Genomic DNA, 56,348 nt, shown 5'->3' on the forward strand with positions numbered 1-56,348 from the left:
ATGCAGCCGAGTCTTGCTCTTCAGGACGATCAAGAGCACCTCCCGTCGCTTCTGGCAACGGATGCGAAGGAGTTATCCTATCAACTTCAGCAGCATCAGGCAAAAATCTTCCCCCCGCTCTCGCAAAAGACCATCAGAACATTCTCGCCGGCGGAAGCGGCAGCCTTTATCGGAATCGGCGAAGGGTATCTCCGCCAGGTAGCCGCCGACGGCCATGGGCCCGATCCGCTCGCAAACGGACGGCGGCTCTATAGCGCAACGGATATGGATCGAATTCGCCGGGTCCTCGACGAGCGAAACGGAACGCCGAAATATGTGCCGGCCCGCAGGCCGGGCGAAAAGCTCCAGATCATCTCCGTCATGAATTTCAAGGGCGGCTCGGGCAAGACCACCACTGCGGCCCATCTGGCGCAGTTCATGGCGCTGCGAGGCTACCGCGTGCTCGCCGTCGACCTCGATCCGCAGGCGTCCCTGTCCGCCTTGTTCGGTCATCAGCCGGAGTTCGACGTCGGAGAGGGCGAAACGATCTATGGTGCGATCCGATATGAGGACCCGCGCCCCATCGCCGACATCGTGCGCGCCACCTACACGCCCAATCTGCATCTCATTCCGGGCAATCTCGAGCTGATGGAATTCGAGCACGAGACCCCGAAGGCGATGGCGTCGGGTACGGCGGAGACGATGTTCTTTGCCCGCATCGGCGAGGCCTTGACGGAAATCGAAAGCCTTTACGACGTTGTGGTCATCGACTGCCCGCCGCAATTGGGCTTCCTGACGATGTCGGCGCTCTGCGCGGCAACCTCGGTCTTGATCACGGTCCACCCGCAGATGCTGGATGTCATGTCGATGTCGCAGTTTCTGACGATGACGAGTGAATTGATGTCGGTCGTGGAAAAGGCCGGCGGGCGTACCAGCTATGACTGGATGCGCTATCTCGTGACGCGGTTCGAACCGAATGACGGACCGCAAAGCCAGATGACCGGCTTCATGCGGGCAATCTTCGGCAACCGAATGCTCCACAATGCCATGGTGAAATCGACGGCAGTCGCCGATGCCGGCGTCACCAAGCAGACACTTTACGAGGTCGAGCGGTCGCAGTTCACACGCGGAACCTACGATCGGGCACTGGAATCCCTCAACCTCGTGAATGGCGAGATCGAGGCGCATATTCGCTCCACCTGGGGGAGGAAATAGATAGATGGCGCGCAAGAACCTCATCGAAATTTCCGCTCCGAACCCGGCAAGGGCGGACGCGGTCGCACTGCGCGACAATCGTCCGATCGCTGGATTCGTGCCGCAGGAGCGCAGTGCCGCGCCGGTCGGCGGCATTACCAAGACGCTCGGCAACATTACCGAGAAAATGGAGCGGGCGAGTGAGCTGGAACGGCAGCTTGCCAGTGGCCAGACGATCATCGAACTCGATCCCGGCCTGATCGACGCTTCCTTCGTCAGCGATCGATTGGCGATCGATGCGGCCGAACTCGCGCAGCTTGTCGAGCAGATCCGCGAGCATGGGCAGCAGGTTCCGATTCTTGTCCGCCCGCATCCCGAAAGCAGGGGACGCTATCAGGTCGCCTACGGCCATCGTCGCCTGGCTGCCACCCGAGAAATTGGCATCAGGGTGCGTGCGGTCGTCCGCGATCTCACCGACGGTCAGTTGGTCGTCAGCCAGGGACAGGAAAACAGCGCTCGAACCAATCTCTCCTACATCGAGCGCGCACTCTTCGCATCGCGGCTCGAGGAACGCAGCTTTGGCCGTGACGTCATCATGGCGGCTCTCGGCGTGGACAAGGCGGCGCTGTCGAGAATGCTGATCGTCATACGACAGGTCCCCCTGGGGCTCGTCAATGCCATAGGTGCAGCACCTGATATCGGCCGCCGCCGATGGCTGGAACTGGGTGAGCGGCTTGAGAAAGCCGACGTCGAAAAGATCATCGCGGAGTTGTCCGCGGACGACGCGCGCAAAATTTCGAGCGACGAACGGTTTCACCGGGCACTCGTTCTGGCAACGAAGAAGACGACTGCTCCGAAGCCGACGGTGGCCAAATCTGAGGTCAGCGGTGTGCCTGTCATGATCAAGAAGACAGCATCCGGTGCGACCTTCGTCTTCGACGGAAAGACCGCGCCCGGTTTTGATCAATTCGTCCAGGAAAGGCTGAAGGGCCTGTTCCAGGAGTTCAACAAGGACAGAGGAGCGTAGCGCGCAAAAGAAAAAGGCCCCCAACGACGACGCCGTGGAAGCCCTTCTCAGATCTTAAGCACATCGAGAATCGCATTTCCCCGAATCACAGTCAAGCGTCTTAGGCACCAAATTGGTGGATGGTTTTCTTTTGCCTGAACGAAGGTGAAGGCAAATGGAGAGTGGATATGTGACGACGCCCTTTGGGCGGCGGCCGATGTCGCTTGGCATGCTGGCAAACCAGCACCTGGCCGAGACCATCGAGCCGGGAATGAAACGCAGCAAATGGAAGCTATTCAGGGCGATCTGCGAAGCACGGCCGGCGCTTGGCGTCACCGATCGGGCACTGACGGTGCTCGACGCGCTTCTGACCTTCTACCCTGACGACGAAATCTCCGAGGAAAAGGGACTGATCGTCTTCCCCTCGAATGCGCAGCTTTCGTTGCGCGCCCGCGGCATGACGCCAGCGACCCTCAGGCGGCATCTTGCTGTCCTGGTCGAGGCCGGCCTGATCCTGCGCAAGGACAGCCCGAATGGAAAGCGCTATGCGCGCCGCGACAGGGCAGGGGCGATCGGCGATGCCTTCGGCTTCAGCGTCGCACCGCTTCTGGCGCGTGCTGTCGAAATCGAAAGCCTGGCGGCTCAGGCGGTTGCCGACCGGGAGCTGCTGCGGGTGACCAGGGAACGCCTGACGTTGTGCCGGCGGGACATTTCCAAGCTGATCACGGCGGCGCTCGAAGAAGGGGTTTCCGGTGATTGGGAAGGCATTTCGGCGATGTTTCGAACGCTTCTTGCCCGAATTCCACGGGTGGCGACCGCCGAAGACCTGGCACCGCTGCTCGACGAGATGGCGATGCTGCGTGCAGAGATCGTCAACATGCTGGAAAGACGGATAAAAACACAAAAAATAGACGCCAATGAGTCCCAAATTGAGCATCACAAACAGAATTCAAATCCCGACTCCAATTATGAACTTGAACCAAGCTTCGAAACGAAGCAGGGCGAAAAGGCAGCGGCCGATAACGACCCGAACGCCGGGCCGTCAGACGAACGAAGATTGAAGCAGCAAAGGCCTTCCGGCCGGATGAGCAACAGGGCGGGGGGCGCAGCCGACCCGGGCGCCGGACAAGGCCTGAAGTCCTTCCCGCTCGGCCTCGTCCTCCAGGCCTGCCCCAGTATTCTCGACTATGGGCCCGGCGGAAACATCGGCAATTGGCGAGACTTGATGTCGGCGGCCGTCGTCGTGCGTTCGATGCTCGGCGTCAGTCCCTCGGCCTATGAGGAAGCCTGCTCGGGCATGGGCCCGGAAAACGCCGCCACCGTGATCGCCTGCATCCTGGAGAGGGGAGGGCACATCAACTCGCCCGGCGGTTATCTCAGAGATCTGACCCGAAGGACCGAAAAGGGCGAGTTTGCAATCGGACCGATGCTGATGGCGCTCGTGCGGGCCAATGGGCCGACGGCGAGGCATGCCAGTTGATCGCGAGAAAGCGACTGCCTCGGCATTCGTGTAACAGTGCGCAATCACCTCTTTACAGCTAACATGTTAGTTTGCTACATTTGATCCATTCATTGGGAGGAAGCATATTTGACACAAAAATTCGGGCTCTCGGTTGCTCTCGCCACGCCGTTCGACAGCAACGGCGATATCGCGATCGAGGCGATGATCGAGCAGGCACGGCGGAGCCTCGCGGCCGGCTGCTCGAGTGTGACCCTGTTCGGGACGACGGGTGAAGGTTCTTCCATCGGCACGCAGGAACGTGAGCATGTTCTCGCTTCCATGCTTGATAGCGGAATAGCTGCAAAGCAGATCATCGTCGGTGTGCTGGTCGACGCTGCCGAGGATGCGGCGATGCAGGCCGGCCATGCGCTTTCCAAGGGAGCCCGCAATATCCTTCTTGCTCCGCCGTCTTATTTCAAGAACGTGAGTGAGGACGGCGTCTTCCAGTGGTTTTCGGCTGTTTTCGCTATCCTGGGCGGCAAGGCGCGAGACATTATCGTCTACAACATTCCTTCGGTCACCATGGTTCCGCTGAGCGTATCGCTCATCGGCCGACTGCGGACCGCCTTTCCCAAGGTCGTTACGGGCGTCAAAGATTCCTCCGGCGACTGGCCTTTTACGGAAAAGCTGCTGAAGGCGCATGGCGATCTCGTCATCCTGGTGGGCGACGAACGTCACCTGGCGAAGGGTGTGCGGCTTGGCGGCCAGGGTGCGATCTCCGGCATGGCGAATTTCGTACCTCGCGAAGTCAAGCTGATGGCGGAAGAAGGCAAGGACGATCCTCGCGTCGAGGATTTCGTGGCCGAACTGCTGAAATTTCCGGTGACCGCCGCCGTGAAAGCGATGGTCACTCACCTGACGTCTGATGAAATCTGGCTTGCGGTTCGCCCACCACTCGTTTCAATATCCGGCGAAGGGCAGGCGCAACTCGCTCTTGCGTTCGACACTCTTTTCCGCTCGAAAGCGGCATAGGTCGGAGATGTTTCTGGGAGAGGCGATGGACGGAACGGACGAGCAGCCGACACTGCGGGAAAAGGCGTATGAGAGTTTCACACGCCACCTTCTTGCGCGTGACGTGCGCCCCGGCCAGTTCGTTTCGCAGCGTCGCCTCGTCGAGCTGACAGGGCTGACGCTTGGCGCCATCCGCGAACTTATCCCAAGGCTCGAAGCCGAAGGACTGATCAAGACGGTGCCCCAGCGGGGGTTGCAGATCGCGCATATCGACCTGAACCTTATTCGCGAGGCGTTCCAACTGCGCGTGTTCCTGGAGAAGGAAGCGGTAGCGCTTTTCACCCGCTCTGCGTCTGAGGAGACGATCGCCGGGCTTTTGAAGCAGCATCGGGATATTGCGGACGCCATTCGAAATGGCGATGGATCGCACGAATTGGAAGTACACGCACAAGCTGTCGATTGGGGTATGCATGACGCCTTTATCGATGCTTTGGGAAATACCATCATCTCGAACGCCTACCGGGTGAACTCAATCAAGATGCGCCTGATCAGTCAGGACCGTTTTCGTATCGATGGTCACGTCGGACCTGTCATGGGTGAGCACCTCAAGGTACTCGAGGCGATCGAACGACGATCGGCGGAGGACGCCGTCAACAGCCTTGTCGCACACATCAATCATGCAAGAGATCGTGCGCTCAGGATATAATCGGAAATAAGCAGCCGGGGGTGAGGAGATCGCCGGCAAAAGGAGGAGGAATCACATGTCATCGTTTTTGAACCCGACGAGGCGCGGCTTTCTGGCGGGTACGGCCGCTTTTGGCGCCAGCAGCATGCTCGGCGTGCGGCTGGCATCGGCTGCGGTCGATTGGAAGCGCTTTGCCGGCACGACGCTCGAAGTCAATCTGGTCAAGAGCCCGCGCAGCGAAATACTTCTCAAGTACCTTCCCGAATTCGAGGAGCTCACCGGCATCAAGGTCAATGCCGAAGCGACGCCCGAACAACAGCAGCGTCAGAAGACGACCATCGAGCTGAGCTCCGGCAAGCCCAGCTTCGATGTCGTGCATATGAGCTATCATGTCCAGAAGCGGCAGTTCGAAAAGGGCGGCTGGCTTGCCGATATCGGCGGTTTTCTCAAGGACCCCTCTCTGACCGACCCGTCTCTGGTTGAAAGCGACTTCGCCGAAGCCGGCCTGACTTTTGCCAAAGATCCGGGCGGCGTTCTGCGTTCGCTTCCATTCTCGGTCGACTACTGGATCATCTATTGGAACAAGGCGCTGTTCGAGAAGAAGGGGCTGGCCTATCCGACGACGTTCGAAGAACTCGCCAGTGCCGCGGAGGCGCTCACCGATCCTTCCACCAACACCTACGGCTTCGTCGCCCGCGGCCTGAAGAATGCCAATACGCCGGTCTGGACGTCGCTGCTGCTTGGCTATGGTTCGAGCCCGCTCGGCCCGGATGGCAAGCTGCGCACGACATCGCAAGAAGCGATCGATGCGGCCAAGCTTTACCAAAGACTGATGACCAAGACAGCCCCTCCCGGCGTCTCCGGCTTCAACTGGGCCGAGGCACAGTCGGCCTTCCTGCAGGGCAAGATCGGCATGTGGCTGGATGGCGTCGGTTTTGCGCCGCCGATCGAGAATCCGGAAAAGTCGCGCGTCGTCGGCCAGGTCGGTTACGGCATCATGCCGAAAGGTCCGAAGGCACAGGCCGCGGGCACCTTCGGTGACGGGCTTGGAGTCGTCGCGGCAAGCCAGAAGAAAGAAGCCGGATACCTCTTCTGCCAATGGGCGATTTCGCATGAAATGGGCGCACGTCTGCTGCAGGCCGGCGCCGGCGTTCCTTTCCGCCAGTCCGTCCTCGAGGATGCGAAGGTCCGCGAAGGCGTCAAGATGCCGGGCGCCTGGCTAGATGCCGTCGTCGGTTCCGGCAAGATTTCGCAGCTCGCGCTGCCGGTCATCATTCCGGTCACCGAGTTCCGCGACGTTTACGGTGTCGGTCTCACCAACATGATCGGCGGCGCCGATCCCGAAACCGAGCTGAAGGCAGCGACGGCACAGTTCGAACCCGTCCTGGCGAAAAGCGAGGGATAATGGCCTCGACAAGCATCGAAACGGCCGCAGTGGCCAAGACCTCGAAAGGAAGGAGCAAACCGGATCGGTTTGCTCCCAACTACTGGCCTTTCGTCATCCCGGCGCTCATCGTCATTGCGGCCGTCATCGTTTTTCCATGGGTGTTTACCCTTTGGATGAGCGTCAACAGCTGGACGCTTGGCCAATCCCAGGTCTTTGCGGGACTGGACAACTATGCCCGCCTGGTCGTGGACATGCGCTTCTGGGACTCGCTGTGGCATACGGTGCTCTATACGATGCTCTCCGTGGTGGCGCCCCTTTTCCTGGGGACGCTCGCCGCGCTGATCTTTGATACGCAATTTCCGCTGCGCGGCCTTCTGCGTGGCATATTCGTGATGCCGATGATGGCGACGCCGGTCGCCATCGCCCTCGTCTGGACGATGATGTTCCACCCGCAGCTCGGCGTCCTCAACTATCTTCTCTCCCTCATGGGCATCGGCCCGCAGGAATGGATCTATAACCAGAACAGTGTCATCCCATCGCTGGTGCTGGTCGAGACGTGGCAATGGACGCCGCTTATCATGCTGATCGTGCTCGGTGGTCTGGCGGCGGTTCCGCGCGAGCCCTATGAAAGTGCCGAAATCGACGGAGCCAATGTCTGGCAGAAATTTCGCTACCTGACGCTGCCGATGATCGCGCCATTTCTGATGATTGCCGTGATGATCCGCAGCATCGATGCGGTGAAAAGTTTCGACATCATCTACGCCATGACCCAAGGCGGTCCGGGCACGGCGTCGGAAACGATCAACATCTATCTCTACAACACTGCTTTCGCTTACTACGATATTGGCTATGGATCTGCGATGGCGGTTGTCTTCTTCATCCTCATCGTCCTGCTCGCCTTCGTCCTGATGATGCTGCGGCAGCGCGCGAACTGGTCCGACGGGGAGGCACGCTGATGAAGCGCAAGACGCTCGATCGCATCGGACTGCTGTTTGTTGCCCTGGTGATGATATCGCCGGTCGTCCTGTTCTTCCTCTGGATGATTTCCCTGTCGCTGAAATATGAAATCGACAACGGCGCTTATCCACCGATCTTCATCCCGGAGCGCTTTGCCTGGTCGAACTATCTGAAGGTCTTCGAAGAGAACAACTTCTTCCTCTATCTCTGGAATTCGGTGCTGGTGACGGGTGCCGCCACACTTCTGGCGCTACTAATCGGCGTGCCGGCCGGATATGGCATCGCGCGGCTGAAGGCCGAGAAGTCTGCGATGGTCATCATGATTGCGCGCATGACGCCGGGCCTTTCGTTCCTGATCCCGCTCTTCCTACTGTTCCAATGGCTGAACCTGCTCGGCACGCTCTTGCCGCAGATCATCATCCATCTCGTCGTCACAGTGCCGATCGTCGTGTGGATCATGATCGGTTATTTCGAGACGACGCCGATGGAACTGGAAGAGGCTGCAAGCATCGACGGTGCAACACCCTGGCAGGTTTTCCGGCTGGTTGCCTTGCCGATCGCCAGGCCAGGCATTGTCGTCGCCTTCATCCTGTCGGTCATCTTCTCGTGGAACAATTTCGTCTTCGGCATCGTGCTCGCCAGTCGCGAGACGCGCACGCTCCCCGTCGCGGTCTACAACATGCTCTCGTTCGAGCAGGTCAGTTGGGGTCCGCTGGCGGCGGCGGCGTTGATCGTCACCTTGCCCGTGCTGATTTTGACGGTGTTTGCGCAACGGCAGATCGTGGCGGGTCTGACGGCCGGAGCCGTCAAGTGAGCGGGTGAGACAACGGTTTTGACGACTTCTTCTTCTTCTGCCTTCGACCCACCTCCCGGTCGGGCGCGCCGCGTTTTGTGTGTCGGCGCCGCGGTTATGGACACCTTGTTTCGCGTACGTTCGCTACCGAATGGCCAGGGCAAAATTCTGCCTTACGATATGCTCCAGATCGCCGAAGGCATGGCATCGAGCGCCGCCTTTGCAGTCGCCCGGCTGGGTGGCAAAGCCAGCCTCTGGGGCGCCGTCGGCAATGATGCCACCGGCGAACGGATCATTGCCGATCTCAGCAATAGCGGCATAGACACGAGCGGCATGCTGCGCGTCGAAGACGCCCGTTCGGCCGTCTCGACCATCCTTGTGGATGACCAAGGCGAGCGTTTGATCGTACCTTTCTACGATGCGGGCCTGCACGAAACGGTCAAGCCGGTCACCAAAAAGGATATTTCTGCTTTCGATGCGGTGCTGGTTGACGTCCGGTGGCCGAAGCTTGCATTGCGGACGCTATTGGCAGCCGCAGAGGCGGGCAAGCCGGCCATTCTCGATGGCGATGTTGCAGGCGATGGCGTGATCGAGATGCTTGCGCCGGCGGCCAGTCACATCGTGTTCTCACAACCGGCGGCCGAACGGCTTTCTGGAGCAGCCGAGCTGGTGAAGATCGTCGGTCTTCTCAAACGAAAGTTCGAGCATGCCTTCATCAGCGTCACGGCGGGCGAAAGTGGCTGCTTCTGGTTCGATGACCGAAGCGGCGAAGTCCTTCATCTTGCCGCTCCGAAGGTGAGGGCGGTCGACACGCTCGCGGCAGGCGATATCTTCCATGGCGCTTTTGCGCTGGTTGTCGCGGAAGGCCTGCCGATTGAAGAGACGATGCGCTTTTCATCCATGGCGGCGGCGCTCAAATGCCAGGTGTTTGGCGGTCGTACCGGCGCACCCAGCAGAGCCGAGGTCTGCAACAGGCTGCAGGGTTGGGACGCGCCGGTGACAAGGATGGGTGGTCGCTAGAGAAATTCCAGCAATAGTGCGAAGCGGTTTTGCGTCCGGTATTGCGTGAAAACAAAGAGATAGGGCATGATGCCGAAAAATGTGAGCGGTTTTCGGACGACATCCCGTTCTAGGCGAAGAGGTCCGATAGCCAGTAGCACAGCGCCGAAATGATCGCAGCGGCGGGGAGTGTGACAACCCAGGCAACAACGATGTTGCCCGCCAAGCCCCAGCGTACGGCGGACAGGCGTCGGGCGGCGCCCACGCCGATGATGGCGCCGGTGATCGTATGCGTGGTCGAGACCGGGATGCCCAGCCAGGTTGCGCCAAACAGTGTCAATGCACCGCCTGTTTCGGCACAAAAGCCCTGCATTGGGTTGAGACGCGTGATCTTCGATCCCATCGTATGGACGATCCGCCAGCCGCCGAAAAGCGTACCGAGTGCCATTGCGCTTTGGCATGAGAGAACGACCCAGAGCGGCACGTGGAAACCACCCGTCAGGTACCCTTGCGAATATAGCAACACGGCGATGATGCCCATCGTCTTCTGCGCGTCGTTGCCCCCATGGCCGAGGGAGTAGAGGGAGGCAGACACAAACTGGAAGACCCGGAATGTGCGATCAACGGCGAACGGTGTCTGTCGCACGAAAGTCCACGACACGATCAGAATGAGCAGAAGCGCCAGGAAAAATCCGATCGCCGGCGACATCACGATGGCGCCGGCCGTCTTCAACAAACCGGTCCAGACGATCGAACTGAATCCCGTCTTCATCAGGCCAGCACCCACCAGACCGCCGACCAGTGCATGCGATGAACTCGACGGGATACCAAAGACCCAGGTGACAATATTCCAGACAATGGCGCCCATCAACGCCGCGAAAATGACTTGCGGAGTCACGATGGCCGGATCGATGATGCCGGTTCCGAGCGTTTCCGCGACGTGCAAGCCGAAGAACAGGAAGGCTATGAAGTTGAAAAAGGCCGCCCAAAGCACAGCATATTGCGGACGCAGCACGCGCGTCGACACGATTGTGGCGATGGAATTGGCTGCATCGTGCAGGCCGTTCAGGAAATCAAAGAAGAGTGCGACAGCCACGAGAGCGGCAAGAAGAGGAAGGGCAAGGGTGGCTTCCATCAAACGTTCTCGATGACGATGCCACTGATCTCATTGGCGACATCCTCGAAACGGTCAACGACCTTCTCAAGCTCGCCATAGATCTCGCTGCCGATGAGGTAAGCCATTGCATTCGACGCGCCGTGGCGGCGGAAAAGATCCTTCAAGCCCTGCTCGTGCAACTCGTCGGACCGGCCTTCGACGCGCGTCACTTCTTCTGCCAGCGCCGCCAGACGGGGAGCATTCGTGCTGATCCGATCGAGAAGAGGAAGGGCTTCGGCTATCAAATGTGCTGCCTGGACAATGGTCTTTCCCATTTCCTGCATCAGAGGATCGAAGCTTTTCTGCTCGAATAGCCGAATGGTCTTCACCGTTTTCTGCATCATGTCGATCGCATCATCCATCGACTGGATCAGATCCTTGATGTCGCCACGGTCGAACGGCGTGACAAAACTGCGACGCACGGCAAGCAGTACTTCGCGGGTGATCTCGTCCGCTTCATTCTCCAAGGCGACAATCCGTGCACAATGCCCTTCAATGTCTGTGCCGCTCAAAAGTTCGTCGAGGGCTTCGGCCGCACCGACGACAGTCTTTGCGTGTTGAGCGAACAGATCGAAGAAGCGATCTTCCCGCGGCATGAGTTTTCGAAACCAGTTCAGCATCTGCGCTCCATCGACTGTCACAAAGCTGTCATAGAGCACGTCGTTGGTCGTGAAAAGCCGTTAGCGACCGATGTCACGGGGACTTCCACCGGATCATGCGTGCCATCAAAGGCTGACGCGGCGCGTATCATCGATTGGCCACTCCTTCCGGGCAACGGTCTTTACGATCGCCGAGCGAGTTGGTGTCATCAAATGTTCATATGAACATTCTATCTTTGCAAAATGAAACTAGCCTGTTACCATCGAGCTCACGTTCGTAGCGGGAGGCTATGGACCGACAACAAGTGGGAGTGAGGATGAACAAGATCGCTTTTTTCCTGTCCGCAGGATTGACCAGCCTATCCTTATCCGTTCCGGCAATGGCGGCCACGAAGATCCAGTGGTGGCACGCAATGGGCGGCGAGAATGGCGCGAAGCTTGAACAGATCGCCAAGGGGTTTAACGCATCTCAATCTGACTATGAGATCGTCCCGGTATTCAAAGGCACCTATGACGAGACGCTGACGGGCGCCATTGCTGCGTTCCGCGCCAACCAGCAGCCTGCAATCGTACAGGTCTATGAAGTCGGTACCGGCACGATGATGGCAGCACAGGGCGCGATCTATCCTGTTTACCAGTTAATGAAGGACGAAGGCGAGGCCTGGGACCAGAGCAAATTCATTGCTCCGGTCGTCGGCTATTACTCAGACACCAGCGGCAACGTTCTGTCCTTGCCGTTCAATTCCTCGACGCCGATCATGTATTACAACAAGGATGTCTTCAAAAAGGCGGGGCTCGATCCGGAAACACCGCCGAAAACATGGGCGGAAGTTGAAGCCTTTTCGCGGACGATCATGAAGTCCGGCGCAGCCAAATGCGGCTTCACCAGCGCCTGGATCTCCTGGATTCAGACTGAAAACCTCAATGCTCTGCACGACAAGCCCTACTCCACCAAGGCCAACGGCTTTGGCGGCTTGGATGCGGAGTTCACCTTCAACAACGATCTCACGATCCGCCATTGGGGCAACTTGAAGAAGTGGCAGGACGAGGGGCTCTTCAAATTCGGCGGGCCTGGCGGCGGCGATAATGCTCCTCCGATGTTCTATTCGCAGGAATGCGCGATGTACATGAACTCGTCGGCCGGCCGGGCAGGCGTTATCAATAACGCAAAGGCTTTCAAGGTCGGGTTTGCGCCGCTTCCCTACTATGACGACGTCATTACGCAGCCGCTCAATTCGATTATCGGCGGCGCCACGCTCTGGACGCTGAAAGGTCGCCCAGAAGAGGAGTACAAGGGTGTCGCAAAGTTCTTCACCTACCTGCAGAAGCCGGAAGTGCAAGCCGATTGGCATCAGTTCTCCGGCTACCTGCCGATAACCGAGGCTGCCTATAAGCTGGGCCAGGATCAGGGTTATTACGAGAAGAATCCTGGAGCAGATATCGGCATCAAGCAGCTGACGCGGGTGACACCTACCGATAATTCCAAGGGTATCCGGTTCGGCAACTACGTCCAGGTGCGTGGCATCATCGACGATGAGTTTGCAGCATTGCTGGGCGGGAAGAAGACGGCGAAGGAAGCGGTTGATTCCGTGGTCGCACGAGGCAACGAACAGCTTCGCGATTTCCAGTCCGCCAACTAATGGGCTCCGCGACGGGGGCTGGTGAGAGACCGGCCTCCGTTTCCCATCCGTCAGTGTGAGGGCCCATGCAAACCAAACGGACCGTATTTCCCAACAAGCTTTTGCCTTACCTGCTCATCGCACCCCAAATTTTCGTGACCGTGGTATTCTTCCTCTGGCCCGCGGCGACGGCATTCTGGCAATCTTTCCTGCGCCAGGATGCCTTCGGCTTCAAAACGAGTTTCGTCTGGTTCGAAAACTACCGCCGGCTCTTTGCCGATCCGATCTACATCAACGCCTTCGGCCACACGCTCATCTTCGCCATTCTCGTGACCGTCCTATCGACGGCGATCGCGCTGCTCCTGGCTGCAGCGGCGATGCGCGTGTTGCGCACCTCTCGAATTTATTCGACCTTGCTGATCTGGCCCTATGCCGTCGCTCCCGCGATCGCCGGCATTCTTTGGTGGTTCATGTTCAATCCCTCGATCGGCATCGTCGCCTATATGTTGCGGGCGATGGGGATCAACTGGAACCATCTGATCAATCCTGACGACGCTATGATCCTGATCGTCATCGCGGCGACTTGGAAGCAGATTTCCTATAATTTCTTATTCTTCTTGGCTGCGCTGCAGTCGGTGCCCCGTTCGCTTCAGGAAGCCGGGGCGATCGACGGAGCCGGTCCTGTGAAGCGTTTCTGGACGATCGTGTTCCCGCTGATCTCACCGACAACCTTCTATCTGATCGTCATCAATATCGTTTACGCGATGTTCGATACCTTCGGCATCATTCATGCGACCACCCAGGGCGGACCGGCGCGTGCAACCGAGATCCTTGTCTACAAGGTTTATTTCGACGGCTTCATCGGACTGAATTTGGGCTCGTCGGCGGCGCAGTCGGTCATTCTCATGGTGATCGTCATCGCTCTGACCGCGGTCCAATTCCGCTTCATCGAACGCCGCGTGCAATATTGAGGAATCCCGAGGATGGTTGAAAATCGCCCCTTCCTAAATTTCCTGGCGCATCTTGTCCTCATCATCGGCGTCACGATTGTTGTATTTCCCGTCTACGTGGCTTTCATCGCATCGAGCCACGGTCCAAACGACTTCTTGTCAGGTGTCGTGCCGCTAACGCCGGGCAGCCACATCATCGAGAACTATTCGACGATGCTGTCATCTGGAATGACAAGCTCGGGGGCGCCGCCGATCGGACCGATGATGATCAACTCGCTGATCATGGCGGTTGGCGTCGCCGTCGGGAAGATCGCTATTTCGATCCTTTCGGCTTTTGCTATCGTCTATTTCCGGTTTCCGTTCCGGACCTTGGCATTTTGGATGATCTTCATCACGCTGATGCTGCCGGTCGAGGTGCGCATCGTGCCGACCTACAAAGTCGTCGCCGATCTCGGAATGCTGAACAATTACGGCGGCCTCATCATCCCGCTGATCGCATCGGCAACGGCAACCTTCCTGTTTCGTCAGTTCTTTCTGACTGTTCCCGACGAACTCATGGAGGCTGCCCGTGTCGATGGCGCAGGGCCGATGAAGTTCTTCCGGGATATCCTGCTCCCACTATCGATCACCAACATTGCGGCGCTCTTCATCATCTTGTTCGTGCTCGGCTGGAACCAATATCTGTGGCCGCTCATCATAACGACCGACCAGAGCTTTTATACCGTCGTGATGGGAATCCAGCGCATGGCAGCGGTTGCCGATGCGGAGCCGCGCTGGAACCTTGTGATGGCAGCCGTCATTCTGGCCGCCCTGCCACCCGTCCTCGTCATCGTCGCCATGCAACGCCTTTTTGTCAAAGGCCTGGTCGAAACGGAGAAATGAAATGGCAACGATCAATATCATCGACGTCAAGAAGAATTATGGCGCCGTTCCGGCGGTCAAGGGCATCAACCTGTCTGTCGCAGACGGCGAACTCATCGTCCTCGTCGGCCCCTCCGGCTGTGGCAAATCAACCCTGCTTCGCATGATTGCCGGGCTGGAATCCATCAGCGAAGGCCATGTCGAGATTGCCGGCCGCAATGTCAACAAGGCAGAGCCGGCCGACCGCGATATCGCCATGGTCTTTCAGAATTATGCGCTTTATCCGCATATGACCGTACGCGGAAATCTCGAATATGGTTTGAAAAATCGTGGCACCGAACGGGCGGAAATCAACCGCCGTGTGGCGGAGGCGGCCGAGATCCTCGAAATTGGGCCGATGTTGGATCGTAAACCTCGCGAACTCTCCGGCGGGCAGCGCCAGCGCGTTGCGATGGGGCGGGCGATCGTTCGCGAGCCGGCCGCCTTCCTGTTCGATGAGCCTCTGTCCAATCTCGATGCCAAATTGCGGGTGCAGATGCGCGTTGAAATACGCCGGCTGCAACGGCGCCTGAAGACCACCAGCATCTATGTCACCCATGACCAGCTTGAAGCGATGACGCTGGCCGACCGGCTGGTTGTCATGAACGGAGGACTTGTCGAACAGGTCGGCACGCCCGTGGCGGTCTACGATCGCCCGGCGAGCCTGTTCGTCGCCAGCTTCATCGGCTCACCGCCTATGAATCTCGTGCCGATCGACGTCCTCAGGGCAGCCGACAGCGCAAGTGCCCTGGCATTGCCCGCCGGGACCGATATGGTCGGCCTTCGCCCGGACGCGTTGCTTGTTGCCAAGCCGGTTGAGCCTTCCGTTCGTCTCAATGCAACGGTCGAGCTGCTCGAGCCAATCGGCGGAGAAAGCCATCTGCATGTGCGATTGGGAGGGGGCCAGCAGACGGTCGTCCTGACCGTACCGGGTCGTCCGGATTTTGCCGAGAATGCCAATATCGACGTCTTCGCACGCGTCGGCGCGATGCATCCTTTCAACAGCGATACCGGAAAACGCACAGATTGACTCCGGTTTATTATTTCTCCATCCCAGCCCAGAAGACGATGAAAGAGATGAGACGATGACGACCGTAGAGCCGCGATCCGGCCCGAGACGCAGTGAGGTTCAGGCGCATCGAGGCGCCTCTGCCATTGCGCCCGAGAATACCATTGCCGCTTTCCGGGCGGCCGCTGAACAAGGCGCGGAATGGGTCGAACTCGACGTAGCACTTCTTGCCGACGGGACCCCGGTCGTCATCCACGACGTGTCGATCGATCGCTGTTCCTCGTCGAAGGGAAATCTTGCCGACCTCACCGCGTCGGATCTCGGCGCCATCGACGCTGGCTCATGGTTCAGCCCGAAATTCAAAGGCGAACCACTGCCGACGCTGGCCCGCGTTGTTTCCGCGCTGGGCGAACTCGGGCTCAACGCCAATGTCGAGATCAAGCAGCATGCCCATCACAAGTCACTCGACCAGCTGGTCAAAGTCGTCGATCAACATCTGAAGGCGCGGGCGGCGCACACCAGGATCATGATCTCAAGCTTTGATGCCGCTGCGCTGAAGGGAATGTATGAGATCGATCCAAGCTACGAACTCGCCATGCTGTGGAGCAAGCTGCCTGCGGATTGGCAGGATACCCTTCGGTCGATTCCCGCAAAGACCATCCATCTCGACTACAAGGCTCTGAGTATCGGGTTTCTCGAGGAGGCCGTGCGTCGCGGCATCTCGGTGCGGGCGTGGACCTGCAACGATCCCAAGCGGCTCGCATCATTCTGGGACGTGGGTTTGACCGGTGTGATAACAGACGACCCCAGTGTCTACCTCACGTAAGGAGCGGCGATGGGGCAGCGGATCATATCGAGCCGACAACGTGAGATCCTTGCGCTGATCGAAACGGAAGGTGTTCAGTACATCGAGGAACTGGCACGTCGGTATGATCTGACGACGCAGACGATCCGTCGTGATATCAATGCATTATGCGATCTCGGGCACGCACGCCGCTTCCACGGCGGCGTCGACTTGCCGGTCGCGGGCAGCAACATCTCACTCAATGCTCGCGCCCAGCTCAACCGACGGGCCAAGCGGCTGATCGCCAAGCGTGTCGCCGCCGACATAGGGGCAGACGCGACAGTGTTCCTCGGGATCGGCAGCACGGTTCGGTTCGTCGCCGAGGCGCTGCGTGATCACCAGGGTCTGACGGTGATCACCAATAACATCCACGTCGCCTTGAGCCTTTGCGACGCGCCGAGCGTCGAGGTCCATTTGACGGGCGGACTTTTGCGCCACGATGACCGCGACGTGGTGGGCACGGATGTGATCAGGTTCGTCGAAAAATTCTATGCGACTTACGCAGTCGTCGGCGCGGGCGCTTTGAGCCCGCTCAACGGTCTGATGGATTTCAGCTATAGCGAAGCCCAAATCACCAATGCCCTCCTTGAGAATTCACAAACGCAGATTCTGGCCGCAGACGTCAGCAAGTGGACGCGCAACGCTTCCGTGCGTGTTGCGCCATTCAGCAAACTCACCCGCTTCTACACCGATCGGCTGCCTGGCGAAGCTGCCGCCACCAATGCCCTCGCCGAGAGCGGCTTGGACGTGGTCACATGCAGCGAGGATATGACATGAGCTATGTAGACCTTGCACCATCGGCTCGTGAGTTACAGGATGTGCGCTACCTGTTCACCGACATCGACGATACCCTGACCACCGAAGGCAAGCTTCTGCCGCAAACCTACGAAGCTCTCTGGGATCTCAGCCGGGCGGGAATTGCCGTCGTGCCGGTCACGGGCGGCTCAGCCGGATGGTGCGAACATATCGTCCGCGCCTGGCCTGTGGCTGCCGTCATCGGCGAAAGCGGCGCATATTGCGTCACCCGTCAGGACGGCGAAGTGGTGTTCGACTATTGGGAGGATGGCGCCCTACAGGGTGAGCGCCAGCGCCAGCACCTGCAGACGATCAAAGAGCTGATCTCGCAAAATAGCCGGACGTTCAGAATTGCCCACGACCAGGTCTTCCGGCTGGCGGATGTCGCAATCGACATTCACGGTCAGGAACCGTATGAGGTCGAAGATCTGGCATCCAGCATTAGAGCCATGGGCGGAACGGTCGCGATCAGCTCCATCCACATCAACACGTGGATCGGCGATTACAATAAGCGCTCGATGAGCGAGCGCGTTTTAACCGAGATGTTCGGTATCGATCCCGATCAAACAGCCGCCGTGACCGCCTTCGTCGGTGACTCTCGAAACGATGCACCGATGTTTGGCTTTATCCGCAACTCTTTCGGGGTCAACAACATCATCCCGGTTCTTTCACAATTGCAATACGCGCCGAAATGGGTCTCCTCGCAGCCCGCCGGGCTTGGCTTTGCCGATATTGCCCAAACGATCTTGGACGCGGCTGGCGCAGGTTCTGAGACGTCTCGTCAGCTTTTGACCGAGCCGGCGGTCATGCCTGCCAGGAAGTAGCGTTGAGCAACCAGATAAAGGACCAGGAGGGGAAGGGAACCGAGCACGCTCATCGCCATCATCTCGTTCCATTCGAAGGCGTGCTGGCCCATCAGAAGCTGGATGCCGATCGGAACCGTCCTGAGGTCCATCGATTTTGTCAGCGTCAGCGCGAAGAGGAATTCGTTCCAGGCGAGCAGAAAGGTGTAGACCGCAGTGGCGACGATCCCGGGGATGGAGACCGGAACGATGACGCGCCAGAGCGCCGTCCAGCTCGAACCGCCGTCGACCAGGACGGCCTCGTCCAGCTCTTTCGGCAGGGTGTTGAGATAGCCTGTCATCAGCAGGACGGCGTAAGGCAGTGTGAAGACCATGTAGGTCAGGATCAGCGCCAGATAGGTATCGAAGATCCTGAAGGCGACCACCATTCCGAAATAGGGAATGAGAAGGGTAATCGGCGGAACGGTCTGGGTGCTGATGATGAAAATGTTCAAGGTGTTCTTGAACCGGAACTGATAGCGGCTGAAGCCGTAGGCGGTCACGATCGCGACGAGGAGGGTCAGAATGGTGACGACGCCGGCGACAAAGTAGCTGTTGATGAAGAACCGCACTTTCACCGGATCGTTGAAAATCGTCAGATAGGCGGCCACCGTGAAATCATCCGGCAACAGTCGCGGCGGAAGGGCGAAGATTTCCGTATTCGATTTCAGCGAGCTGAAAAACATCCACACGATCGGAAAAGCCGAAAAAACCAGGCCGATCGCCAGACCGAGATAGGTCAGGATGGTCGGCAATACCGAGCTTTTGAAGGAACGCTTTGCCATGACGGTCACCTGCGCTGCTGGTGTTTGATGTAGAAATAGGTGACGCTCATCGAGATGATTAGGATGATCATCGCGCTCGCCGAAGCCAGCGAGAATTCATACTGCGAGAAGGCGAGCTTGTAGGTGAAAGTGGAGAGCACTTCCGTCGAATAGATCGGGCCGCCGCCCGTCGTCATCCATACCAGCGGAAAAACCTGCATCGTCCAGATGAAATCGAGAAGCGCGATGCTGACGATGATCGGCATCAGCTGCGGAATGGTGATGTACCAGAACTTTTGGAGTCCGTTGGCGCCGTCGATGCCGGCCGCCTCGTAAAGCTCCTTGGAAATGCCCTGGAGGCCGGCGAGCAGGCTGACCATGTAAAGCGGATAACCCGCCCAGATGTTTGCGAAGGTCAAAGCGTGAATGGCCGTGCGCGTCGACGAAAACCACTCGACCTTGAAGTTGATGATATGGAGCGCCATCAGCACGCTGTTGACGACGCCGTTCGGGTCGAGCAGCAGGCGCCAGATGATGGCGATGATGACGGCGGTGAACAGCCAGGGCAGGATGAAGAGCACGCGCAGGATGCTGCGAATAAGCGGATCGACGCGGTTGGTGTTCAACAGCAGCGCGAATGCCAGGCCGATGATGAAGTGGAAGACGACGCTCATGATCGTGAAATAAAGCGTCTGCGCGACCGACTGCCAGAAGACCGGATTTTCAAAGATGGTCACATAGTTCTGGAGCCCTGCGAAGGCAGCGGTCTTTTTCATGATGGCGCCGTCCATCAGAGAATATTTGAAGACCATCACCATCGGGAACAGCATCAGCAGCACAAGCAGCAGGGTCGCCGGCGACACGTAGAAATACGGGACCAGCTTCCTCAAGGTGCTGTAACGAAGCCATCCTTTTCTTCGCGCTTTGGCATGCGCGGCGACCAGAGCCGTAGCCGAGTGATTCATGAGCTGTGACTTTCCATTCTGCCGAGATTTGACGACTTGCACCGGCAGCGCAAGGCTGCGCTGCCGGTGATCGTGAAAGCGACGTGCTTAGAACTTCGCGAGCCACGCCTTTTGGGTATTGGCAGCTGCGTCCTTGGCTGACTGCCCGCCGTCGAACATCTTCTGGACTTCGACGTTCATGTCGCGCATCAGCTCTTCGGCAACCGGAAGACCGACGAATTCGTTGGCAGGATAGCCGCTCTGGAAGATTTTGAAAGCTTCCGCGAAGATCGGGTCCGAGGCCACGAAGTCCGGCTTGGCATGGACGTTGCCGGGGAAGGCGTTGGCAATCGAGACGAGACGGCCGTTGACGTCAGGGCTCATCAGGTATTCGACCAGCTTCCAGGCTTCGTCCTTGTGCTGGCTGCCTTCGCTGATGCCGATGCCCCAGGAGGCATAGGGCATGCCGCGCTTGCCGGTGTAGCCGTCAGTGGCCGGCAAGGCGGAGATGCCGAAGTTGAGCTTCGGATTGCGCTCGCGGATGAGGTTCACATGGGCGAGGGAATCCACCATCATGCCGACGCGGCCGTTGACGAATTCTTCGACCTTGTCCTGTTCCTTCTTGGCGAAGATGCCGGGAGAAATCACGCCTTCCTTGTTGAGCGAGGCAAGATAATCGAGCGTGCCGACGACGGCGTCATTTTCGAGGTCAGGCTTGCCGTCCTTCAGCATCGAGGCGCCGGAGGCCCAGACCCAGGACATCACGTCGTTCTGGATTCCGCTCGGAGACTGCAGCGATAGCGGCAGAACCCAGCCGTACTGGTTCTTCGAGGCGTCGGTCATCTTCTTCGCGGCTTCAGCGAATTCCGTGCGCGTCGTCGGCAACTTGTCGACGCCGGCGGCCTTGGAGATATCCAGGTTCACGAAGACCGGGTAGACGAAGGATGCCAGCGGGAACATCACGCTCTTGCCATCGACCTTGACGATATCGGTGATCTGGCTCTTGTCGTATTTCGCCTTCTCCATCAGTTCGTCCATGGAGGCGATCGCGCCCTGCTTGGCGAGCCCGTTTACCCAGGCACCATCGAGGCCGACCACGTCGCTGAGCGTTCCCGAGGCGGCGCCGACGACGATCTGGTCACGCGTCGTGGCATAGGGACCGCTGACAAGCGTCACCTTGATGCCGGGATTTTTGGCTTCGAAATCGTTCATAATGCCGCGCAAGGCGCCGGACGGCATTTCGGGTTCCCACCATTGAATGAACTCGATGGTGGTGTCGGCAAACGCGGATGTGGCGCAGAGCGCCCATACCGCTACCGCAGCCCGCATCGTCACGCCGAATTTGCTGATATTCATCTGTGCCTCCCAAAGATTGTCAGTTAATCGATCCTCCTCAAGATCGTAGGCAAAGTAGGTTCCCTGAAGGCCCTATCTGTCAATGAAGAACTGCGATCGGGAAAAGATGGGAGGCCGGCATTCACGGCGCGTGTCGCGTTAAATCATTGATAAAAAATAATAAAACTGATTGACATCATCGGTATTTTTCTACAGCATTTGTGTTGCTTGTGACGCATTTTTTCTTTACTTTCGTAAACAAATGAAAGTTTATCCAACAAAATGAAAAGCGTGGAACCCGGCGTCTTCACTGCAAATTTTCGAATTTGGGGCGCTGAAACAAGCACCTTTTGCAACCACGCGGCGCAAACGGCGCAAGTCGCAGTGAAGGGAATATTTCGATTTTCGAAAGGGAGGGCAGGGCCCGCACCAAAAGTGACGGATCACGCCGGCTTACGTGGTGGGTTTCGAAGATTGAGGATACGAAGATCACCTGTACAAATTGCCGAATGCGTGATTTGGCGCGTCAGAGGATCGGCCGTTGCGTCAAATCATTCCCGATCAGTTGTCGTCGTCCCGCCAGTAAGGAATTGAATGGCCAAGAAAAATTATAAATCGATGGACGACTTCGCGACCGCCGCCGGCGTATCGCGTCCGACCTTGTCGAAATATTTCGACGATCCCTCACAGATCAAGGAGGTGACCCGCAAGCGTATCGAGGCGGCTCTCAAGAAGTCGCATTTCGAGCCGAACCTTTTCGCCCGGCATCTCAATCGCAAGCGGACCAGGAATATCGGGATTCTGGTCCCGACCATGTCGGATCCCTTTTATGTGCAGGTCGTGTCGCTGATCGAGCTGGAGTTGCGCGAAAAGGGATTCTGGCCCGTCCAGATCTCTTCGCACACGCGGCCGGAGCTGGAGGCGGAGGCCGTGCGGACCTTGCTGTCGCTGAAGGTTGCAGGCGCGATCGTGGCGCCGCTCGGAGCCGGTTCACGCCGTTCCGCGCTGGAAAGACTAAGCGGCGCAATCCCCGTCGTCTGCTTCGACAACCCTGCCGGCGCTGACCTTCCCTATGTCGGAAACGATAACGCGCAAAGCATGGCCGCCATTGTGCAATATCTCTGCCGGTCCGGTGAGCCACCGATATTCCTGGAGATTCCGCATTTGACCGAAAATGCTGGCGAGCGGCAGGAGAGCTACCGCGCGACCATGGCGAGGGAAGGGCATACTCCGCTGGTCATCGATTGCGACGCACCACCTTCCTGGGAATTCGAGCGTCTCGGATACGAGCAGATGCAGAGAATTCTTGCCAGAGGCGGTCTTCCCGGCAAAACGCTGCTATGCGCTAATGACCGCTTCGCTTTCGGCGCGATGGCTGCCGCTTTCGCTTCGGGACTGAAAATCGGTCGTAGCGACGCGTGCGACGTACGCATTGCCGGGCACGACGACCACCCGCTGAGCCGATACACCTGCCCGTCGCTGACGACGATGGCTCAGAACGCGCCCGAGATCGCCGCGAAATCCGTGGAGCTTTTGCTGGCGCATATCGAAAGCGAGGATGATGGAACCACCCCTACGACGAACAAGGTGATCCTCGAGGCAACGCTGGTTATGCGCGAATCGGCTTGAGACTAGGCAGTTCCCGCCTCAACGGGTAAGCGCAGGGTCCATGGCGCGCCATGCCATTGCGATGGCTTCGAGGGCCTCTTGTGCTTCCGGAATAGCCCGTCGCTTCGATACGAAGCCATGGATCTGTCCGGGCCAGGTCCGGGTCGTGGCCTTCGCCTCGGCGCTGAGCCGCTCGGCATAAGCGGCCCCTTCGTCGAACAGCACGTCGTATCCGGCAAGGATCACCAGGGCCGGCGCCACGCCCGCCAGCGATTCTGCGCTCAGCGGCGAGGCTCGCCAGTCCGACCGGCTCGTAGGTTCCGGCAGATAGTGGTCTCGGAACCATTTCATCGCCGCGGCCGTCAGGCCGAAATCCTCTTGGTAACGCAAGTAGCTGTCGCTTGTCTGCAACTGATCGGTCACCGGATAGATCAGCACCTGTCCGATGACAGCCGGCACCTGTCCGTCCCGCGCCAACAGGGCGACGACGGCGGCCAGATTGCCACCGGCGCTATCGCCGGCGACGAGAATTCGCAAGGGATCGATGCCGAGCGCATCCGCCTGCTCCGTCATCCAGACGAGTGTGGCGGCGCAGTCGTCAATGGCAGCGGGAAAGGGGTGTTCCGGGGCCAGGCGATAGTCGGGCGAAACCACGACGGCGCCTGCCATATTGGCAAGCGTCCGGCAGATATCCTCATGGGTTTCCGGCGCGCCGATGACAAAGCCGCCGCCATGGAGATAGAGCAAGGCCGGTGCGCCCTGGCGCGGCGCAGCGCGGCCGCGCCATATCTTCAACCGGATTGCGCCCGCATGCCTTTCCAGGATCTCGGCTACGTCTTCGAGCGGCCGTTGAATGTCTGCGAAACTATCCAGATATTGCTGCCGCGCCAGCGCCGGCGTGCAGCTTTCGACCGGCGTTTGGGGATCGCCGGGCCATGCAAGCGCACGTTTGGCGGATTCATCCAGTTGTGTCATGCCAGCAAACTCCTCGCTTCGTCTTCCCGCAATTCTTTTGGCTGCGCGACAATACCCGGAATGGTCTGCGCGACACCGGTTTCACCGGCACGCAGGATCGCTTCCATGACTTCGAGCACATGGAGAGCGAGATCGCCCGAAGCACGCGGCGCACGGCCCTCAATGATTGCGCGTGCGAGATCGGCAAGACCAAGCATGCGGTAGTTGGCACGATCAGGCGCTGCGATCGGCCAGTTGACGGCGCCAAAGAGTTTGCCTGACGTATCCGTTTCCTGCCAGGGCGCGCCGCGGCTGGAGAGCGCAACGGAGCCGCCGAAATTGTCGGGGTCGGGCAGGCGCAGCGAGCCTTCGGTCCCGTGGAGTTCGATGGGGTGATTGGAGTGGCGAAAGACGTCCCAGGAGGTGCCGAAGGTGACCGTGGCACCGCAATCGAATTCCAGCAACGACAGCACGCTGGTCGGCGTGCCGACCTTGAACGTGGTGCCCTGCTTCGGTCCCTCCGCCGTGATGAGCCGCTCGTCCTGCCCGCTTGTGGCGACGGCCTGCACACGGCGGATAGGCCCCATCAGATTGACCATCATCGTCAGATAATAAGGCCCCATATCCATGACCGGGCCGGCGCCGGCCTGGTAATAAAAGCCGGGATCCGGATGCCAGTGCTCCATGCCGCGCCCCATCATGAAGGCCGTCCCGGTCACCGGCTTGCCGATGGCGCCGGCTTCCATCTGCCGCCGGGCATGGCGTCCGGCCGCCCCCAGAAACGTATCTGGCGCCGAGCCGAGCATGAGGCCCTTTACGGCGGCGGCATCCACCAAGCGGCGTCCTTCGGCGGCCGTGACACCGAGCGGCTTCTCCGTGAAGACATGCTTGCCTGCAGACAGCGCCCGCATCGAAACGTCAAAATGCGCGGCCGGGATCGTCAGGTTGAGGATGAGGTCGATGTTCCGGTCGTCGATGAGGCTGTCGACGTCGGCCGCGCGCAGATCGAACTCGGCCGCGCGACGTTTGGCGGCGTCTGCGTTGAGGTCTGCACAGGCGATGATTTCGACGCCGCGAAACAGCGGCGCGTTGCGCATATAGGCGAGCGAAATGTTGCCGCATCCGACAACGCCGATCCTGAGTTTCATACCATTGGTCTGTGCCATCGAAGAACCTGATTTTGCCGTTGCGGGTGCGAAGGGTTGAGGGGTACGTTACATTTTAATCGCAAGGTATAAAATATATTGACGTACGCTAACATTTGACCGTACGTAATGGCAAGACGCTGGCGTCGCAATCCCCGCTGAAGAGCCCGCCTTTCCGGCCTTCGGCCGCCTCCCAGGCGGAAGGAGTTTTGCAAGGTCGGCGGAGCCCCTGAGGATTGCCCGGCGGGGAAGCAGCCGGCTTCGGTATCGGCTGTCATCAACGAATAGGTCAGGACCGCGAGATGAAAAATGCTGAGCTGCAGATCGGCTGCCAAACATTCACCTGGGAGATGCTGGGGACAGGTTGGAGCGGCGGCCCGGACGATCTGGTGCGCGCCATTGCCGACGGCGGATATGCCGGTATCGAAATCACCGACACGATGATCGGTCACTACGCGCTCAAGCCTGCCGACTTTGCCCGCACCCTGGCGGATGCCGGTTTGGCGCTGGTTTCCTTTGCCTTCGGCTCCGCCAGCGGCTTCACGGTGGCGGAAAAGATCGCCTCCGATCTCGACACGGCGCGGCGATGGGTCGATTTCGCGGCGAATTTTCCCGGCGCGATGATATCGATGGGATCGGCGACGGTCGTCTCGGATGGTCCGCGCGATGAGAAGTTTGCGATTGCGGCCGAGTGCTACAATCGTGCGACCGAGATCGGACAGTCGGCTGGCGTCGCTGTAGCTGTCCATCCTTCCTCGCACCACAACACGCTGCTGTTCACGCGGAACGACTATGATCAACTGTTTGCTCTCTTGGATCCACAAGTGGGTTGGGTGCCGGATACCGGTCATATCCTGCGTGGCGGCCAGCAGATCGGCGATACGCTGGCGGCCCACCGGGACCGGATCCGTTACGTGCATCTGAAGGATGTCGACGCCGGCGGGACCTGGGCGATGCTGGGCGAAGGCGTCTGCGACGTGCCTGCCGTGGTTTCGACCGTTCGGGATGCGCCGAACTTTATCGGCTGGATCGTGGTGGAAGAAGAATCGGACAATGCCGGAACCGATCCTGCCGCGGCCGTTCGAGCGAACCGCGAGACGCTTCGACGTCTGGGGTTTTAGCCCATCTCGTATTCCGTGGCGTCGGCCAAAGCTATCCGTCGATGCCAAAGCCTCTCCTGTCTCTCTTGTAAATTGGAGAGGTGGACTGCAGGTCACGCGTAGCGAACCTCCACGCCCAGCTTGTCGAGCCTGTGGCGAATGCTGTGCGGCATGTTGCTGTCCGTGATGATCAAGTCGACGCGCGACAGCGAGAAGGCTTTGGAGGAGGCGCCGACGTCAAATTTGCTCGAATCCGCCACGAGGACGACACGCCGCGCCATGCGAACCAGGTTGCGCTTGGTCCGTGCCACGTCCTCGGAGACATCGACGACATCGAAGGCCTGATCGATCGCGTGGGCGCCGACAAAAGCCTGGTGGGCGACGAGGCCGCCGACCGCCTTGTCGGAGTCCTGTACGATCGTGCTCACGGTGCTGGGAAACACGCGGCCGCCGATCATGTGCACGTCGAGCCCTGGCCGGTACATCAGATGCTGGGCGATGTTCATTGCCGTTGTCGCAACCACGACGTTGTTGACTGGTGGCATCTGCATGGCGACCTGCAGCAGCGTCGAGCCGCTGTCGAAGACGATCGACTGGTTATCGATGATCTGTCTCGCAGCCATCTGGGCGATGCGGCGCTTCGCATCGAAATTGCGTTGCATGCGTTCCTCGAAGGCTGCTGCCGGAGAGTCGGACGGCAGGGCGATTGCCCCGCCATGCGTTTTGATCAGCTGCTTCTTGGCGTCCATGATTTCGAGATCGGAGCGGATCGTCACTTCCGAGACCTGGAAGAATTCCGCGAGCTGGCGGGTGCGTGCCTGGCCGACCCGTTGAAGTTCCAGCATGATCTGCTGCCGCCTCTGCTCTGCAAGCATATGTGATCCCGACTGCTGTTATTTGCGACACTGCGACTTTTGAAATTGCGACACTGCGACTTTTGAAAAACGAAAGCTCGCTGTCTCATCCTACGGCTTCTGCTGTAGAAATAGCCGTTCAACGACGAAAATGCACGTCAAAAATTCATCATTCTTGTAAAAACGAAAGAAATCGAAATATTGAATGTTTGTTTGTTTTCGAGTTAGGGTTTTTCCAGCATCGGCGCCGGCAATCGCAAGCATGCAATCACAAAGTCGGCAATCACAAAGGAAGTCTCGCCATGGGTCTCGGAACCAAAATCCGCCTCGCACGCCTGTTCTCGAACCCATCGGGTCACTTGTTCGGAGGCGCCGTCGATCATTTTGTCGGTTATGGCAATGTGCGTGAGGGCGGGCTTGCCGACCTGCCGGGTGCGCTCAGACGCGTCATGGCGGGAGGCCCCGACTACATCAGCATCCAGCCTGGCGCGGCGCGCCACCTCTGGTCGGAATACGCCGGAAAGGCAGCGCTCGTCATTCAGGGCGGTTGCTTCACCGCCGACGACCGTATTCGCCAGCTCATTGCGACCCCGGAGGACGCGGTGCGTTATGGTGCGGACGCTCTGGCTGTCGCCATTCCCGTGCGCGGCGCCACCGAAGGAGAGTATATCCGCTGGCTCACCGATACGGTCAACGCCGCCGCCCGCTTCGAGATGCCGGTCGTTGCCCACGTCTATCCCCGCGATTTCTCCGACGGCGGCAAGATCGTGTTCACCCCGGATGAAATCGCTTACGCCGTGCGCATCGGCTTCGAGGCCGGCGTCGACGTGATCAAGGTCGGCTACACCGGCGATTTCGAGTCCTTCCGCGAGACCGTTGCGACTTGCCCGATTCCGGTCGTGATCGCCGGCGGCCCGAAGACCGATACGCTGCTCGGCGCGCTCGTCCAGACGTCGGAAGCACTGCGCGCTGGGGCCAAAGGCGCGGTCGTCGGTCGCAACCTCTGGGGTCACGGCGACACGACCATGGCCGCGCGCGCCTTCAAGTTCGTCATTCATAAGGGGATGACGCCGGAGGATGCGCTGGCGGCGGCCGGTGCTTGAGACGTGTCGCGCCCTTTCCAGGTTCTGGGCTTCGGCGCCCTGGCAATCGATGACATCATCTATGTCGATCGGGGGCTGACGGCCGGCAAGGGGAAGGTGAAGAAGCGCGCCACGGACCATGGCGGCAACGTGGCGACGGCCCTTGTTGCCGTCGCCCGGCTCGGCGGGCGGGCCGGCTTCATCGGCTGGCTCGGCAATGACACAACGGCCGACGTGGCGGGAAGCGAGCTCGAGCGGGACGGTGTCGATATATCGCTGGCTCCCCGCCACGCGGATGCCGCGCCGATCCGCTCCGTGATCACCGTCGGTCCCGACGGCGACCGGTTCATCGCTTATGACGATGATGTGCTGCACGGCACGTCGGATGCGCTGCCCGATGATGTTCTGATGCAAGCCCCGGTACTGTTGATCGATGGTTATGCCACGCACTCGGAAAACGTCGTGGCGCGCGCACGCGCCATGGGCCTGGCCGTGATTGCCGATATCGAATGGACGGTCGGCGCCGCGACCGACCGGATCCTGGCTCTTGCCGATCATCTGGTGCTGCCGCTTGCCTTCGGGCGGGAGTACACCGGCGAGGGTGATCCAACGATGATCCTGGACAAGCTCTGGTCGGGGGATCGGTCCGCAGTTGTCCTGACTGATGGCGAACGAGGGACCTACCTCCGTCAGAGAGGCGATGCCACCCGCTGGCATGTGCCGGCCTATCAAGTTCAGGCGGTCGACACGACCGGCGCCGGGGATTGTTTTCACGGTGCCTACGCCCTTGCTCTCGCAGAGGGTAAGAGCCCGCTTGATTGCACTGCCTATGCCGCGGCGGCGGCCGCCATTTCCGTGACCGCACGGGGAGGGCGCAGAGGCCTGCCGGATCACCTTATGTGCCTGGCATGGATGGCGGCGGAGAATGCGCCTGTGCCGATGCCGATGCCGGGATGCCAAAAATGAGCGCGGGCGGCGATGGGTGCCGGCACCGATCGACTGACCCAGCAGAGCCTCACGGCTGGCGTGTCATTGAATCACTTTGAGCGATCTCTCAACAGCGGCAAGTTCGATCATAAAAGTTACGCGCGATAAAAAATATAATTCCGCAGTTTATTTTTAATTTCTGGTAAAATAATGATACGTTTCAAATAGATATTAAGAGCGGCTGGTAATCTTCGGCGAAATATCATCGATTCTTTGGTTGACTTTGAAGCTCAGGCCTGAGCTTTCTTGTCAAAAGGATCGGACACGGCGGGGAGCGCCGTCTGAAGATATGATCCGGACTGGTACGGGAGGACGAGACGTGGCTGTGGTTGTACTCGACAAAATCTGCAAGACCTATGGAAACAGCTACCATGCGATCAAGGATCTGAGCCTGACGATCCATGATGGCGAGTTTCTGATTCTGGTCGGGCCGTCCGGATGCGGAAAATCGACCGCTCTGCGCATGATTGCCGGGCTCGAGGAAATCAGCAGCGGAACATTGAGCATCGGCGGCCAGGACGTCGTGGATCTCGCGCCCAAGGACCGGGATATTGCCATGGTCTTTCAGAGCTATGCGCTTTATCCGCACATGACCGTGTTCGATAACATTGCCTTTTCGATGAAGCTGGCCGGAAAGAACAAGGCCGAACGCACCAAACGTGTCCACGAAATCGCCAAGATCCTGCAGCTGGAGCCCTTGCTGGGCAACAAGCCCGCGCAGCTTTCGGGCGGCCAGCGCCAGCGTGTTGCGATGGGCCGCGCCATGGTCCGCGAGCCCGCGGCATTCCTCATGGACGAACCGCTCTCGAACCTCGATGCGAAGCTGCGTGTTCAGATGCGGGCAGAGATCGCCAGCCTGCAGAGACAGCTGGGCGTGACGACGATCTATGTGACGCACGACCAGACTGAAGCGCTGACCATGGGCGATCGGGTCGCGGTGCTGAAGGGCGGCGTGCTGCAGCAGGTGGATACGCCCAAGGCTCTGTATCACCGCCCGGTCAATGCGTTTGTCGCCGGCTTTATCGGTTCGCCGTCGATGAACCTTTTCGAAGGGCGTCTGGCGGGCGGACGGATCCATCTGCCGGGCTTCTCCATCCCCTTGTCCGGCGGCGCCTTCGAGCGCGCTCCCGGTCTATCCGCTTTTGAGGGAAAGGATGTGATCTTTGGGGTCAGGCCCGAGGACCTCTACGACAGCCGGTTGCCATCTGGCGCCTCCCATCCGACGATCCCGGTTGTCGTGAAATCGATCGAGGAGCTTGGCTCCGAGCTGATCGTGCATTTGAAGATCGACGCGGTCCGCATCGACTCGGGCGACCCCGATGCCGTCGAGGACCTGAGCGGGGCCGCCAATGCCGTCGCGCGGTTCGAAGCGGTCAGCGCGGTCGAGACAGGCCAATCGATCGACCTGGCCATCGACCCGGCGAAACTGCACTTTTTCCACCCTCAAACGCATATGGCGCTGTGACGTGACGAGGGAGAGCCGCAGGCGCTGCTGGCAGTCCGGCCATAAGCCGTTGTCGACGTTCGATGTCTTGAAAGCATTCCATCCGACGCCGAAACCAGCGTTCATCTTCAGTATCCGACTTAAAGGGCTTATCGATGCCAGCAAAACAGGAACGACGTCTCCGCATCGGCGTATTGGGAGCGGGCCAGATTGCCCAGGCCGCGCATTTCGAGAGCTGCACCAAGGCAGCCAATGCCGACCTTTATGCAATTTGCGATGTTGCCGAAGATCTCCGCGAACGTATGGCCATCACCCATGGGGCGGAAAAAACCTATGACGACTACGACAAGATGCTGGCCGATCCCGACCTCGATGCCGTGGTCATCGCGACCGCCGACGCCTTTCACGTGCCTGCTTCCATTCGCGCCCTTCAGGCAGGCAAGCATGTGCTGTGCGAAAAACCCGTCGGTGTCACCATCGAGGAATGCCTTGAACTGAAGGCTGTGGTCGACACGTCGGGAAAGGTGTTTCAGGTCGGGCATATGAAGCGTTTCGACGCGGGGCTGCAGGCTGCCAAGTCCTTCATCCGCGATGAAATGGGCGAGATGGTCGCTCTGAAAGCATGGTATTGCGACAGCACGCACCGCTATCCGATGACCGATGCGGTTCAGCCCTTGATCGTCACCAGCGCCAATGCGAAGAAACCCTCCGCCAATCCGAAGGCCGACCTGCGGCGCTACTATATGCTTGCCCATGGTTGCCATCTGATCGACACGGCACGTTATTTCGCCGGCGACATCGTTTCCGTCAACGCTCGTCTGTCCGAGCGAGCCGGTATCTGGTGCTGGTTCGTGGACGTGGAATTTGCCTCCGGCACACTCGGCCATCTCGATCTCACCGTCCAGGTGCGCATGGACTGGCACGAAGGCTTCCAGATCTATGGCAAGAACGGCAGTATTTTGGGCAAGACCTATAACCCGTGGTACTACAAGAGCAGTGAGGTCGACATTTTCCGGGAAGCGGACGGCGCCACACACCGTGTTCTCGGTGCCGACGGCCATTTCTACCGCCGCCAGGTCGAAGGCTTCGCCCGCACCATTCTGGATGGCGCGGTGATGGAAGGGGCCGATATCGATGATGGCCTGGCATCCGTCCGGGCCATGGTTGCCGTCGCGCGTTCCGCCGAAAGCGGCAAGGCGGTTGCGCTGTCCGACGTCACGGGTGGCGTGTGATGAAGCTCGGCATCTTCGCAAAGACCTTCGAGGGAACGGAACCCGTAACCGTTCTCAACTCGGTCGCTGGCGCCGGGTTCAGTTGCGCACAATACAATATGGCCTGCTCGGGCCTTGCGCCGATGCCGGAGATCATCACGGAAGCCCAGGCCCGCGCAGTCGGCGAAGCGGCGCGTAGCAGCGGCGTCGAGATCGTTGCCGTTTCCGGCACCTTCAACATGATTCATCCGGATCTCGCCGTGCGCGAGGCCGGCCTTCGCAAACTGGCGACCCTGGCCGAGCGCTGCGCCGGCATGTCGACCACCTTGATCACGCTCTGCACCGGCACACGCGACCCCATCGACCAGTGGAAGGCGCATGCCGACAACGACACGCCGGAGGCCTGGCGGGATCTCCTCGAGGCGATGGGCGCGGCCATCGAGATCGCCGAGCGTTACGATGTCGATCTCGGCGTCGAGCCCGAGCTTGCCAATGTCGTCAACTCGGCTGAGAAAGCCCATCGGCTGATTACGGCACTGAAGAGCCCCCGCATCAAGATCGTGCTCGATCCAGCCAATCTCTTCGAGGTCGCGACGCTCGATGAGCAGCGGAACATTGTCTCTTCCGCCATCGACCTTCTGGCCGATCGGATCGTCATGGCACATGCGAAAGATCGCAATCCGGACGGTAGTTTCGCGACCGCCGGCAAGGGTGTGCTCGACTACGCGCATTATCTCGGCCGTCTCAAGGCGATCGGCTTCGAGGGCAGTCTCGTCACACATGGCCTTTCGGCTTCGGAGGCGGCCGGTGCGGCGAGTTTCCTGAAGAGCAGTCTCGGCGGCGAAGCTGTGGGGGCAGGAAGATGAGACGGGCTGAACCGTTCGAAACCAGCGACGGGACCATTCTCAATGTCGATATGGCGGGCGAGGGCGCGTCCATAATCTTCCAGCATGGCTTATGCGGCGACGCGGCGCAGACCGACGAAGCCTTTCCGCTCGAAGCGGGTTTTCGCCGGGTAACGATCGAAGCACGCGGCCACGGCCATTCCCAAACCGGCAATCCGGAGCAGCTGTCGATCGCGACCTTCTGCGATGATATCGCCGCCTATATCGAAAAGAACCTTATGCCGCCGATCGTGATCGGCGGCATCTCGATGGGCGCGGCGATCGCCCTGCGTCTCGCGGTCAAGCGGCCCGATCTTGTCAAGGCTCTGATCATAGCAAGGCCGGCCTGGCTGACGGCATCCGCGCCGGAGAATATGGCACCCAACGCCGAAGTCGGGCGGCTTCTGAAAACTCTGCCACTGGGCGAAGCAAAGACCGCATTCCTTGCCGGGCCGGTGGGCGTGCGGCTCGCCGCCGAGGCGCCGGACAATCTGGCCTCGCTTGCCGGTTTTTTCTCCCGCACGCCTTTGGATGTGACCGCCGAACTGCTCACCAGGATTTCCAATGATGGTCCTGATGTGACCGACGAGGAGGTCGGCAATCTCACCGTACCGACGCTGGTTATCGGCCATGATCGGGACAGCATTCATCCTCTCAGCCATGCGCGTGCTCTTGTCGAGCGGATTGCCGGCGCGCGCTTCGTGCAGATCACGCCGAAGACTGAGAGCCGTCCGCAATACGTCGCCGACTTCCGGCTTGCCATGGGCCATTTTCTGAAGGAGCTCTGAAACAATGACGACCCCCTCCAAGACCTGGATCGCCGATCTTCCGAAGGATCGCCTGATTGCCGAATTCTCGGTCTGGTCGGCCGATCTCGTGCATCTGGCGGATGATCTGGCGCGTGTCGATCCTCACGTCGACATCCTCCACATCGATGTCGCCGATGGCCATTTCGCGCCGGCCATGTTGTTTTTCCCCGATCTTGTTGCCGGCGTGCGCAAAGTGTCCGCGCGCCCGATCCATGTTCACCTGATGGTCGCCGACAGCATCCTCCTGTCGCAGATCGAGCAGTTCGCCGATGCGGGCAGCGACCTGATCAGTCTTCATGTCGAAAACGAAAGCGTCGCTGTCGAGGCTCTCGATCTTCTCGATCGCCGCGGTGTCGCTGCCGGCATGGTGCTCAAGGTCGACACCCCCGTCGAACGGGTCGAGAGATATGCTTCCCGGCTGCGCTTTGTGACGCTGCTCGGCACGGCGATTGGCGTGAAGGGCCAGGGCCTCGACGAAAAGGCTGGTGCGCGGCTTCAGCAGGCACAGCAGATCATCGCCGGTTGCGGTGCGGCGCATCGGATCGTGCTGGCGGCCGACGGCGGTATTCGCGAGCACACCGTGCCGCTTCTGCGCCAGTCGGGTGCGGAAACGGTGGTCCTCGGTTCCCTGGCTTTCAATGCGCCATCGCTAGACGAGCGGATGGCATGGGTGCGCGCACTCTAACTCATGGTCTTCACATGCAGCAGGTTGCCATTGGAATCGACCTCGGTGGGACGCAGGTGCGCGCTGCCCTCGTCGACGAGCAGGGCAGGATTCTGGCGCGCGCAGCCGAACCGACGGATGCGTTGGCGGGCCCCGACCGCGTGCTCGCCCAAATCTGCGGCCTGACCGACGGACTGCTTGCAGCATCGAACCCCGCTTCGGTGGTGGGCGTCGGCGTATCCGCTCCGGGCCCGCTCGATACGGTCGCCGGTGTCGCCTCGAATATCCCGACCCTCTCCGGCTTTGTCGACTTTCCGCTGAAGGCGGAGTTGCAGAAGCGGTTTCCGTTTCCGGTCGACCTCGAGAATGATGCGATTGCCGCTGCCATCGGTGAGTGGCAGTTCGGGGCCGGAACGGGGCTCGACAATTTGGTGTATGTCACCGTGAGCACTGGCATTGGCGGTGGCGTTGTGTCGGATGGTCGCGTCGTGCGGGGCCGCAAGGGCATGGCAGCCCATGTTGGGCACATGTCGGTCGTGCCGAACGGAGAGCTTTGCCCCTGCGGCAACAGGGGTTGTTTCGAGGCCTACGGATCCGGAACGGCATTTGCGCGCCGCGCCCAAATCAGGGCTGTGGAATCCAGCGCGACGACAATAGGCAGCGATGGCGGCGCCATCGATAGCCGCAGCGTTTTTGCAGCAGCAAGAAATGGCGATCGTCTCGCAAATCAACTGATTGACGAGGAAGCGGAAATTCTCGGTCGCGGCTTCACCAGCCTGATCCATATCTTCAGTCCAGATATCATCGTGATGGGAGGCGGTCTTTCCCACGAGTTCGACCGACTGCAACCCGGCATTCAAGGCTACATCACGCAATGGGCAATGCCGGCATTCAAGGATGTCAGGGTAATGCTGGCGGCGTTGGACCAGAACTCGGGCCTCGTCGGCGCAGCTGCTCTGGCGTTTCTGACCGGAAAGGTCCCGGCGATCGATCAGATTTAGAAAAGCAGGCCGATCCTGCGTGCTGTAAACGCAATGACGCAAGGCCCCTCGAGACACGGGAACGGTTTGTGCGACGGGCAGGGTCGAAATGGGCGCAGCCAAGACAATCGTCAACGTCCCCTTTCCGTATCGAGAGGTTGCTCTCCGTCAGGGCGGCGAGGCGATACTTAAGGTGCTGATCAACGGCGTCACGTGGGCCTATAATCCCGAGGGGTCGTTGACTGGTATCACCGATGCTCCAAATGTGCCTGTAGAAAAAGCACTGGAGCCGATCGTCGAACGCGGCCCGAGACTGCACCAGGCCGGCGAAGCCGGTTACCGCTGAGGAACTGAAACACCGTCCTTGGGCAGGACGCCACGCATGCGGTCCGCCCGGCAAAACGCTGTGCTGACAGTCGTCGCTCTCCATTTGGCAAGACCATCTGGCGCTTGTGAAAGACGACGGTTCTGGCGCTAATGATTTCGATAAACGACCATGAGGACAAAAATGCGCTTGATCATTCTCGGAACCGGAGGATGGGCAAACACCCATGCCATGAATTTTTCCGAAATCGCCGACGTAAAAATTGTTGCTGCTGTTGATACGGACGAGGTCCGGCTACGGGCCTTCGCGCTAAGGCATGGTATCCCACTTACCTTCACGTCGCTTGATGACGCTCTTGCCTGGGGAGAGTTTGACGCCGTGACCAATGTCACGCCGGATCGCGCGCATTATTCCACGACAATGAAGATACTCGGCGCCGGCAAGCATGTCCTCTGCGAGAAGCCGCTGGCGGTTAACTACCGCGAAGCCAAGGAGATGGCCGACGCTGCCGCTGCGTCCGGCAAGGTCACGATGGTAAACCTTACCTATCGTAATGTAGCGCCGCTGCAAGCAGCGCGTAAGATGGTGTTGGACGGACGCCTCGGCGCGATCCGCCACTTCGAAGCATCCTATCTCCAGAGCTGGCTGGTCTCAAAGGCGTGGGGCGACTGGACCAAGGAATCGCAATGGCTTTGGCGGCTGTCGACAAAGCACGGCTCCAATGGCGTGCTGGGCGATGTCGGTATCCATATTCTCGACTTCGCGGTTTTTGCCGCCGGAAGTGACGTCAAGGCGGCCGCATCGCATCTTAAGGTGTTCGACAAGAGCCCCGGAAATCGGATCGGCGAGTATGATCTCGACGCCAACGACAGTTTCCTGATGATGGCTGAACTCGAAAACGGTGCCGCTGGCGTCATTCACGCAACGCGCTGGGCAACCGGCCATCTGAACGAATTGCGCCTGCGCCTGCATGGAGACAAGGGCGCGCTGGAGGTGGTGCATACGCCTGAAGGTTCGACGCTCAGGGCCTGTGAAGGTCCCGATGCCGACAAGGCAATCTGGCGTAAGATCGACGTCGAACCGGTTATCACTAATTTCCAGCGCTTTGCAAACGCCGTGCAAAAGGGGCAGCTGGATGAGCCTGGTTTTGGCCACGCAGCCAAGCTGCAATTCGTTCTTGACCACGCAGTGAAGACGGCCGGCGCTCTGATCGAACTTTAAGCAAAGGTGCTCCAGTTCAGTGCCACCTCGGCAGGTTGCTCGTCGTCTTAAGGCCAGGGTACCGGTTGCGCGGCCTCGTTGGAGCCGGCGCCGACAGCCTCGTATAAATTCCTCAAAGGGACGTCGGCTTGCTCAGATGCGCCGGTTCAACTCGTCTTCGCTGATCCCAAAGTGGTCGAGAATGATGCCGACGTTTCGGCGATGAGACTTGAAATAGACGTCGAAGATATCGCCGAGCAACGGAACCGTCCCGCCGGCGGCGTCGATCCCGAGATTGACGGCCATGCGTGCGAGCTTTTGGGTGGGAATGCCGAGGCGTCTTGCCTCATCGATGATGAAAAGACCGATCAGGGATCCGGCAATGTCTCCGACGGCCGGGATAAGGCCGAGAATCGAGTCTGCACCGATCCGCACGCCGATGACAGGCAATCTGACCGCGGTATCCATCAGGCGCGCTATGGCGACGGCGCGCCGAATTCTTCCAAGTTCGATGGAGGTCAGATGTTTGGTGCTGGCGGAGGCTGGCATCAGCGACCTATTGGCGCGAACGAACGTTCCGCCTCCTCCAGTGAGGGCGCGGCAAGAATGTCGTCGCATTGCTGCGAAATAGTCCGACGCAGCGAAAGCCCGGTGCCATCATCAGTTCCCATGGCCGTGAAACGCTGCAAACCCGATAAGGTTCGCCCGCTAAAGCAAGGATCATCTCGCGTCGGGGACCACGACCAATTTGCCCACAAAGTTCTTCGCCATGAAATCGGTCTGCGCGCGGTGGAATTCCGATAGTGGATAGACGCCGCCGACGAGAGGCCGGATTTTCCGGCTTTCGATATAACCGACGATCCGACGAAAGTCGGCGCGGCTTCCCTGGCTCGAGCCGTGCAGCTCCAGCTGCTTCAGATACATGGACCGCAAATCGAGCTGAACGACCGGGCCGGCGATGGCGCCGGCTGTCGTGTAGCGGCCTTCGGGGCGCAGGATCTTCAGGAGATCGTTGAACAGCGGTCCGCCGACGAGATCGGCGACGACATCGATCGGCTGGCCACGGCTGGCGGAATGGACGGCTTCGACCAGATCGCCCTTGCCGCGGGTCACCACCGCCTCGGCGCCGATATCGAGCATCGCCGCCTCCTTGCCGGGGCCGGCGACCGCGATCGGGATGGCGCCGCGGGCCCGTGCGAGCTGGATGATCGCCGAGCCGACGCCGCCCGAGGCGCCGGTCACCAGGACGCGTTCACCGGCGACAAGCCTTGCCCGTTCCAGCATGCGCTCGCCGGTCAGATAGGCGCAGCAAAAGGTGGCGAGTTCGACGTCGGTCAGATCGGTTGCGACGACATGGGCGTTCTCGGCCGGCAGTGCCATGTATTCGGCATAACCGCCGTCGCGGCCATGGCCCATGTAATCGATGTCGGCGAGGCTGTCGTCGTCGCGGTTATAGATCGAGAAGTCGACCATGACGCGTTCGCCGACGCGCGCCGGATTAACGCCGGCGCCGACGCCGACGATATGGCCGACCGTATCGGTGCCCTGAATGCGCGGGAATGTCAGCGTATTGCCTTGCCTGCGCCATGTGGAGACGGCCGACGGATCGTCCTCGGTGCCGTAGGCGCCTTGGCGGACCCAGACGTCGGTATTGTTCATGCCGCAGGCCGTGACGCGGATCAGAACCTCGCCGTCCGCGGGTCTCGGGACGGGCACGTCCCTGTCATAGACGAGCTTGTCCAGACCGCCATGGCCGGTGAGCAATACGGCCGCCATCTTTTCCGGGATCGTCATGCCGATCTTCTCCCTCAGATGTTCTTGAAGACGGTTTCGATCGTGTCCGCCGCGGCCTTGACCACGATGTCGGCCTCCTCGCGTGTCAGGCAGAGCGGCGGGGCGAAGCCGAGGATGTCGCCCTGCGGCATGGCGCGGCCGATGACGCCGCGTTCGAGGAGGGCAGAGGCGACCTGCGGGCCGATCTTGCGGCCGGCATCGAAGAACGTGCGGTCGTCCTTGTCCTCGACGAATTCGACGGCTGCCATCAGCCCGTCGCCGCGGACTTCGCCGACGTTGCGGTGGCCGCCGACGGCCTTTGCGAGTTCCGAGCGGAAATAGGCGCCGGTCGCCCCGGCATTCTCGACGATGCCGAGTTCGTCGATCAGTTCGAGATTGGCAATGCCTGCGGCAGCACAGATCGGATGGGCGGAATAGGTCCAGCCGTGACCGATCGCGCCCATCTGATCGGAACCCTGCACCAGGACTTGCCACATCTTGTTCGAAACGATCGTACCGGAAAGGGGAACGTAGGCCGAGGTCAGGCCCTTGGCGATGGTGATCAGGTCCGGCTTCATGCCGTAATGATCCGAACCGAACATCGTGCCGAGACGGCCGAAGCCGGTGACGACTTCATCGGCGACAAGCAGGATGTCATATTTGTCGAGCACGGCCTGGATCTTCTGCCAGTAGGTTTTCGGCGGCGGCACGATGCCGCCGGTGCCGAGGATGGGTTCGCCGATGAAGGCGGCGATCGTTTCCGGGCCTTCGGCGATGATCATCTCCTCGAGCTTGTCGGCGCAATATTGCGAGAACTGCTCCTCGCTCATCGACCGGTCGGGGCGGCGGAAATAATAGGGTGCTTCGGTGTGCAGCACCGGCGCCCGCGGCAGATCGAAGGCATTATGGAAGAGGGCCAGGCCGGTGAGGCTGCCGGTCATGACACCGGAGCCGTGATAACCGCGCCAGCGCGAGATGATCTTCTTCTTTTCCGGACGGCCGAGGATGTTGTTGTAGTACCAGATGAGCTTGATGTTGGTCTCGTTGGCATCCGAGCCGGAGAGACCGAAATAGACGCGGCTCATGCCGGCGGGGGCGCGGTCGATGATCATCTTCGACAGCGTAATCGAGGCTTCCGTGCCGTGGCCGACATAGGCGTGGTAATAGGCGAGGTTCTTTGCCTGCTCGGCGATCGCATCGGCAATCTTCTGGCGGCCGTAGCCGACATTGACGCAATAGAGGCCGGCAAAGGCGTCGAGGCTTTTGCGGCCTGTCGTGTCGGTGATGTAGACGCCTTCGCCGCCGGCAACGACACGGGTCGGCGTCTCGCCGCGGGCATGCCCGCCCATATGGGTCGAGGGATGGAAGAAGTGATCGCGGTCCCAGGCGGTAAGTTCGTTGCTTCTGTCGAGCATGTCTAGCCTCTTTCTTGAAAATGGGGGCTCACTTGAAATGGGGTCAGGCGGCCGTGTCGATGCAGAGATATTTGAGCTCGGTGAAGGCCTCGAGCCCATGGCGTGAACCCTCGCGGCCGAGGCCGGACTGCTTCCAGCCGCCGAAGGGAATGGGAGCGCCGGTGATTTTCACGCGGTTGACGGCGACCATGCCGTATTCCAACGCGCGGCCGAGGCGCATCTGCCGGGCGCCGTTTTCCGTGACGATATAGGCGACAAGGCCGTATTCGGTATCGTTGGCGCGGGTGATGACCTCGTCTTCCGTATCGAAGGCGGTGATGGCCGCTACAGGGCCGAAGGTCTCCTCGTGCATGATCAGCGCATCCGCCGGCACGTCGCTTAGCAGCGTCGGCTCATAAAAAAGCCGGCCGGCCTTATGGCGCTTGCCGCCGGTAACGAGCCGCGCGCCGCGCGCCAGCGCGTCGGCGACCTGTTCCTCGACCTTGGCGACGGCGCGTTCATGCATGAGCGGCCCGATCTCGGCGCCATCCTCAAGACCCGGACCAACTTTCAGTTCGGCAATGCGGTCTGCGAAGGCCTTGGCGAAGCCATCGGCGATCCGCCGCTGGACGAAAATGCGATTGGCGGCGAGGCAATCCTGGCCTGATGTGGCAAATTTGGCGTTGACGGCGATCTCGACCGCCTTTTCGATATCAGCGTCATCGAAGATGATCAGCGGGGCGTGGCCGCCGAGTTCCATCACCAGCCGCTTCAGGGTCGGGGCGCATTGGGCGGCGATCAGCCGTCCGATTCCGGTGGAGCCGGTAAAGCTCATGGCACGCACGCGGGTGTCGGTGCACATCCGTCCGACGATCGTTGCGGCGTTGCCGGTGACCACGTTGAAGACGCCGGCGGGAATGCCTGCCCGCTCGCCGAGCTCGGCAAGCGCCAGTGCCGAAAGCGGCGTTTCTGAGGAGGGGTGGGCGACGACCGTGCAACCGGCGGCCAGCGCTGCGGCAGCCTTCCGGGTGAGCATGGCAGAGGGGAAATTCCAGGGCGTGACGATGCCGACGACGCCGAGCGCCTCGCGCCGGACGATCATTTCCGCGCCGGGCAGATGGCTGGTGACGCTTTCGGCGTTCAGCCGTTTGCCTTCCTCGGCATACCATTCGACGAAGGAGGCGGCGTAATCGATCTCGCCGCGCGATTCCGCAAGCGGCTTGCCCTGTTCGAGCGTCATGATCAGCGCCAGATCCTCCTTGGCCGCCAGCATCAGCTCAAACCATTTGCGCAGGATCGCCGCGCGGCTCTGCGGCAGCATTGCGCGCCAGCCGGCAAAAGCCTCCGACGCAGCATCGATCGCCACCGCCGTCTCATCGGCGTCAAGGCTAGCAACCCAGGCCAGCGTCGCCGAAGAGGCGGGATCGGTGACCTCGAAACTTTTCCCTGATTTGCCGGCGATCCACCGGCCGCCGACATAGGCTAGATCGCGCAGGAGATGACGGTCGGCGAGCCGCGACAGCGCGTCATGATAGGCGGGGCGGGCAAAAACGGCGGTCATGTCCATTCTCCTCGTGGCGGTTGACGCAAGTCTTCCACGGGAGCGGGCGAGAGATTGTCTGTTGGCTGATGCAAAAAGAGAGAGATGGTCTAAAGGATGGCGGCCTGACAGAGAGATTGTCTACGACGCGGCCTGTTCCTCGCCGGTGGCAGTGAAGGACGAGACCGGAAGGACTGTGTCCTCCTTGACCGTCTTGGTGACGATGTAGGTGAAGTAGCGGTCGATGCCGAGTTCGCGGTCGAGAAGCCCGTCGACCAGCCGCTGATAGGCATCGATATCGGGCGCGATGATTTTCAGGATGTAATCGACGCCGCCGCCGACCGACCAGCAGGCGACAATCTCCGGGATTGCGCCGATGGCGCGCTCGAAGCGCTCGAAATCCGCCTGGCGATGGTTGGCGAGCGTCACTTCCATCATCACGCTGGCGACCGGCGCGATGCGCCGTGGCGCGACGCGCGCGTGATAGCCGGTGATGATCCCGGCCTTTTCGAGCTTGCGCAGCCGCATCCAGCACGGCGTCGGCGACAGTCCGGCCTTTTCGGCCAGTGCCAGTTTGGTGATGCGGCCGTCGCGCTGGACGGCGTCGAGAATGCGCAGGTCGATGGCGTCGAGCTTCATGGTGCCTTCTTAAGAAGAAATCATTTCAAACGCAGGGAAAAGACAATGGGAGCGCATTTTTGCATTGTCAATTGAACTGATTTTCAGCAGTGTTGAAATCATGACAAAGTGGCGCCCCGATCCTTCGCAACTTCGCCGGCCGGCCTATCTTTCGCTTGCCGAACAGATCGCAAACGCGATCACCGACGGCAAGCTCACCGACGGCACACAATTGCCGCCGCATCGCAAGCTGGCGGACGACCTGCATCTTTCCGTGCAGACGGTCAGCCGCGCCTATGACGAGCTGATCCGTCGGGGGCTGATCTCCGGCGAGATCGGACGCGGCAGCTTCGTTCAGACCAGGCCGCGTGAACCGGAGCCGCCCTATCTGCCGGAACGGCTGGGCGAGGTGATCGATCTGTCGATCCTGAAACCGGTCTGCGAGCAGATCCATTTGGAAAGGCTGCGGCAGGCCTTCGGCTGGCTTTCGGAAAACCTACCTTCCAGCTCGGCGCTGTCGTTCAGGCCGAACATGGTGTTTCCGCGCCACCGCGCCGTCGCCACGGAATGGCTGGCGCGCTGCGGGCTGGAGATATCGCCGCTGAACATCAGCGTGACGAACGGTGCGACATCGGGCATGACCGTGGCGTTGATGAGCGTTGCCCCGCCCGGCTCGACGGTTGCGACCGAAGCCATCAGCCATCATACGCTCGTTCCGCTCTCGACCTATCTCGGTCTGCACCTGGAAGGGTTGGCGATCGACGAGGAGGGCATGATCCCCGAGGCGCTGGACGAAGCCTGCCGGAAGGGACCGATCCGGGCCATTTTCCTGCAGCCCTCGGTGATCAATCCGATGGCGGCGCTGATGAGCGCGGAACGCAGACAGGCGCTCGCCACTGTCGCCGCCAAACATGATATCGCGATCATCGAAAACGATATTCTCGGCCCGATGGTCGAGAATCGTGCGCCGCCGATGGCCGCGTTTGCGCCGGAGCGGACACTCTACGTTACGAGCTTCACGAAAATTACCGTTCCGGGCCTGCGGATCGGCTATCTCACCGCGCCTGACCGCTATGTCGCCGCCGTCGCCAACCGGCATCTCGTCTCCAACTGGATGGCGACGCCTGCCATGGCCGAGATCGCCACCCGCTGGGTCAGCGACGGCACGGCGATGGAACTGGTCAACTGGCAGCGCCGCGCCCTTTTGAGCCGGCATGCGATCGCGGCGGAGATGCTGGCCGGCATGCCATACCGGGCGCATCCGCAAAGCCTGCACGTCTGGCTGCCGCTCTCCGGCAACCATACCGAAGACGGGTTCGTATCGCAGGCAAGGCTGCGCGGCGTGGCGATCGCGCCCGGCAAATCGTTCCACACCACCGATCAGGGCTGGACGCCGGCCGTGCGCATCTCGCTCGGTTCGACGACCGAAAGCGAGCTGCGGACCGGGCTCGGCATCGTCGCCTCATTGGCGCAGGGAAATCCGCAAGAGCTGCTGCTCGCGATCTGATGCAAATGCCTTGCGTTTGAGCATATGCAGAATAATTGTCATGATATTATTTTACGAATTGACATGATTTTGATGGGCCGTCATCGTTAGGACATTGCTTGTCTCAACAGGGAGAGACATGAATGCTTCCGCCCATCATCCGCATTGACAACATCGTCAAGAAATACGGCCCGCTGACCGTGCTCGACGGCCTGTCGATGAATGTCATGCCGGGCGAGAAGCTGGCGCTGATCGGGCCATCCGGCTCCGGCAAGACGACGATCCTGCGTATTCTGATGACGTTGGAGACGATCAGCGGCGGCCATATCGAAGTCGACGGCGAACAGCTCTACCATATGCCTGGTAGCAGTGGGCTGGTGCCGGCCGACGAACGGCACCTGCATCGGATGCGCGAAAAGATCGGCATGGTCTTTCAGCATTTCAATCTGTTCCCGCACAAATGCGTGCTCGACAACGTGACGCTGGCGCCGATGCTGACCAAGGGCATCAAGCGGCCCGTGGCGGAAAAACGGGCGATGGAGCTTCTCGACATGGTCGGCTTGGCCGACAAGGCTAAAAGTGTCCCGGCGCAGCTTTCCGGCGGGCAAAAGCAGCGCGTCGCCATTGCTAGGGCGCTGGCGCTATCGCCGAAGATCATGCTGTTCGACGAGGTGACCTCGGCGCTTGACCCGGAACTGGTCGAGGAGGTGCTGAACGTCATGCGGCGGCTGGCGTCCGAGACCGACATGACCATGCTTCTCGTCACGCATGAAATGGGCTTCGCCCATGATTTCGCCGACCGTGTGCTGTTCTTCGATCGCGGCAAAATCGTCGAGGAAGGCAAGCCGGGCGACATCTTTCGCAATCCGAAACAGGAGAGAACGCAGACCTTCCTGCGCAAGATCATTGCGGCGGGGCACCGCGTCTGACCTCAGACATTGCCCGCAAGAACAAACTCAAGGAAAATCAGAGGAGTTGGGAACGATGAAAACACGATATCTTTTGAGCGCCGCCAGCCTGTCAGTGCTTCTGATCACGGCGGCTTCGCCTGCCTCCGCCGCCGATGACAAGCTCGAGCAGTTGAAGGAGCAAGGCTTTGCGCGTATCGCCATCGCCAACGAGCCGCCGTTCACCGCCGTCGGCGCCGACGGCAAGGTTTCCGGCGCGGCCCCCGATGTGGCGCGCGCAATATTCGAAAAGCTGGGCGTCAAGGAAGTGGTCGCCTCGATCTCGGAATATGGCGCAATGATCCCCGGCCTGCAGGCCGGCCGCCACGACGCGATCACCGCAGGCCTCTTCATGAAGCCCGAGCGCTGCAACGCAGTCGCCTATTCCGAACCGATCCTTTGCGACGCCGAAGCTTTCGCGCTCAAGAAGGGCAACCCGCTGAAGCTGACGAGCTACAAGGACATCGCCGACAATCCGGACGCCAAGATCGGCGCGCCGGGCGGCGGTACCGAGGAGAAGCTGGCGCTCGAGGCCGGCGTGCCGCGCGATCGCGTCATCGTCGTTCCGGATGGCCAGAGCGGCATCAAGATGCTGCAGGACGGCCGCATCGACGTCTACTCGCTGCCGGTTCTGTCGATCCACGATCTGATGGCCAAGGCGAACGATCCGAACCTCGAGACCGTCGCACCCGTCGTCAATGCGCCGGTCTATTGCGATGGCGCGGCCTTCCGCAAGCAGGACGTTGCGCTCCGCGACGCCTTCGATGTCGAGCTGAAGAAGCTGAAGGAATCCGGCGAATTCGCCAAGATCATCGAGCCCTACGGTTTCTCGGCCAAGGCGGCGATGTCGACGAGCCGCGAAAAGCTCTGCGCCGTGGCGAAGTAACAAGGGGTTAGCAGCCGGCCATGTCATGGACATGGCCGGATTGTCCCCGAACGATCTTCCAAAGCGCGTCGCGATCTTTCAGATTGGCACCTCGCGCTTTAGGTCCTTGTTTTTACGCATGTCGTTCTCGCAAAAGCGCTGCACAGTTTTGCGCGACATGCTCGAAGAAGTGAGTTGCCGATGTCGGTATGGTCCGGCTATCTGACACTGATCCTTGAGGGCGCCCTGGTGACGCTCGAACTGACGATCATGGGATCTGCGCTGGCGCTGGTGATGGCCTTCCTGGCGGGCCTCGGCCGGTTGTCGCGCTTCTTCGCCGTACGCGCGTTGGCGACGGCCTATATCGAGTTCTTCCGCGGCACCTCGATCTTCGTCCAGCTCTTCTGGGTCTATTTCGTACTGCCTTTCGCGGGCTTGACCCTGACGCCGCTGCAGGCGGGCGTGTTGGCGCTCGGGCTGAATGTTGGCGCCTATGCGGCGGAAGTGGTGCGCGGCGCCGTCAAGGCCGTCGGGCGCGAACAGTCGGAAGCCTGCATCGCGCTCAACCTTTCGCGATACCAGCGCATGCGCCACGTCATCCTGCCGCAGGCGCTGCCGCTGATGCTGCCGACCTTCTGCAACAATGCGATCGAACTCTTGAAGGGCACGGCCGTCGTGTCGCTGATCTCGCTGACCGATATGACCTTCCAGGCGCAGGTAGTGCGGGCCCAAACCGGCAACACGCTGGTGCCCTTCGCGACGATCCTCATCCTCTATTTTCTCATGGCCTCGGCGATCTCCGCGACGATGCGCTGGCTGGAGCGACGGATGGCGCGCAGCCTCGACGGCATAAGGACCTGATCAGATGGAATGGGATTGGGACTTCGTCTGGCAGATCATGCCGACCCTTCTCGAAGGGTTCAAGATCACTCTTCTCGCGACCATCCTCGGCGCTGCCGTCGCCATGATCGTCGGCCTGGGGCTCGCCATTGCGCGACGCTCACCGGTCGCCGGCATTTCCAGGACGGTCGCTTTCGTCTCGGAATTCATCCGCGGCACGCCATTGCTGGTGCAGCTCTACTTCATCTTCTACGTACTGCCGGATATCGGCATTCGGCTGGCGCCGCTGGTCGCCGGCGTCATCGGCATGGGCATTCACTATGCGACCTATACCGCCGAGGTCTATCGCGCCGGCATCGAGAACGTGCCGCGCGGCCAATGGGAGGCGGCCAAGGCCACCAATTTGACGACGCGCCAGGCCTGGATCCACGTGATCCTGCCGCAGGCGATCCCGCCGATGATCCCGGCGCTCGCCAATTATTTCATCGCCATGTTCAAGGAAACGCCGCTGCTTTCGGCGATCACCGTGCTCGAACTCATGAACCAGGCAAAGAGCATCGCCAACAGCAACTACCGCTACATCGAGCCGATGACGCTGGTCGGTGTCTTCTTCCTCGTCATCAGCCTGATCTCGGTCGTGGGATTACGCTGGCTCGAAGAACGCTACGCCAGGATGGATGACTGACCATGACCGCAGAGATCGAGATCATCCCGGCCGGCCGGCTGCCGCGGCTGGAGGACCGGCCGCTGGAAAAGCGCATCGGCCTGGTCATCCTCGCGACGGACCATACAACGGAAGTCGACTTCCAGCGTATGGTCGCCAGCGATCGCCTCGGCGTCTATGTCAGCCGCATCCACTATGCCAATCCGGTCACGCCGGAAAACCTCTTGAATATGCAGCCGTCGCTGACGGAAGGCGCGGCACTGATCCTGCCGGGCGAGGCGCTCGATGCCATCGTCTATTCCTGCACCTCCGCCTCGGTGGTGATCGGCGACCGGAACATCGAGGCGGCGATCCATGCGGGCAAACCCGGCGTTCCCGTCGTGACGCCGACGGCTGCCGCCGTAACCGGCCTGAAGGCGCTGGGCGCCAGGCGGATTTCGGTGCTGACGCCCTATACGATCGAGACCAGCCGGCCGATGGCGGATTATTTCGCGGAGCTTGGCTTTGCTATCGACCGCTTCACCTGTCTCGGCCTGACCGATGATCGCGAGATGGCGCGGATCGCGCCGGACGAGATCCTTGCCTTCGCACGCCACGCGCTGGCGCCGCAGTCGGACGCGCTGTTTATTTCCTGTACGGCCGTGCGGGCAGCAGAGGTCGCGGCCCGGATCGAGGCTGAAGTCGGCAAGCCGGTGGTCACTAGCAATCTCGCGACCGCCTGGGCTTGCCTGCGGCTTTGCGGCGATGATCGGGCGCGGCCCGAACTCGGTCAATTGATGACCAAGCCCTATCGGGAAGGCTGAGATCATGGTGAGCACCTTGCCCGTTTCGCTGGAGGATATCCGCGCCGCGGCCCGCCGGATTGCCGGCCGCGTGCTCTGTACGTCGATGGTGCAGTCCGCTTCACTTGGCCAATTGGCCGGCGCGCCTGTCCATCTCAAGCTCGAACATCATCAGACGACCGGCAGTTTCAAGCTGCGCGGAGCGACCAACGCGGTGCTTTCTTTGTCGCCGGCGGAGCGCTCGCGCGGCTTCGTCGCGGCCTCGACCGGAAATCACGGCCGTGCACTTGCCTATGCGGCAAAGGCGGAAGGTGCCGTCGCGACCATCTGCATGTCGCGGCTGGTGCCGGAGAACAAGGTTTCGGAAATCCGCCGCCTCGGTGCCGATGTCCGTATCATCGGAAGGTCGCAAGACGAAGCGCAGCAGGAGGTCGACCGGCTGGTGCGCGAGGAGGGGCTGGTGATGGTCCCGCCCTTCGATGATCCTGATGTCGTGGCCGGGCAGGGGACACTGGGGCTTGAAATCATCGACACCTTGCCGGAGGCGGCAATCGTGCTGGTGCCGCTCTCGGGCGGCGGCCTGGCGGCCGGCGTTGCCGCCGCGGTCAAAGGCATCAGCTCGAAGACCAAAGTGATCGGCCTGACGATGGAGAAGGGTGCCGCGATGAAGGCAAGTCTCGATGCTAGACGGCCGGTGCAGGTCGAGGAATTGTCGAGCCTTGCCGACTCGCTCGGCGGCGGCATCGGCCTCGACAATCGCGTGACCTTTGCCATGTGCCGAGACCTTCTCGACGAGGTCATCCTGCTGACGGAAGCGGAAATCGCCGCCGGCATGCGCCATGCCTATGCCTGCGAACGGCAGATCGTCGAAGGCGCGGGCGCGGTCGGCATTGCAGCGCTTCTTGCCGGGAAAATTGTGGGGAACGGTCCCATCGTCGCGATCCTGTCCGGGCAGAATGTCGACATGGAACAGCACCGGCGGGTGATCAATGGCAAGGCGGCACTCTGTGGGGAGGAGGGACCATGAGCCGATGATCATTCTGACGGAAGCGGAACTGCGGAAAGTCATCGCGCTTGATCGCGATGCGGTTGATTGCGTCGAGGCCGCTTTCGCAGCGCTTGCGACCAAGGCTGTCGCCATGCCACCAATCCTGCGGCTCGACATTCCGGAATATCGGGGCGAAGTCGACGTAAAGACCGCCTATGTGCCCGGCATCGAGGGCTTCGCAATCAAGATCAGCCCCGGCTTCTTCGACAACCCCAAGATCGGCCTGCCGAGCACCAACGGCATGATGGTGCTGCTGTCAAGCCGAACCGGACTGGTGCAGGCGCTGCTCTTGGACAACGGCTATCTCACCGACGTGCGCACCGCAGCGGCCGGCGCCGTCGCGGCAAAACATCTGTCGCGGGAAAATGCGTCCGTGGCCGCGATCTTCGGCGCCGGCATGCAGGCGCGGCTGCAGCTCGAGGCACTGACGCTGGTCCGGCCGATCCGCGAAGCGAGGATATGGGCGCGCGATTCTGCCAAGGCGCAAAGCGTGGCAGCGGAACTGGCCGCAAAGCTCGGCTTTTCCGTCACCGCCACACCGGACGCCAGAGGCGCAGTGACCGGCGCCGATCTCATCGTTACCACCACGCCTTCCGAAACCCCGATCATCGACGCCGGCTGGCTGGAACCCGGACAGCATCTGACGGCCATGGGCTCGGATGCCGAACACAAGAACGAGATCGATCCGGCCGCCATTGCGGTTGCTGACCTCTACGTCGCCGACAGCCTGAAGCAGACGCGCCGTCTCGGCGAGTTGCATCACGCAATCGATGGCGGCCTAGTCGCAGATGACGCGATCTTTGCCGAGCTCGGCCAGATCGTTGCCGGCCGGACGCGGGGACGGACGCGCAACGACCAGATCACCATTGCGGACCTGACCGGAACCGGCATCCAGGACACCGCCATCGCCACGCTCGCCTTTGCCCGCGCCGGCGCGGCCAACGCCGGGACCACATTCGAAAGCTGACCGGCGCGGCGCCGGAAGAGAAGGGAAGAAACATGACAAAGCCCAAACTCAAATTCTCGCTCGGCGAATATGCCGCGCGGCTGGAAAAGACACGGCGTGCCATGGAGGCGAAGGGTGTCGACCTGCTGATCGTCAGCGATCCGTCGAACATGGCCTGGCTGACCGGCTATGACGGCTGGTCCTTCTACGTGCACCAGGCGGTGATCGTGCCGCCGCAGGGCGAGCCGATCTGGTTCGGCCGCGGCCAGGATGCCAACGGCGCCAAATTCACTGCCTATCTGAAGCACGACAACATCGTCGGTTATCCCGATCACTACGTGCAGTCGACCGAGCGCCACCCGATGGACTACCTCTCGGGCATCCTGACCGAGCGCGGCTTCGGCAAGCTGACGATCGGTGTCGAGATGGACAATTACTGGTTTTCGGCGGCGGCCTTTGCGGCGCTGCAAAAACATTTGCCGAACGCGCGCTTTGTCGACGCGACCGCCCTCGTCAACTGGCAGCGAGCCGTCAAGAGCGACACCGAGATCGGCTATATGCGCAATGCCGCCCGAATCGTCGAGGCGATGCACGCCCGCATCTTCGACAAGATCGAAGTCGGCATGCGCAAGTGCGATCTGGTCGCGGAAATCTATGATGCCGGCACCCGCGGCGTCGACGGCATCGGCGGTGATTATCCGGCGATCGTGCCGCTGCTGCCGTCCGGCGTCGAGGCATCGGCACCGCACCTGACCTGGGACGACCGGCCGCTGAAGAAGGGCGAGGGCACCTTCTTCGAGATCGCCGGCTGCTACAACCGCTATCACCTGCCGCTGTCGCGCACCGTCTTCCTCGGCAAGCCGACGCAGGCCTTTCTTGATGCCGAAAAGGCGACGCTGGAAGGCATGGAAGCCGGTCTTGCAGTCGCCAGACCCGGCAATACCTGCGAGGATATTGCCAACGCCTTCTTCGCGGTGCTGAAGAAATACGGGATCGTCAAGGATAACCGCACCGGTTATCCGATCGGCCTTTCCTATCCGCCGGACTGGGGCGAGCGCACTATGAGCCTGCGACCGGGCGATCGGACGGAGCTGAAGCCCGGCATGACCTTCCATTTCATGACCGGTCTCTGGCTCGACGACATGGGTTTCGAAACGACCGAGAGCATCCTCATCACCGACAGCGGCGTCGAGTGCTTCGCCAAAGTGCCGCGCAGGCTGATGGTCAAGGATTGAGGCTGTCATGACAGAGATTGGCTTGCGGCCGTCGCCGATCAGCGCGACGGTCAATTTCGCCGCCGAGGGCATCCAGCACGGCTTCCTGCGTCTGCCTTACAGCCGCGACGATTCCGCCTGGGGATCGGTGATGGTGCCGATAACGGTCGTCCGGAACGGCACGGGCCCCACGGCCCTTCTGACCGGCGGCAACCACGGCGACGAGTATGAAGGACCGATCGCGCTCTTCGATCTTGCCCGCACGCTGAAGGCCGAAGAGGTGAGGGGCGCAGTCATCATCGTGCCGGCCATGAATTATCCGGCATTCCAAGCGGGAACCAGAACCTCGCCGATCGACAGGGGCAACATGAACCGCAGCTTCCCGGGCCGGCCGGACGGCACGGTGACCGAGAAGATCGCCGACTATTTCAGCCGTGTGCTTCTGCCGATGGCGGATCTCGTCCTCGACTTCCATTCCGGCGGCAAGACGCTCGATTTTCTGCCGTTCTGCGCAGCCCACATCCTGCCGAACAAGCAGCAGCAGGAAAGAGCTTTCGAATTCGTGAGAGCGTTTGCGGCACCCTATTCGATGAAGATGCTGGAGATCGATGCGGTCGGCATGTACGACACCGCGGCCGAGGAGATGGGCAAGATCTTCATCACCACGGAACTCGGCGGCGGCGGCACCGCCACGGCCAAAAGTGCGGCGATTGCCAAGCGCGGCACCATGAACGTGCTACGCCATGCAGGGATTGTCGCCGGCGCCGTCGATCCCGGTCCGACGACTTGGCTCAACATGCCGGACGGCCGCTGCTTCTCCTTCGCGGAAGAGGGAGGTCTGATCGAACCTGTCATCGATCTCGGTGAAGCCGTCACTGACGATGCGGTGATCGCGCGCATCTATCCGACCGGGCGGACCGGGGTGGCGCCGCGCGAGATCCGCGCCGGCATGAACGGTATTCTCTGTGCCCGGCATTTCCCGGGGCTGGTCAAGGCTGGTGACTGTGTTGCCGTCGTGGCGATCGTCGACGACTAAGGTAGATCGACGATCACACGTCAAGCCGCTTTCTGCGGTCTTGACCCGCCGGCGGCCGCGTCGATCTGAAAGCGGTTTACCACCCCTTCCAACGTCTGCGTTTGGCTGCCAAGCGCCCGGCAGGCCGAGGCGGTTTCGACGGCCATGGCTGCGTTGCGTTGCGTTACCTGATCGAGAGCGTTGACGGAGGCGTTGATCTCGCCGATCGCCACCGCCTGCTCGGCGGACACGGAAACGATGCGGGCGATCAACCCGGCGACCTGCTCGACCTGCCCCTCGATTTCCAGCAGCGCTTTTCCGGTGCGGTTGACAAGCTGCACCCCGCTGGAGACCTGAGACGAGGAAGTGGAAATCAGTCCTCTGATCTCCTTGGCGGCGTTGGCCGAGCGCAAAGCGAGTTCGCGCACTTCCTGCGCCACCACGGCAAAACCCTTGCCCGCCTCGCCCGCACGGGCGGCTTCAACCCCGGCATTGAGTGCCAGAAGATTGGTCTGGAAGGCGATTTCATCGATGACATTGACGATATCGCCGATCTGGGAGGACGAGCCTTCGATCCTTTCCATGGCGGCGATTGCTTCGCGAACGACGGCTGCCGAATGTTCGGCGCTGGTGCGGGTCTCGGCCATCATACCGGTTGCCTTGCCGGCATGAGCGGAGGCGTCTTTCGCCTTGGTATTCATCTCATCGAGCGCGGCTGTGGCCTCCTCGAGCATTGCGGCTTGCTGTTCCGTGCGCGACGCAAGACTGTCGGCCGCATCGGTGATGCCGGCCGAGGAACTGCCCACTTGCTTGGAGGTCTGGGCGATCTCCGCCATCGAAGCGCAAAGCGCGTCCATACTGTCGTTGAACTTGGCGCGCAAAGTCTCGTAGGCGGCGGCGAACGGCGTCGTGATCCGGCAATCGAGATTGCCGGTCGACAGCTGTTCCAGGCCGTATGTCAACCGATCGATCACCGTTTCGCGGATCTGCTCCTCGGCGGCTCTTTCGGCCAGTTGGCTGCGTTCGCGCTCAAATTCCGCGTCGCGAAGTGCGGTCTCGCGCTTCTGCGCCTCCTGCCGTTCGAGCGCGTTGCGGCGGAATACCGCCACGGCCTTGGACATGGCTCCGATCTCGTCGGACCGCTTGGCATAGGGAACATCGGTCGAAAAGTCGCCTTCGGCAAGGTTGCCCATATAGGCCTTCATGCCATCGAGCGGCACGATCGCCCGTCGACGCAGGAGATAAAGCCCCACCAGCAAAAGCCCGAACGATCCGAAGCCTGCAGCACCCGCATAGATCGTCCAGGTGACGATCTCCGAGGCGGCATTGCGCTCCTCGCCCTTCAGGAAGGCGTCGGAATTGGCAACGAGTTTCTCGACCGCGTCCTGGTGCGAATGAAAGGCGACGCGCAGCTGCTCGATCGCACCATGCGCCTTGTCTTCGTCCTTGGCGTTCAGGGCCGGGATGATCTCACGGTTCATCACTCCCCAGAATGCATCGCCCTTGGCGATGACATCGTTTTCAAGCTCGTCCTTCAAAGCCTGCGGCAGCCGGGTGGTTTTCCAATAGGCACGGCGGTCGTCGTAAGCGGCTTTGAGATTTGCGATCTTGGCAAGATTGGTTTCTGTGAGCTCTGGAAATTTGCTCGCCTCGAAGGACAGCATGTAGGATTCCACCACAAACAGTGGCGGCGGCAGAATATCGGCGATCAAATCCTTGCCGTAGACGACCTGTTCGTACACCGGCCCGTTGACTTTCAGCCTTTCGAGCGCCGACTGCTGCAATCCAATCGACATGAAAAGGCCTGCTGAAACGGCGACACCAAACGCAACCAAACTACGGGCAATAGTGAATGCCAAGGACTGTCTCCCGAATAATATGGCTTCTCCGGTTCGAGACGCCTGATCCCTGGTGCAGTATTATGTCGTGAGAACACTGAAATATGGTTAATTATTTTGGAGATCTAGGCGGAATAAGAGCCATGAATACTTGTGGTATCAAGCCATCATTTGTCATCCTTGATGGCTGACAGGTTAATGCTGCGCACACAGGTGAAGGGACACCAACTTGGCTGAACCTCTTGCTGCTCGTCGAGGGCGTGGAATGTCGGCTCCAGATGGCATGATAGCCGCGATTGCGCGGGTTAGAGGCGGTCGGCTTGCGACGTGAAACCTGGGGGACTTTGCGACCACAGGTCTTGAGTTGATCTCACCATGGCATTTTGAATTCCCGAAACATGCTTGGCGTTCGTAGCTGAGAGGCCTTTCAAGCCAAGCGCATGAGCTTTTCGTTCAGGCTGCCGATCTCGCGCAGAAGCTCGACCAATCTGTCCGTGTTTTCCTGGCTGAGCCGGCCCGTTCCGCCGCTGCTGTTCCAAAGATCTTGAAATTCCTGGCTCATGGTGCGTGCGCTGCTCATAATTTCGATGATTTGAGCGCGGTTTTCCCAGGTTGCAACGATGGTCGGTTCGTCCATCTCCACCGACATGTCTGGTTCGCGTTCCAGCAAAAACAATTCCTGATTCCTCTTGGGCGATGACGGTTTGGTTCTGATGGCGCCATCCAGCCTACAGGATGGGCCATTCCTGCGATGACTCAAGAACATGGTTTGACAGTCTCGGAACGATTGAAAATCAAACGATTGGCTAGCGGGTGTGGGGCGGACACGTTAGCCAATCGGCAAACCCTTCCTGGAATCACCCGGAGTAGAATTCGCATGAACAATAAATGGGAAAATTTCCCATTTGTCAATGCCGATGACAGCGTTTTCAGTGCGGACCCGGCCCCGGGGGCGGCGGCCCAGGAGGCGGGCCGTCCTGCGGTGGCGCCCCGCCTCTATCCGGAGCAGGAAAATCTCGGTCCGGCCCGCCTCTGCCGAAGGGCGAACGATCGGGAGGCGGTCGATCCGAAGGGCCACCTGGACGTCGCGAACCGAAGTCGTGCGGAATGCGCCCGTCGGGAAAGCCGGTCATTCTGCTTGAGTCCCGCACGCCGACATCGACGAAGCCATGACCATCAGGAGATGGCGGCGTCGTACCGAAAGGCGCGGAGCCTCTGGGTCCCGCGCCCGGCCTGTCCTTATCCGTCGGCTGGAAGGTCTCGACGTTGACGATGCCTTGTTTCAAGCCCGGCACCAGGGGTTCAGCCTGAATGCGCGTGATGATTAATCGATCGGCGACGGCCTTGAGACGCACGAGCGTTTGCTTGCCGGCCAGGTATCCATGCGTGCTTCCAAGCGAAAGGCCGCCGAGCAGGACGCGATTGCTGCTCTTGACGGGGATGCCGCGAACATGGGCGCCTTCGGAAACGGAGCGGGGCTCGATGCGCCGGGCAATGATCGTACCGTCAGGTTTGCGGATGCCGAACACGGCGACCCGCTTGCCCTTGCGCAGGCCCTTCGTCGCGACACCCGTCGTGTCGATCGTCTGCCCCAGTATGGTAATGCCGGTCTTGTCTATCCGGTCGATGCGGCCCTGGACTTCGCTGGCGATGGTGATGCGGGCGGCAAGCTTGCCCGTCAGCAGCACCCGGGCGACATGACCGACCTTCATCGCGCTCGCGCGAACGCGCCGGCCGTCGATTTCGATCGGTGTCGTCGCACTGAACGGTATGTGGATGTTGTTGACGATGATGCTTCCAAAGCCCTGGATGGTTCCGACGATGCCCGTTCCACCGATGCCGTGATCTTCGTTCTCCCCGCCGCCCTGGATGGAAAGTCCGGATCCGCCGATGCCATGATCGCTGGTGCCCGTCGGCTGCGCGGCGGCAATCTTCGGCCCCAGGACCTGAAGCGCTATTCCGGCCAGCAGAAATTGCCTTCTCGAGATCGCCGACGGGGTCATTCGCCCGTCTCCGTCTTCGATGCGGCGTCTGGCTGAAGATCGGCCTCGCCCTCCTCGGTCATGACATAGAGCCCGGTGATCCAGCGGCTGCTGCCGCCGGGGTCGTCCTTGATGGCCTGATGGGCGATCTTGTTGAGTTTCAGGAGCAGCGCCATCCCCTCCTGCCGCGCAATCTCGTCGAGCCGGGCCGCCAGCTCGGGGGACATCCCGTCGTAGTGAACCGCACGTTCGAAGTAGGGAGGAGGCTCGTTCATCAGGTTCATGACCGACGCCTGCACATGGTCACGGAGGTTGCGCGTAAAATAATGCCGGCGGGCTTCGTCACCGGCATTGGGGACGATCGATGAAAGGTCGAGCTGGATCCAGCCGTTCTGATCGACAACGACGATGCCTTTATCCAGCCAGTCGTCCAGGATGGAGCGGGGGTGGACGTCCTTGGTGATGTCGCTCACCAGGCTCTCGAATGACGGACCGCCGTCGGTGGAGGTCCGGGGCAGGGCGCTCGGCCGATCCTCCGCATCGCAATAAAACGGATCGGCAAGCCATCTGGCGAGAATGCGGCTCGTCTGCGAAACGCCGGTGGTCAGGAAGGATGCCGCAAGCACCTGTCCGCGCAGCCGGTTGACGTCCTTGCGGTGAATGCCGGTCAGAAGCGAGATGCGGCTATCCGTCTGGTTCTTGTTCGGCAGCGCAAATTCCTTCTCCGCGACCTCGATATAGAGGCGGCGAAGAACGGTCGAAAACGAGATGAAGTTGAAGCCGGAGGCGAGTGCGAGCTTGACCAGCGGGCGAAGCACGCGGATCAGCATGGCCTGCAAGGTCTCTTCGGAGAACGGAAGCTTTGCGCGCGGCTTCGACATTAACAACACACTCGGTCTCTGAAAGACCATTGCCGGCAGACCTTCGACAATCGTCTTCA

At 60.5% G+C, this 56,348-nt stretch carries 54 protein-coding genes and 2 pseudogenes; 39 read left to right on the forward strand and 17 right to left on the reverse strand.

Going from position 1 to position 56,348, the window contains the following annotated elements; translation table 11 throughout:
- The 9 genes from repA (at position 1) to AC25BC_RS23560 (ending at position 9,473) form a co-directional block, all read left to right on the forward strand.
- Entirely contained in the window at positions 1–1,194 is a 1,194-nt protein-coding gene (gene repA / locus AC25BC_RS23520; protein WP_128439744.1) for a plasmid partitioning protein RepA, read from the forward strand.
- A gap of 4 nt (positions 1,195–1,198) precedes the next feature.
- Positions 1,199–2,200, forward strand: coding sequence for a plasmid partitioning protein RepB (gene repB / locus AC25BC_RS23525; protein ID WP_017996282.1), 1,002 nt, complete (start codon positions 1,199–1,201; stop codon positions 2,198–2,200).
- Between the two features lie 154 nt (positions 2,201–2,354).
- Positions 2,355–3,659 (forward strand): plasmid replication protein RepC, encoded by a 1,305-nt coding sequence (gene repC, locus AC25BC_RS23530; protein ID WP_487778569.1) that lies wholly within the window; start codon positions 2,355–2,357, stop codon positions 3,657–3,659.
- Between the two features lie 108 nt (positions 3,660–3,767).
- Positions 3,768–4,652: a dihydrodipicolinate synthase family protein gene (locus tag AC25BC_RS23535; protein ID WP_017996280.1), complete on the forward strand. Its 885-nt coding sequence runs from the start codon at positions 3,768–3,770 to the stop codon at positions 4,650–4,652.
- Positions 4,653–4,659: 7 nt separating this feature from the next.
- Positions 4,660–5,337 (forward strand): GntR family transcriptional regulator, encoded by a 678-nt coding sequence (locus AC25BC_RS23540; RefSeq protein WP_017996279.1) that lies wholly within the window; start codon positions 4,660–4,662, stop codon positions 5,335–5,337.
- Between the two features lie 55 nt (positions 5,338–5,392).
- Positions 5,393–6,721 (forward strand): ABC transporter substrate-binding protein, encoded by a 1,329-nt coding sequence (locus tag AC25BC_RS23545; RefSeq protein ID WP_017996278.1) that lies wholly within the window; start codon positions 5,393–5,395, stop codon positions 6,719–6,721.
- On the forward strand, positions 6,721–7,659 hold the full coding sequence (locus AC25BC_RS23550; protein ID WP_128440201.1) for a carbohydrate ABC transporter permease: 939 nt from the start codon (positions 6,721–6,723) through the stop codon (positions 7,657–7,659). Before AC25BC_RS23545 ends, AC25BC_RS23550 begins: the two co-directional genes overlap by 1 nt.
- Positions 7,659–8,474, forward strand: coding sequence for a carbohydrate ABC transporter permease (locus tag AC25BC_RS23555; RefSeq protein ID WP_017996277.1), 816 nt, complete (start codon positions 7,659–7,661; stop codon positions 8,472–8,474). Before AC25BC_RS23550 ends, AC25BC_RS23555 begins: the two co-directional genes overlap by 1 nt.
- 18 nt (positions 8,475–8,492) lie before the next feature.
- A complete protein-coding gene (locus AC25BC_RS23560; protein WP_017996276.1) occupies positions 8,493–9,473 on the forward strand; it encodes a sugar kinase in 981 nt (326 codons plus the stop codon).
- Positions 9,474–9,582: 109 nt separating this feature from the next.
- On the opposite strand, the gene AC25BC_RS23565 is transcribed toward AC25BC_RS23560, so the two are convergent.
- Both AC25BC_RS23565 and AC25BC_RS23570 read right to left on the reverse strand, forming a co-directional pair.
- Positions 9,583–10,587, reverse strand: coding sequence for an inorganic phosphate transporter (locus AC25BC_RS23565; RefSeq protein WP_128406928.1), 1,005 nt, complete (start codon positions 10,585–10,587; stop codon positions 9,583–9,585).
- The gene (locus AC25BC_RS23570; protein ID WP_003562588.1) at positions 10,587–11,228 is read right to left on the reverse strand and encodes a DUF47 family protein; all 642 of its coding nucleotides are present in this window, start codon (positions 11,226–11,228) and stop codon (positions 10,587–10,589) included. Before AC25BC_RS23570 ends, AC25BC_RS23565 begins: the two co-directional genes overlap by 1 nt.
- Positions 11,229–11,524: 296 nt before the next feature.
- Between AC25BC_RS23570 and ugpB the strand changes: the two genes are divergently transcribed.
- The 7 genes from ugpB to AC25BC_RS23605 all read left to right on the forward strand — a co-directional run bounded on the left by ugpB (position 11,525) and on the right by AC25BC_RS23605 (position 18,148).
- Positions 11,525–12,847 (forward strand): sn-glycerol-3-phosphate ABC transporter substrate-binding protein UgpB, encoded by a 1,323-nt coding sequence (gene ugpB, locus AC25BC_RS23575; protein WP_026157588.1) that lies wholly within the window; start codon positions 11,525–11,527, stop codon positions 12,845–12,847.
- Between the two features lie 65 nt (positions 12,848–12,912).
- Positions 12,913–13,797, forward strand: a complete 885-nt coding sequence (gene ugpA, locus AC25BC_RS23580) for a sn-glycerol-3-phosphate ABC transporter permease UgpA (RefSeq protein ID WP_003562585.1) — start codon at positions 12,913–12,915, stop codon at positions 13,795–13,797.
- A 12-nt stretch (positions 13,798–13,809) separates the two neighbouring features.
- Positions 13,810–14,658 (forward strand): sn-glycerol-3-phosphate ABC transporter permease UgpE, encoded by an 849-nt coding sequence (ugpE, locus tag AC25BC_RS23585; RefSeq protein WP_003562583.1) that lies wholly within the window; start codon positions 13,810–13,812, stop codon positions 14,656–14,658.
- Between the two features lies 1 nt (position 14,659).
- Complete coding sequence (locus tag AC25BC_RS23590; RefSeq protein ID WP_017996273.1) at positions 14,660–15,706, forward strand: sn-glycerol-3-phosphate import ATP-binding protein UgpC; 1,047 nt, start codon at positions 14,660–14,662, stop codon at positions 15,704–15,706.
- 55 nt (positions 15,707–15,761) lie between these two features.
- A complete protein-coding gene (locus AC25BC_RS23595) occupies positions 15,762–16,511 on the forward strand; it encodes a glycerophosphoryl diester phosphodiesterase (RefSeq protein WP_003562579.1) in 750 nt (249 codons plus the stop codon).
- Positions 16,512–16,520: 9 nt separating this feature from the next.
- Entirely contained in the window at positions 16,521–17,306 is a 786-nt protein-coding gene (locus AC25BC_RS23600) for a DeoR/GlpR family DNA-binding transcription regulator (protein ID WP_003562577.1), read from the forward strand.
- Positions 17,303–18,148 (forward strand): HAD-IIB family hydrolase, encoded by an 846-nt coding sequence (locus AC25BC_RS23605; protein WP_003562574.1) that lies wholly within the window; start codon positions 17,303–17,305, stop codon positions 18,146–18,148. The genes AC25BC_RS23600 and AC25BC_RS23605 overlap by 4 nt, the downstream gene beginning before the upstream one ends.
- Here AC25BC_RS23605 and AC25BC_RS23610 read toward each other — a convergent pair.
- From AC25BC_RS23610 to AC25BC_RS23620, 3 genes are all read right to left on the reverse strand, one after another.
- On the reverse strand, positions 18,106–18,951 hold the full coding sequence (locus AC25BC_RS23610) for a carbohydrate ABC transporter permease (RefSeq protein ID WP_003562573.1): 846 nt from the start codon (positions 18,949–18,951) through the stop codon (positions 18,106–18,108). The genes AC25BC_RS23605 and AC25BC_RS23610 overlap by 43 nt on opposite strands.
- Before the next feature lie 5 nt (positions 18,952–18,956).
- Positions 18,957–19,895, reverse strand: a complete 939-nt coding sequence (locus AC25BC_RS23615; protein WP_003562572.1) for a carbohydrate ABC transporter permease — start codon at positions 19,893–19,895, stop codon at positions 18,957–18,959.
- An 87-nt stretch (positions 19,896–19,982) separates the two neighbouring features.
- The gene (locus AC25BC_RS23620; protein ID WP_003562569.1) at positions 19,983–21,230 is read right to left on the reverse strand and encodes an ABC transporter substrate-binding protein; all 1,248 of its coding nucleotides are present in this window, start codon (positions 21,228–21,230) and stop codon (positions 19,983–19,985) included.
- 573 nt (positions 21,231–21,803) lie between these two features.
- On the opposite strand from AC25BC_RS23620, the gene AC25BC_RS23625 reads away from it, so the two are divergent.
- Positions 21,804–22,838, forward strand: a complete 1,035-nt coding sequence (locus tag AC25BC_RS23625) for a LacI family DNA-binding transcriptional regulator (protein WP_128406929.1) — start codon at positions 21,804–21,806, stop codon at positions 22,836–22,838.
- Positions 22,839–22,856: 18 nt separating this feature from the next.
- On the opposite strand, the gene AC25BC_RS23630 is transcribed toward AC25BC_RS23625, so the two are convergent.
- Together AC25BC_RS23630 and AC25BC_RS23635 are read right to left on the reverse strand one after the other, a co-directional pair.
- Positions 22,857–23,792 (reverse strand): alpha/beta hydrolase, encoded by a 936-nt coding sequence (locus tag AC25BC_RS23630; protein WP_003562566.1) that lies wholly within the window; start codon positions 23,790–23,792, stop codon positions 22,857–22,859.
- Positions 23,789–24,937 carry a Gfo/Idh/MocA family protein gene (locus tag AC25BC_RS23635; protein WP_003562565.1) on the reverse strand — a complete coding sequence of 383 codons (1,149 nt, stop codon included), beginning with the start codon at positions 24,935–24,937 and terminating at the stop codon, positions 23,789–23,791. Before AC25BC_RS23635 ends, AC25BC_RS23630 begins: the two co-directional genes overlap by 4 nt.
- A 281-nt stretch (positions 24,938–25,218) precedes the next feature.
- Between AC25BC_RS23635 and AC25BC_RS23640 the strand changes: the two genes are divergently transcribed.
- The gene (locus AC25BC_RS23640; protein WP_003562564.1) at positions 25,219–26,037 is read left to right on the forward strand and encodes a sugar phosphate isomerase/epimerase family protein; all 819 of its coding nucleotides are present in this window, start codon (positions 25,219–25,221) and stop codon (positions 26,035–26,037) included.
- A gap of 92 nt (positions 26,038–26,129) precedes the next feature.
- Here the strand turns inward: AC25BC_RS23640 and AC25BC_RS23645 are convergent, their stop codons facing one another.
- Positions 26,130–26,891: a DeoR/GlpR family DNA-binding transcription regulator gene (locus AC25BC_RS23645; RefSeq protein WP_003562563.1), complete on the reverse strand. Its 762-nt coding sequence runs from the start codon at positions 26,889–26,891 to the stop codon at positions 26,130–26,132.
- A 281-nt stretch (positions 26,892–27,172) separates the two neighbouring features.
- Between AC25BC_RS23645 and AC25BC_RS23650 the strand changes: the two genes are divergently transcribed.
- The 10 genes and pseudogenes from AC25BC_RS23650 (at position 27,173) to AC25BC_RS23695 (ending at position 36,477) form a co-directional block, all read left to right on the forward strand.
- On the forward strand, positions 27,173–27,973 hold the full coding sequence (locus tag AC25BC_RS23650; protein WP_003562561.1) for a beta/alpha barrel domain-containing protein: 801 nt from the start codon (positions 27,173–27,175) through the stop codon (positions 27,971–27,973).
- A 3-nt stretch (positions 27,974–27,976) separates the two neighbouring features.
- Positions 27,977–28,918, forward strand: a complete 942-nt coding sequence (locus AC25BC_RS23655; RefSeq protein WP_003562559.1) for a PfkB family carbohydrate kinase — start codon at positions 27,977–27,979, stop codon at positions 28,916–28,918.
- 340 nt (positions 28,919–29,258) lie between these two features.
- The gene (locus tag AC25BC_RS23660) at positions 29,259–30,404 is read left to right on the forward strand and encodes an ABC transporter ATP-binding protein (RefSeq protein ID WP_128440200.1); all 1,146 of its coding nucleotides are present in this window, start codon (positions 29,259–29,261) and stop codon (positions 30,402–30,404) included.
- A gap of 134 nt (positions 30,405–30,538) precedes the next feature.
- The gene (locus tag AC25BC_RS23665) at positions 30,539–31,615 is read left to right on the forward strand and encodes a Gfo/Idh/MocA family protein (protein ID WP_012755540.1); all 1,077 of its coding nucleotides are present in this window, start codon (positions 30,539–30,541) and stop codon (positions 31,613–31,615) included.
- Positions 31,615–32,460, forward strand: a complete 846-nt coding sequence (locus AC25BC_RS23670; protein ID WP_003562554.1) for a sugar phosphate isomerase/epimerase family protein — start codon at positions 31,615–31,617, stop codon at positions 32,458–32,460. The genes AC25BC_RS23665 and AC25BC_RS23670 overlap by 1 nt, the downstream gene beginning before the upstream one ends.
- Entirely contained in the window at positions 32,457–33,266 is an 810-nt protein-coding gene (locus tag AC25BC_RS23675; protein ID WP_128407819.1) for an alpha/beta fold hydrolase, read from the forward strand. Before AC25BC_RS23670 ends, AC25BC_RS23675 begins: the two co-directional genes overlap by 4 nt.
- Before the next feature lie 4 nt (positions 33,267–33,270).
- Entirely contained in the window at positions 33,271–33,972 is a 702-nt protein-coding gene (locus AC25BC_RS23680; RefSeq protein WP_128440199.1) for a ribulose-phosphate 3-epimerase, read from the forward strand.
- A gap of 14 nt (positions 33,973–33,986) precedes the next feature.
- The gene (locus AC25BC_RS23685; protein WP_128440202.1) at positions 33,987–34,952 is read left to right on the forward strand and encodes an ROK family protein; all 966 of its coding nucleotides are present in this window, start codon (positions 33,987–33,989) and stop codon (positions 34,950–34,952) included.
- Between the two features lie 163 nt (positions 34,953–35,115).
- Positions 35,116–35,277: pseudogene (locus AC25BC_RS23690) on the forward strand (ThuA domain-containing protein); the annotation flags it as partial.
- Positions 35,278–35,439: 162 nt separating this feature from the next.
- A complete protein-coding gene (locus AC25BC_RS23695) occupies positions 35,440–36,477 on the forward strand; it encodes a Gfo/Idh/MocA family protein (protein ID WP_012755544.1) in 1,038 nt (345 codons plus the stop codon).
- Between the two features lie 132 nt (positions 36,478–36,609).
- On the opposite strand, the gene AC25BC_RS23700 is transcribed toward AC25BC_RS23695, so the two are convergent.
- The 5 genes from AC25BC_RS23700 to AC25BC_RS23720 form a co-directional block, all read right to left on the reverse strand.
- The gene (locus tag AC25BC_RS23700; RefSeq protein WP_012755545.1) at positions 36,610–37,005 is read right to left on the reverse strand and encodes a DUF4112 domain-containing protein; all 396 of its coding nucleotides are present in this window, start codon (positions 37,003–37,005) and stop codon (positions 36,610–36,612) included.
- A 171-nt stretch (positions 37,006–37,176) separates the two neighbouring features.
- A complete protein-coding gene (locus tag AC25BC_RS23705) occupies positions 37,177–38,250 on the reverse strand; it encodes an alcohol dehydrogenase family protein (protein ID WP_128440198.1) in 1,074 nt (357 codons plus the stop codon).
- Positions 38,251–38,264: 14 nt separating this feature from the next.
- Positions 38,265–39,644 (reverse strand): aspartate aminotransferase family protein, encoded by a 1,380-nt coding sequence (locus tag AC25BC_RS23710; protein ID WP_128440197.1) that lies wholly within the window; start codon positions 39,642–39,644, stop codon positions 38,265–38,267.
- A gap of 43 nt (positions 39,645–39,687) precedes the next feature.
- A complete protein-coding gene (locus AC25BC_RS23715; protein WP_128440196.1) occupies positions 39,688–41,184 on the reverse strand; it encodes an NAD-dependent succinate-semialdehyde dehydrogenase in 1,497 nt (498 codons plus the stop codon).
- A 120-nt stretch (positions 41,185–41,304) separates the two neighbouring features.
- Positions 41,305–41,802 carry an Lrp/AsnC family transcriptional regulator gene (locus AC25BC_RS23720; protein WP_164903050.1) on the reverse strand — a complete coding sequence of 166 codons (498 nt, stop codon included), beginning with the start codon at positions 41,800–41,802 and terminating at the stop codon, positions 41,305–41,307.
- Positions 41,803–41,902: 100 nt separating this feature from the next.
- On the opposite strand from AC25BC_RS23720, the gene ehuR reads away from it, so the two are divergent.
- From ehuR to doeB, 10 genes are all read left to right on the forward strand, one after another.
- Positions 41,903–43,288 carry a MocR-like ectoine utilization transcription factor EhuR gene (gene ehuR, locus AC25BC_RS23725; protein ID WP_128440195.1) on the forward strand — a complete coding sequence of 462 codons (1,386 nt, stop codon included), beginning with the start codon at positions 41,903–41,905 and terminating at the stop codon, positions 43,286–43,288.
- A 122-nt stretch (positions 43,289–43,410) separates the two neighbouring features.
- Entirely contained in the window at positions 43,411–44,196 is a 786-nt protein-coding gene (gene ehuA, locus AC25BC_RS23730; protein WP_017996258.1) for an ectoine/hydroxyectoine ABC transporter ATP-binding protein EhuA, read from the forward strand.
- 55 nt (positions 44,197–44,251) lie between these two features.
- Positions 44,252–45,100: an ectoine/hydroxyectoine ABC transporter substrate-binding protein EhuB gene (ehuB, locus tag AC25BC_RS23735; protein WP_017996257.1), complete on the forward strand. Its 849-nt coding sequence runs from the start codon at positions 44,252–44,254 to the stop codon at positions 45,098–45,100.
- Between the two features lie 180 nt (positions 45,101–45,280).
- On the forward strand, positions 45,281–45,940 hold the full coding sequence (ehuC, locus tag AC25BC_RS23740) for an ectoine/hydroxyectoine ABC transporter permease subunit EhuC (RefSeq protein ID WP_003550191.1): 660 nt from the start codon (positions 45,281–45,283) through the stop codon (positions 45,938–45,940).
- Between the two features lie 4 nt (positions 45,941–45,944).
- Complete coding sequence (gene ehuD, locus AC25BC_RS23745) at positions 45,945–46,604, forward strand: ectoine/hydroxyectoine ABC transporter permease subunit EhuD (RefSeq protein ID WP_012755553.1); 660 nt, start codon at positions 45,945–45,947, stop codon at positions 46,602–46,604.
- A 2-nt stretch (positions 46,605–46,606) separates the two neighbouring features.
- A complete protein-coding gene (eutA, locus tag AC25BC_RS23750) occupies positions 46,607–47,386 on the forward strand; it encodes an ectoine utilization protein EutA (RefSeq protein WP_017996256.1) in 780 nt (259 codons plus the stop codon).
- 4 nt (positions 47,387–47,390) lie between these two features.
- A complete protein-coding gene (eutB, locus tag AC25BC_RS23755) occupies positions 47,391–48,392 on the forward strand; it encodes a hydroxyectoine utilization dehydratase EutB (RefSeq protein ID WP_128440194.1) in 1,002 nt (333 codons plus the stop codon).
- Positions 48,393–48,396: 4 nt separating this feature from the next.
- Positions 48,397–49,380, forward strand: coding sequence for an ectoine utilization protein EutC (gene eutC / locus AC25BC_RS23760; RefSeq protein ID WP_128440193.1), 984 nt, complete (start codon positions 48,397–48,399; stop codon positions 49,378–49,380).
- A gap of 32 nt (positions 49,381–49,412) precedes the next feature.
- The gene (doeA, locus tag AC25BC_RS23765; RefSeq protein WP_012755557.1) at positions 49,413–50,594 is read left to right on the forward strand and encodes an ectoine hydrolase DoeA; all 1,182 of its coding nucleotides are present in this window, start codon (positions 49,413–49,415) and stop codon (positions 50,592–50,594) included.
- A 7-nt stretch (positions 50,595–50,601) separates the two neighbouring features.
- Positions 50,602–51,609, forward strand: a complete 1,008-nt coding sequence (doeB, locus tag AC25BC_RS23770; protein ID WP_128440192.1) for a N(2)-acetyl-L-2,4-diaminobutanoate deacetylase DoeB — start codon at positions 50,602–50,604, stop codon at positions 51,607–51,609.
- 20 nt (positions 51,610–51,629) lie between these two features.
- Here the strand turns inward: doeB and AC25BC_RS23775 are convergent, their stop codons facing one another.
- Positions 51,630–53,447, reverse strand: a complete 1,818-nt coding sequence (locus AC25BC_RS23775) for a methyl-accepting chemotaxis protein (RefSeq protein ID WP_128440191.1) — start codon at positions 53,445–53,447, stop codon at positions 51,630–51,632.
- A gap of 223 nt (positions 53,448–53,670) precedes the next feature.
- Between AC25BC_RS23775 and AC25BC_RS23780 the strand changes: the two are divergent.
- Positions 53,671–53,757, forward strand: a pseudogene (locus AC25BC_RS23780) (type II toxin-antitoxin system VapC family toxin); the annotation flags it as partial.
- Between the two features lie 96 nt (positions 53,758–53,853).
- Here AC25BC_RS23780 and AC25BC_RS23785 read toward each other — a convergent pair.
- The 3 genes from AC25BC_RS23785 to AC25BC_RS23795 form a co-directional block, all read right to left on the reverse strand.
- The gene (locus tag AC25BC_RS23785; protein ID WP_017996251.1) at positions 53,854–54,102 is read right to left on the reverse strand and encodes a hypothetical protein; all 249 of its coding nucleotides are present in this window, start codon (positions 54,100–54,102) and stop codon (positions 53,854–53,856) included.
- Positions 54,103–54,355: 253 nt separating this feature from the next.
- Positions 54,356–55,429, reverse strand: coding sequence for a DUF5666 domain-containing protein (locus tag AC25BC_RS23790; protein ID WP_128440190.1), 1,074 nt, complete (start codon positions 55,427–55,429; stop codon positions 54,356–54,358).
- Positions 55,426–56,319, reverse strand: a complete 894-nt coding sequence (locus AC25BC_RS23795) for a DUF6502 family protein (protein ID WP_128440189.1) — start codon at positions 56,317–56,319, stop codon at positions 55,426–55,428. The genes AC25BC_RS23790 and AC25BC_RS23795 overlap by 4 nt, the downstream gene beginning before the upstream one ends.
- Positions 56,320–56,348: the final 29 nt, after the last annotated feature.

Source organism: Rhizobium sp. WSM409, assembly GCF_057653825.1.

Bases quoted from the DNA above. Each gene is read 5' to 3' on its own strand.
- repA (WP_128439744.1), top strand. From the start codon at position 1: ATGCAGCCGAGTCTTGCTCTTCAGGACGATCAAGAGCACCTCCCGTCG.
- repB (WP_017996282.1), top strand. From the start codon at position 1,199: ATGGCGCGCAAGAACCTCATCGAAATTTCCGCTCCGAACCCGGCAAGG.
- repC (WP_487778569.1), top strand. From the start codon at position 2,355: ATGGAGAGTGGATATGTGACGACGCCCTTTGGGCGGCGGCCGATGTCG.
- AC25BC_RS23540 (WP_017996279.1), top strand. From the start codon at position 4,660: ATGTTTCTGGGAGAGGCGATGGACGGAACGGACGAGCAGCCGACACTG.
- AC25BC_RS23545 (WP_017996278.1), top strand. From the start codon at position 5,393: ATGTCATCGTTTTTGAACCCGACGAGGCGCGGCTTTCTGGCGGGTACG.
- AC25BC_RS23550 (WP_128440201.1), top strand. From the start codon at position 6,721: ATGGCCTCGACAAGCATCGAAACGGCCGCAGTGGCCAAGACCTCGAAA.
- AC25BC_RS23555 (WP_017996277.1), top strand. From the start codon at position 7,659: ATGAAGCGCAAGACGCTCGATCGCATCGGACTGCTGTTTGTTGCCCTG.
- AC25BC_RS23565 (WP_128406928.1), bottom strand. From the start codon at position 10,587: ATGGAAGCCACCCTTGCCCTTCCTCTTCTTGCCGCTCTCGTGGCTGTC.
- AC25BC_RS23570 (WP_003562588.1), bottom strand. From the start codon at position 11,228: ATGCTGAACTGGTTTCGAAAACTCATGCCGCGGGAAGATCGCTTCTTC.
- ugpB (WP_026157588.1), top strand. From the start codon at position 11,525: ATGAACAAGATCGCTTTTTTCCTGTCCGCAGGATTGACCAGCCTATCC.
- ugpA (WP_003562585.1), top strand. From the start codon at position 12,913: ATGCAAACCAAACGGACCGTATTTCCCAACAAGCTTTTGCCTTACCTG.
- ugpE (WP_003562583.1), top strand. From the start codon at position 13,810: ATGGTTGAAAATCGCCCCTTCCTAAATTTCCTGGCGCATCTTGTCCTC.
- AC25BC_RS23590 (WP_017996273.1), top strand. From the start codon at position 14,660: ATGGCAACGATCAATATCATCGACGTCAAGAAGAATTATGGCGCCGTT.
- AC25BC_RS23595 (WP_003562579.1), top strand. From the start codon at position 15,762: ATGACGACCGTAGAGCCGCGATCCGGCCCGAGACGCAGTGAGGTTCAG.
- AC25BC_RS23600 (WP_003562577.1), top strand. From the start codon at position 16,521: ATGGGGCAGCGGATCATATCGAGCCGACAACGTGAGATCCTTGCGCTG.
- AC25BC_RS23605 (WP_003562574.1), top strand. From the start codon at position 17,303: ATGAGCTATGTAGACCTTGCACCATCGGCTCGTGAGTTACAGGATGTG.
- AC25BC_RS23610 (WP_003562573.1), bottom strand. From the start codon at position 18,951: ATGGCAAAGCGTTCCTTCAAAAGCTCGGTATTGCCGACCATCCTGACC.
- AC25BC_RS23615 (WP_003562572.1), bottom strand. From the start codon at position 19,895: ATGAATCACTCGGCTACGGCTCTGGTCGCCGCGCATGCCAAAGCGCGA.
- AC25BC_RS23620 (WP_003562569.1), bottom strand. From the start codon at position 21,230: ATGAATATCAGCAAATTCGGCGTGACGATGCGGGCTGCGGTAGCGGTA.
- AC25BC_RS23625 (WP_128406929.1), top strand. From the start codon at position 21,804: ATGGCCAAGAAAAATTATAAATCGATGGACGACTTCGCGACCGCCGCC.
- AC25BC_RS23630 (WP_003562566.1), bottom strand. From the start codon at position 23,792: ATGACACAACTGGATGAATCCGCCAAACGTGCGCTTGCATGGCCCGGC.
- AC25BC_RS23635 (WP_003562565.1), bottom strand. From the start codon at position 24,937: ATGGCACAGACCAATGGTATGAAACTCAGGATCGGCGTTGTCGGATGC.
- AC25BC_RS23640 (WP_003562564.1), top strand. From the start codon at position 25,219: ATGAAAAATGCTGAGCTGCAGATCGGCTGCCAAACATTCACCTGGGAG.
- AC25BC_RS23645 (WP_003562563.1), bottom strand. From the start codon at position 26,891: ATGCTTGCAGAGCAGAGGCGGCAGCAGATCATGCTGGAACTTCAACGG.
- AC25BC_RS23650 (WP_003562561.1), top strand. From the start codon at position 27,173: ATGGGTCTCGGAACCAAAATCCGCCTCGCACGCCTGTTCTCGAACCCA.
- AC25BC_RS23665 (WP_012755540.1), top strand. From the start codon at position 30,539: ATGCCAGCAAAACAGGAACGACGTCTCCGCATCGGCGTATTGGGAGCG.
- AC25BC_RS23670 (WP_003562554.1), top strand. From the start codon at position 31,615: ATGAAGCTCGGCATCTTCGCAAAGACCTTCGAGGGAACGGAACCCGTA.
- AC25BC_RS23675 (WP_128407819.1), top strand. From the start codon at position 32,457: ATGAGACGGGCTGAACCGTTCGAAACCAGCGACGGGACCATTCTCAAT.
- AC25BC_RS23680 (WP_128440199.1), top strand. From the start codon at position 33,271: ATGACGACCCCCTCCAAGACCTGGATCGCCGATCTTCCGAAGGATCGC.
- AC25BC_RS23685 (WP_128440202.1), top strand. From the start codon at position 33,987: ATGCAGCAGGTTGCCATTGGAATCGACCTCGGTGGGACGCAGGTGCGC.
- AC25BC_RS23695 (WP_012755544.1), top strand. From the start codon at position 35,440: ATGCGCTTGATCATTCTCGGAACCGGAGGATGGGCAAACACCCATGCC.
- AC25BC_RS23700 (WP_012755545.1), bottom strand. From the start codon at position 37,005: ATGCCAGCCTCCGCCAGCACCAAACATCTGACCTCCATCGAACTTGGA.
- AC25BC_RS23705 (WP_128440198.1), bottom strand. From the start codon at position 38,250: ATGACGATCCCGGAAAAGATGGCGGCCGTATTGCTCACCGGCCATGGC.
- AC25BC_RS23710 (WP_128440197.1), bottom strand. From the start codon at position 39,644: ATGCTCGACAGAAGCAACGAACTTACCGCCTGGGACCGCGATCACTTC.
- AC25BC_RS23715 (WP_128440196.1), bottom strand. From the start codon at position 41,184: ATGACCGCCGTTTTTGCCCGCCCCGCCTATCATGACGCGCTGTCGCGG.
- AC25BC_RS23720 (WP_164903050.1), bottom strand. From the start codon at position 41,802: ATGAAGCTCGACGCCATCGACCTGCGCATTCTCGACGCCGTCCAGCGC.
- ehuR (WP_128440195.1), top strand. From the start codon at position 41,903: ATGACAAAGTGGCGCCCCGATCCTTCGCAACTTCGCCGGCCGGCCTAT.
- ehuA (WP_017996258.1), top strand. From the start codon at position 43,411: ATGCTTCCGCCCATCATCCGCATTGACAACATCGTCAAGAAATACGGC.
- ehuB (WP_017996257.1), top strand. From the start codon at position 44,252: ATGAAAACACGATATCTTTTGAGCGCCGCCAGCCTGTCAGTGCTTCTG.
- ehuC (WP_003550191.1), top strand. From the start codon at position 45,281: ATGTCGGTATGGTCCGGCTATCTGACACTGATCCTTGAGGGCGCCCTG.
- ehuD (WP_012755553.1), top strand. From the start codon at position 45,945: ATGGAATGGGATTGGGACTTCGTCTGGCAGATCATGCCGACCCTTCTC.
- eutA (WP_017996256.1), top strand. From the start codon at position 46,607: ATGACCGCAGAGATCGAGATCATCCCGGCCGGCCGGCTGCCGCGGCTG.
- eutB (WP_128440194.1), top strand. From the start codon at position 47,391: ATGGTGAGCACCTTGCCCGTTTCGCTGGAGGATATCCGCGCCGCGGCC.
- eutC (WP_128440193.1), top strand. From the start codon at position 48,397: ATGATCATTCTGACGGAAGCGGAACTGCGGAAAGTCATCGCGCTTGAT.
- doeA (WP_012755557.1), top strand. From the start codon at position 49,413: ATGACAAAGCCCAAACTCAAATTCTCGCTCGGCGAATATGCCGCGCGG.
- doeB (WP_128440192.1), top strand. From the start codon at position 50,602: ATGACAGAGATTGGCTTGCGGCCGTCGCCGATCAGCGCGACGGTCAAT.
- AC25BC_RS23790 (WP_128440190.1), bottom strand. From the start codon at position 55,429: ATGACCCCGTCGGCGATCTCGAGAAGGCAATTTCTGCTGGCCGGAATA.
- AC25BC_RS23795 (WP_128440189.1), bottom strand. From the start codon at position 56,319: ATGGTCTTTCAGAGACCGAGTGTGTTGTTAATGTCGAAGCCGCGCGCA.